We start from the raw sequence: 57,671 nt of genomic DNA, 5'->3' as shown, positions 1-57,671 counted from the left end.
CGACTCGACCGGCGTGGACCTGCGCAACGTCTGGGCGGGTCGGACCGAGTACGGGCGTGACTGGCGGGTGCCCCTGCTGGGTTCCGGTGCGCACTGCCTGACCGCTGGTGCCTCGGGTGCGGGCAAGAACTCGGTGATGTGGTGCCCGCTCGTGGCCGCCGCGACGGCGATCCGGGCTGGGGTGGTGCGGATGTCCGGGATCGACCCGAAGGGCATGGAACTGGCCTACGGGCGCGGAATCTTCTCCCGCTACGCCGTCGGCGGCAAGGACGCGGTCGAGCTGCTCGACGGCCTGGTGGAGGAGATGGAATCACGCAAGCGCGCCTTCGCCGGTCGGCTCCGGACCATTCCGGTTTCGACGGAGTATCCGTTGGAGCTGCTGGAGTTCGACGAGATCGGCGCGCTGACCAAGTACACCGACCGCAAGACCCGTGAGGCCATTGTGGAACGCGTCGCCCTGCTCACCACTCAAGGCCGGGCACTGGGGATCTCGGTCCGCGGTTACGTCCAGGAGCCCACTAAGGACACCGTTCCCGTGCGGGAGCTGTTCACCCGCAGGGTATGCCTGCGGGTCACCTCGAAGACGCACGTGGGCATGGTCCTGGGCGACGGCGCGTACGAGCGCGGGGCGTGGGCGAACCGCATCGGCGACTCGGAGGCCGGCGTGGGCTACGTGTGGGGCGAAGGCATCCGCGAACCGTTGCGCATCCGGGCCGGGTGGGTCTCCGACTCCACGGTCAAGGCGCTGGAGACGTACGTGACCAATGGGGGTGTCGCGGATCTGCGACACGGCGGTGAGGGGGTGGCGGCGTGAACCGGCTGATGATCTTCCTCGACGCCATCCGCGACCACCTCGACTCGCACCAGCTACCGCCGGCCGCGTCGGTTGACGTCAATGCCTGGTTGAGCCCGATCACTGTTCAGCTCGACGTGGACGGGCTGCCCGAAGTGTCGCGGGCGTTGCTGGTGTGGACGCAGACGCTCGAGGACGTCTCGGCTCGGCTGTGGCGGCTGGTCGACGGGACGCAGGTGCACTTGTCGATCACTGGCCGGACGCCGTGCGGCATCCCGGTCTTGGTGTTCGGCCTGGTGCGGTTCGAGCCGAGCACGTTCCCGGATCTCCCGGCCGGAGCGAAGCAGGACATGCCCGTCAACCTGCTGCGCGGCTGGTCGGCGCCCGGGGAGGTGGCGGCCTGATGAGCGAGACACGCGCAGAGCGGATGCGGACACCGCTGGCTGCCGACGTGATCCGGGCGACGGCGGAGAAGCACGGCGTCTGCGTCCGCCCGTTCACGATGGAGGTTGGGGACACCACTACCGGCGAGCTCCGCTACGTGCCAGTGCCGTGCGGGTCCACGGTGGAGTCGGTTTGCCTGCCGTGCGCGCGGAAGGCGAAGGCGCTGCGGCAGGTCCAGTGCCGCGAGGGCTGGCACATGACCGAGGAACCCATCCTCGCCGCCGAGCCACCCTCGGAGGATCACAAGGAACTGCTCACGTACCGCGCCGACCTCGTCGCGGCCTACCGGGAAGTGGTCGAGCATGACCAGGCGGAGGCCGAGGAACTGCGGGAGGAGATCGCCGGAGTTGACGTGGAACTTCGGCAACTCGGGATGCGGGGTCGGCTGCCCGCCCTCGACGTCCCGGCCAAACTGGCGGTGAAGCGGTCGACGAAGCGCAGGCAGGATGCGCCGAACCTGCCCCGGCGAAAGGTTGCGAAGACCACCGTCGGTCGGGAGTACGCCGGGAAGTTCCGGCCGTCCATGTTTGTGACGCTGACCTGCGATACCTACGGGCCGGTCCGCGGTGACGGTGCCCCGGTCGACCCGTCCCGGTACGACTACCGGCGGGCCGCCCGGGACGCGGTGCACTTCGCCGCACTGGTGGATCGGTGGTGGCAGAACCTCCGCCGGGTCGTCGGCTGGGACGCGCAGTACTTCGCCACTGTCGAGCCGCAGCGTCGGGCCGCGCCGCACCTGCATGCGGCGATCCGGGGCTCGGTGCCGCACGACGTGATCCGGCAGGTCACTGAGGCCACCTATCACCAGGTCTGGTGGCCGGCGCATGACGAGATCGTCTACGCCGATCGCCTGCCGGTCTGGGACGGCCCGGACACCGGCTTCGTTGACCCGGAGACGCGTGAGTCGCTGACCAGGTGGGGCGACGCGGTGGAGGCGGTCGAGCGTCCGGCGCACGTGGTCACGTTCGGCCGCCAGGTGCACTCGAAGGGCATCCTCGGCGGCACCGAAGAGGCCGGCCGTCACATTGGCTACCTGACGAAGTACCTCACCAAGTCCACGGGTGAGGTGGTCGAGGCGGATAGCGCGGCCCAGGCTGATCACCACGACCGGCTTCATGCCGAGCTGTCGGTCACGCCGTGTTCGCCGCGCTGCGCGGTCTGGCTGCTCTACGGCGTCCAGCCCAAGGGCGTCACAGGCAAGACCACGCCGGGGCACTGCAAGGGCCGGGCCCACCGCCGGACCACGCTCGGGCTGCCCGGCCGCCGGGTCCTGGTCTCTCGGAAGTGGTCGGGCAAGACGCTCGTGGACCACAAGGCCGACCGGCGGGCATTCGTGCTCCAGGCGCTCGCGGCGGTCGGGATCGAGAAGCCGGAGGTGGACCGGTCTCAGCAGGTCTGGCGGAAGGTCGAGCCTGGAGACCCGCAGGTGCCGCCTCGCCCGCACTTGGTGATGCGCGCGATCGCGGAACGGATCACGTGGAAGGCCGAGTACGACCGGGCGCTACTGGCGGTGGAGAGACCTCCAGAAACTTCGGCAGCCGAGCTCGCGGCCTAAGAGGGGAGTGGACATGGAACTGCGACTGGTGGATGGGCGGTGGCTCACGACCGAGGAGTTGGGTGCTCTGCTCGGCGTTGATCCTTCGACGGTGCGGAGGTGGCGAACGTCCCGGCCGCCGCAGGGACCGCCCTTCGTTCAGCTCTCCGAGCGGGTGACCGTGTATAGCGCGTCGGACATCGAAGCGTGGCTACGGAGCAGGCGCGTTGATCCAGGTCAGGCGGCCGCGTGATGGCCGGCGAAGTGCGGCTGCCGCTCGGCGTCTCGTTGTCGTCTGATGTCGAGTACCGGCCTGGGCGGGCGAGTCCGTACCGCGGTCGGGTGCGGTGGGTCGACCCGGTGACGAAGAGGCGTCCGAGCAAGTCGGAGGCGTTCGCGTCCGAGGACGAGGCTCGCGACTGGATCACCCGAATGGAGCGTGCCGCTGCTCAGGGCGTCGACCCGAACACGGCGACGATGAAGCTGGCTGACTACGGGACGACGAACATGACGTTCGCTCTGCGTGGGCTGGAGGCCAAGACCACCGATCCGTACTTGGCTGGCTGACGGAAGCGGGTTGTCCCGACGCTGGGGCACCTGCCGGTCAGCATGATCACGAACGGGGCAGTCGACCGAGCGGTGCACGCGTGGATCGCTGACGAGTGCAGCCGGTCGACGGTGAAGAACAGCATTGCGGTGCTGGTCAGGGTCATGGAGCAGGCTCTCCGGGACGGCATAATCGACCGGAACCCGGCCCGGGTGACCGGCTGGCAGCAGGAGTACAAGCGCGCCGAGGACGAGTTGGACGATCCGCGGTCGCTGGCGCTGCCGGACTGGACCTCGCTCACGACGCTGGCGGACGCCCTGGTGGCGCGGTCGTCGGGGGAGTACCGGGGCTGGGGTGACGTGGTGCTGTTCGCTGCCTGCACGGCGGCCCGGATCGGGGAAGTCTCGGGCTGCCGGGTGGGCGACATCGACACCTCGTCGTGGACCTGGACAGTTCGCCGGCAGACGACGCCGTCACCTGGCGGGCTGGTGGACAAGGGGACGAAGGGGAAGCGGGCTCGGACAGTGCCGTTGATCGAGGACATCCGCGAGCTGGTTCAGCGGCGCATCGCTCTTGCCGACAACGACCCCGACGGCCGGCTGTTCAAGGGCCCCCGTGGAGGTCGGATCACGACCGCGGTGCTCCGGGATGCGACGGTATGGGACGAGGTGGTGGCAGCGCTCGGGTATGACCACCTGAGGCGTCACGACTTGCGGCACACCGGTCTGACCTGGATGGCGGATGCTGGGGTACCGGTACATCACCTTCGCAAGATCGCGGGCCACGGGTCCTTGTCCACCACCCAGCGGTATCTACACCCCGACAACCTAGCTGTTACAAACGCCAGCGCTCTCTTGACAAAGCACCTGAGGTCGTCAGCGCGGCCGACTCTGAAAGTAGCGAGATAGGATTCCTTTGTCGATAGAGCCCACCAACACCCTGGATAGCAGCGAGATCCCGCGTTGGAGTGACGAGATCGATGCGCTGAGGTGACCAGATAGTTACGTTAGAGCTGACGGGTTGCTGATCGAACCCGAATGGATCATGCATGGCTGCGTTTAGCTCTGTAGTGTGCTTGACCTAATATGGTCAGGGAGTCCTTCATGCGAGTATCTGAGATATTCCATCTGCCGCAACGGCAATCAGAGCTGGACTTCGTTGATGTCGATGTGTCAACGGATGTTCCAGTATTTGTTGACCCCAGGGCGATTCGGATCCAGTCGGGTAGGCTTCATGATCGTTGCGTCGCCCTCTTGCAAAGCTTTTTTGCTGAAGTTCTAATAGGTCTAAAGGATGGCAAGCGGGCGGAAGTTGTTAAGTTGTTGGGGCGTCTGGATGAGCCCAATGAAGTTCACCTCGGTTTGTCGCGGGGAAGGTCTCGTGGGCGAGGTCTGGGTGGGGTCGGTGCAGTAAGTGTAGTTGACGCATTGGCCGCAAGTCGAGCAGCGCAGACGGGACTTCTGTCTGACCTTGAGGATTCCGCATTGCTGGTCGAGGGGATCGGTCGAGATATTGTATCGGACATCACGACCAACGTCGTCCGAAGCGTGCTGATTGACTACACGCAAGAGCAATGTGAATATCATAGAATACCCACGGAAGAAGTCTATGCTGGCTGGATCTGGGATGCCGATGAGCTAAGATGGAAGCAGGTTGAATCATTTCTTCCTTGCATCGGTGACGAGTTGCTGCTTCTGGTGCCAAAGTCAATCGTCCGGCTCGACCTCATATTCAATCCTCAGAAGTATTATTCGAAGGCGATTGCTCCATTCCATGAAGAGAAGGAGATTAAGGCTGGCAGCAATCTAGTGTATGCACTCAAGTCAACAGGTGAGAAGCGGGTCCATAAGATGGATCTGATTGAAAAGTACGGCAACACAAAGGCTGCGGTCGTCAAACATACCAACGAGTTTCCTGCGGCGTTGAAGATCTACAAGGAGACGCCTGGCATGGCTACGTCCCCTCCGCTTGACCACAACACGCTCGCAAGTAAAACGCATTCGATGCGTCCGGACTTCGGGTCCCTGTTGGGGAGAGTTCGTGCGATTTCTCCCGGAGGGCACGGCGCTTCCATGTACCATCGCGCTGTTGGGGAGCTTCTGGCAGCAGTGACTTACCCGTTCCTTGGCAATATGGTGGTGGAGGATGAAATCAATGAGGGGCGCAAGCGTATAGATCTCACCTATGACAACCTCGCCGACGAGGGTTTCTTTAGGTTTATCAGCCGTCATTACATGGCTTCGCAGATGGTTGTAGAGTGTAAGAACTACAGCAAGGATCCGAGTAATCCGGAATTAGATCAACTTTTGGGTCGGTTTTCTATTCATCGAACAAAGTTTGGAATTATCGCTTGTAGGAAGATTGCTGATAAGCAGCTGTTCGCGCAACGTTGTAAAGATGCGGCGCTTGCGGGTGTCGGATTCGTCTTCTACATGGACGACGATGATCTTGAGCGGCTGATCAACGATTACGACTCATCGGACGGGAAATTTCCGTTTTTTCGCGAGCAATTTGACTATCTGGTCAAGTAGGCCGGCATTTGGAGGATTGTTGTCGTTCGTGTCGCGAGGTGATCCTTCGATGGTGGTCGCGAGCAGGTGACGCAGTAGGCCCTTGAGAGGCCGAGGTTGACGAGTGGTCCCCAGATGGTCCCCGGTCCAAGAAGTTCTGCTGTAGGGGATGCCGAGAGCGGTCAACTGCAAAAGCCGCCTGACCTGGGCTTTCACCCAAGCCAAGCGGCTTCTGTGTCCGTCGGGCTGACAGGATTTGAACCTGCGACCCCTTGACCCCCAGTCAAGTGCGCTACCAAACTGCGCCACAGCCCGGACCCGCACTCGCTGAGTGCGTGAGAAGTACTCTAGCGCGCCCTCCGAACGGCCGTGCAACCAGGGTCCCCGGTCCTCCTGACCTGCGGAAACCTGTCAGGAAGACCAGGGCTCGCGATCAAGCCGGGTTGGCTGCGTGGGTCAGGGGCTGCCAGGCCACGAACAGGTTGTTCGAGCCCGCCGGGTGCTGGCGGTCCGTCAGTGTCTGCGTGTTCGCCATCGCGATGTCCATGCGCGTGTTGAGCGCGTCGAAGCCCACCTCCGTCACCGGGCCGAGACCCAGGTTGAGGTGCCCGCACACAGCCAGGAGGGCACCGCCGCTCCGAGCTGGTACTTCGACTGGAACCCCAGCGCCTGGCGCAGGCGGGTGCCGACGTCCGTCGAGTACACGTCCTGGCCCTGGATTCGTACTGTCTCCGCCACGTCCGCTATGCCGTAGCCCGTGTGGGTGAAGTCGCGGCAGGTTTCCTGGGTGAGGCCGTCCATGAAGGTCGACTGGCCCTGCCAATAGCCCACGATCTGGTCGCGGGAGGAGAGGCCGCTGCCCGGGACCGTCTTGGGCAAGGCGCCGTCCGAAGCGAGGTAGACGTACGCCGCCACGCGGTTGCGGTAGCGGGTCACCGCCTTGTCGAAGCTCGGCTTGTCCTCCAGGAACACCGAGATGCCGACCGCGGCCTCCATCATGGACAGTTCCCAGTTTCCGTTGCTGTTGCTGCCGTTGATGACCTTGCTCAGGTAGACATTGCGGAGCATTGTCGCGAAGCGTCCCGAGTTCGGCCAGCTCGAATACGTGTGATCACCGCCGACCACGCGTCCATCAGGGCGATCGCCTTTTGCGCGTAACGCGCGTCGCCCGTGATGTACCAGATCAGTGCGTCCGTGTACGCCGCTGTCGCGTCTTCGCGCTCGTCCGTGCAGCCGTTGTCGGGGTTCGAATACTAGCCGCATTCGACCACCGCGCGGGGTTTCGGCGTCCGCGAAAGGGACGCGTATGCGCTGCTCCGTGCCTGGTCGTACGCCGCCTTCCACGGCTGGGCGCCGGCGCTCACCTCGGCCTTGACGAAGTCCAGCTGGGGACTGCTCACCAGCACGCCCTGGTGGGTGAACGTCGCTGGGGCCGGGGTGGCCAGGCTCTCCTCGAGACGACGGTGTCCGAGGCGCGCGCGGCTCAGCGTCATGGTCCAGACCATCGCGGGTCAAGCTCCAAAGAAAGTGTTCAGCCCGCTGAACAGGGGTGTTCAGCGGGCTGAACGAAACCTCAGCCGAGCCCGGCGGTCACCGCGTTCATCAACGCGCCGGTGTCGCCCGAAATCTCCCACGCCATCACGCCGAGCAGGCCGCGAGACTTGAGCCACGTGGTCTTCAGCCCGATCGACCAGGCGTCGTCGAACGTCCACCACTGGCCGCCGTTGCCCGTGTAGCAGGAGGTCGCGACCGCCGCCGTGTCGTGGTGGACCGTGCAGCCCGGCACGCCCGCCACCAGGTTCGCGTACCCGCGGGTGCCCGCTTCCTCGGCGAACTGACCCGGCGCCGCGCCGGTCGCCGACTGCCACTCGCCGCTCTTGCCGCCGTCGGCGACGCCCTGCCAGCCACGGCCGTAGAACGCCAGGCCGAGCGTCAGCCGCCGTGGATCGACGCCCGCGTTCGTGTACGCGTTGATCGCGCTTTCCGCACTGAAGTGGAAGTTGTACGGGTCGTCCGCGTCGGCGTACAGGTTGCCCTGGTGACCGGTTCGGTTCGGCTCCCACGAGTTGTCGCTGCCCGAACCGTGGAAGTCGTAACCCTGCACGTTGGCGACGTCCAAATAAGTGAAGATCTTGGAAAGGTCCCAGCCCGAAGCGACCTTCGCGGGGTCCGCCGGGGTGAACGCGTGCAGCTGGTACCGCTTGCCGGTCGTCGCGCCGTAGGCGTCCAGCTGCGTGCGGAACTCCGCCATCAGCGCCGTCAGGTTGACCTTGTCGTTCGGGCTCCAGTGGTTGCCCGGGTGGCCGTCGGCGCTGCCGGGCCACTCCCAGTCGAGGTCGATCCCGTCGAAGATGCCGGCCGCGGTGCCCGGCCCGCCCGCGCCGCCGTAGGCCGCGATGTTGCCCTTGAGCCACGTGTCCACACAGGACGAGACGAACTTCTTGCGCGAGGCGTCGGTGGCCGCGACGTCGGAGAAGTACTTCGAATACGTCCAGCCGCCGAGCGAAACCAGGACCTTCAGGTTCGGGTGCTTCGCCTTGAGCTTCTTGAGCTGGTTGAAGTTGCCGCGCAGCGACTCCCAGCCGGTGTCGGCGACGCCGTCGACCGACTGCGCCGCCGCGAACGGCCGCGAGTAGTCCGCCTCGGCGTCACCGGCGCCGTCGCCCTGGCTGGGGTCCTGCGGGTTGGCCGTGGTGCCCTTGGTGACCCCGGACAGGCAGGTCAGGTTCACTGGATCGATGTTCTCGAACGCGTACAGCAGGTGCGTCAGCTTCGCCGCCGCCCCCGAAGTCTCCAGGTTCTTCACGAAGTACTGGCGCCCGTAGATGCCCCACTGCACGAAATAGCCGACTTTCGCGTAGCCGGAAACGATGTCGCCGGTCTTCGCGGTGACGGCCGCACTGGGCGCCGAAACGTTGTCGTAGCCGTCACGGGCACGCACCGTGAACGTGTACGAAGTGGACGGTGCCAGCCCGGTCACCACCGCCGCCGTCGTGGTCACCGTCGTGGCCAAAACGGACCCGCGGTAGACGTCGTAGCTGACCACGCCGGTGTTGTCGGTCGACGCCGTCCAGGCGAGGGAGACGCTGCCCGCATCGGCGGCCGTCGAGCGTAGCCCTCCCGGCGCGGACGGTGGCTGCGTGTCATCGGACGGATTGTTGGTGGTCACCGCGAGCGCCGCGCTCGCCGGGGAGGTGGTCCCCTTGGCGTCCTTCGCTTTAACCGTGAACGAGTAGGCCGTGCCCGGAGCGAGCCCGGAAACCGTCGCGCTCGTCCCGGTCACCGACGCGGCCAGAGAAGTCCCCTGGTAGACGTCGTACCCGGTCACCGGAAGCGAACCGGCGGCCGAAGCGTTCCAGGCCAGCGCGACCGTCTTGGTCGTCTTCGCGACCAGGCGCAGGTTCGCCGGCGCGCCCGGCGGGGTGTCCGGTGAACCGTCGCAGTTGGCGTTGTCGACGCGGCACTGCGTCGGCGTCGCCGCGGCGCTGAGCCGGAAAGCCGGACTGTACGGGTAGGTGGTCCGGCCCGGCGCCAGCGTCGCGATGTAGTAGGCGGGAGTCAGCGTGACCTGGGTACCGTTCTGGGTCACCGTGCCGTTTTCGCCCGTCGAAGCGGTGACGCCGGCGGGGAGCGTGAAGGTGATCGTCCAGTTGCTCACGGACGCGGTTCCGGTGTTGGCGACGGTGTAGGTGCCGGTGGTGCCGTTCATCGCCAGGGTGGCGGTCAGCGAACCGGCCGCGGCGGCGGGCGGGGCGAGCGCCGCGGTGCCACCGAGCGCGATGAGCAAGGCGGCGAGTGCGGAGCGTAGTCGAGCGGGGGTGCGTCTCATGGCGGTTCTCCAAGCGGCACGAGGCGGGGACGATGTGGTCTAGACCACATCGAATGTAACCCGGCGCGAGGAGAACCGCGCACGCCCGAACGGCGGCAACCGGTGTCCGAACGGACTGTTAACGCCCCGAGAAGGTCGCTTTCCCCGGTCCGTCGGCGAGGAACGACTTCACCGCGTTGCGGAGGTCCTCGGTCTCGAAGAGCTCGGCCGCGATCGTCGTGATGTGCGCGTTCGCCTCGGCGACGCCGCCGGCCGAGAAGTGGTCGAGGACGCGTTTGGTCGCCGCGTGGGCCCGGGTCGGTCCCTCGGCCAGCCGGCGCGCGAAGGCCCTCGCGGCCTCGTCGAAGCCCTCACCCGGCAGGACGCGGTTGACGACGTTCCAGCGCTCCAGCGTCGCGGCGTCGTAGGTGTCGCCGGTCATCACGAACTCCTTGGCGCGCCCGACGCCGGCCCGCGCGGCGAGCCGCTGGGTGCCGCCCATGGTCGGCGTCAGGCCCACGACCTTCTCGACCAGGCCGAACTTCGCGCGATCGGCGGCGAGGATGACGTCGCAGGCCACGGCCACCTCGAACGCCCAGGTCAGGCAGAGGCCGTGCGCGGCGAACACCGTCGGGAACGGCAGCGCCGCGATCCGGTCCGGCACCGCGAGCATTTCGTCGAAGAGCACCTTCGCCTCGGCGGGCGAGCCCTGGGCGTCGAACAGCGAGACGTCGACGCCGCCGCTGACGATCTTGCCTTCGGCGCGGATCAGCAGCGCCCGCGCGGGTTCGGCCTCCAGCTCGCCGATCGCCGAGGCGAGCGAGGACTGCAGCGAAGCGGTGTAGAGGTTCAACGGCGGAGCGTCGACGGTCAGGACGGCGAGCCCGCCGTCACGATCGAGGCGGACCTGCTCAGTCATTGCTCACCCTGCTTCTTCGGCTTCGACGATGTCGTCCCAATACTGCTGGGCCTCCGGGCGCCAGTCGACGTGTTTGTGATGGAACAGCTCCGCCGCCTTCGTCCCGCTCCACTTCGCCGGGAGGAGCTCGGCGGGCAGCTGCGGGTCGAGGAACGGGAACCGCCGCCACTCGTGGACCAGCTCGGTCTGCGCGCGCAGCACCGCGCGGCCGCCGGTCGGGTGCAGGCCGGTGAAGCGGTCGATGAAATCCTCGTAGCGGTCCTTCAGCTCGGTCAGGTCCCACGACCGGGCGACCATGGACTCCTGCTCGCCGACCTCGCCGTACGCGGCGGTGAACGACATCGCCTGCGCCTGCAGGCCCAGGTCGTTGACGATCTGCTGGGCCTCGCGCTGGCGGGACAGGTCCGGGCTGACCCACACGCCGGCGACCGGCGAACCGAAGCCCGCCCAGGTCAGCCGGGTGCGCAGCCGGTGCCGGAGGTCGCGCTTGGCCTCCGGCACGGAGACGATCAGCATCAGCCACTGCCCGTTCCAGCTGCGTTCCTCGCGGCCGAACGCGTAGATCCGGTCGGCGCCCTCGGTCAGCAGGCGGCGCCCCGGCGGGGTCAGCGACCAGCGCACGCGGCGCCCGACGCGCTCGGAGACCACCCAGCCCTCGGCGGCGGAGCGGGCCAGCGCCTGCCGCGCGGACTTCTCCTCGATGTCGAGGATGCCCAGCACCTCGACGAGCATCGACGTCCAGACCGGTTTGTCGCGCGGCAGCGTGTACTCGCCGAGGACGGTCATCAGCAGCGACCGCGCGCTGGCGTGACTGACCTCGCGGCGCCGGCTCACCGTGGGCCGTGGCGCGGACGATCGGCCTTCCCTCGGCTTCGGCCTGCGGCCGAGGGTGACCGGGGGAGCGGGCTCGCCCATGCTGTTCACCGACCTCACTGTGTTATGGCACTAACAGGCTGCGGGACTGACAACCGAACAGGGTACCCACACTGAGTGATCAAAGCGCCACGGGACACACACAGCCGGTGGTTTGACCTTGATCTGACAGTTCGCGACGAGGTCGTAGACTCGGCTACCTCATGAGCGCAACTCTCGTCGCGAAGGACCTGGCCGCCGGCCACGGTGACCGCACCCTCTTCTCCGGCCTCGATCTCGTCGTCGCACCCGGGGACGTCGTCGGCCTGGTCGGGGTCAACGGTGCAGGCAAGTCGACCCTCCTGCGGACCCTCGCCGGGCTCGCGAAGCCGGACAGCGGCGAGGTCCGGCTGAACCCGCCCGCCGCGACCGTCGGGCACCTGCCGCAGGAGCCGGAACGGCGCGAAGGCGAGTCGGTGCGCGCCTTCCTGGCGCGGCGCACCGGCGTCTCGGCGGCGCAGGCGGACCTCGATTCGGCGACCGACGCGCTGACGGCGGGCTCCGCGGGCGCGGACGACCAGTACGCGACGGCGCTCGACCGGTGGCTCGCCCTCGGTGGCGCCGACCTCGACGACCGGGCCGCCGAAGTGGCCGCGGACCTCGGCCTGGCCGTGGACCTCGATCAGCCGATGACGTCGCTCTCGGGCGGCCAGGCGGCGCGCGCGGGGCTCGCTTCGCTGTTGCTGAGCCGCTACGACGTCTTCCTGCTCGACGAGCCGACGAACGACCTCGACCTGGACGGCCTGGCCCGGCTGGAGCGGTTCGTCTCGGGCCTGCGCGCGGCGACGGTGCTGGTCAGCCACGACCGCGAGTTCCTGGCCAGGACCGTCGACCGCGTCGTCGAGCTGGACCTGGCCCAGCAGCAGGTGAACGTCTACGGCGGCGGGTACGAGGCGTACCTCGAGGAGCGCGAAGTCGCCCGGCGGCACGCGCGCGAGGAGTACGAGGAGTTCGCCGACACGAAGGCGTCGCTCGAGGCGCGCGGGCGGATGCAGCGGGCGTGGATGGAGAAGGGCGTCAAGAACGCCCGCCGGAAGCAGCCCGACAACGACAAGGCGGCGCGCAAGTTCCGGTCGGAAGCCACCGAGAAGCAGGCGTCGAAGGCGCGGCAGACCGACCGGATGATCGAGCGGCTGGACGTCGTCGAGGAGCCGCGTAAGGAGTGGGAGCTGCGGATGGAGATCGCCGCGGCCCCACGGGCGGGCGCGGTGGTCTCGACTTCGCGTGGGGCGGTGGTCCGGCGGGGTGGCTTCACGCTCGGGCCGGTCGACCTGCAGATCGACTGGGCGGACAAGGTCGCCATCACCGGGGCGAACGGGTCGGGCAAGTCGACGCTCCTGGCGGCGCTGCTGGGCCGGGTGCCCCTGGACTCGGGCGCCACCGCGCTGGGGCCGGGTGTCGTGGTCGGCGAGGTCGACCAGGCTCGGCGGTTGTTCCTGGGTGACGTCCCGCTGTTTTCGGCGTTCGCTCGTGAGGTGCCGGAGTTGGCGGACGCGGAGGTGCGGACGCTGCTGGCGAAGTACGGCTTGAAGGCGGCCCACGTACTGCGCTCGGCGGCGACGCTCTCGCCGGGCGAGCGGACGCGGGCGGCGCTGGCTTTGCTGCAGGCGCGGGGGGTGAACCTGCTGGTGTTGGACGAGCCGACCAACCACCTGGACTTGCCCGCGATCGAGCAGCTGGAGGCGGCGCTGGACAAGTACCCGGGGACGCTGCTGCTGGTGACGCATGATCGGCGGATGCTCGATGCTGTGCAGGTGACGCGTCGGTTGGTGGTCGATGGCGGGAAGGTCAGCGAGGTGTGACCTGTGGTGGGGTTGCGGCTCTCGGTCTTCGGTGGTGTGAGCGGTGCTCTCGGTTTGGAGCACTGTGTCGAGGGTGGTTGTGAGCAGTGCTCTCGACGGTGAGCGGTGGCGGCTGTCGGGGGTGAGCGGCGCTCTCGACAGTGAGCGCTGCTCGCTGCGGCGGTGAGAGCGGTGCTCTCAAGTCTGTGCGCTGCCTTCCGTTGGGGTCGGAGCGGTGCTCTCGTGGCGCGAGCATCGTCGGTTGTGGCGGGGGAGCGGCGCTCTCGAAACTGACAGTTGCCTGTCGTCGGGGCGGGCGGTGTTCTTGAAGTCGGGGGCGGCTTGTCGCCGCAGTGGGAGCCGCGCTCTCAGGCGCGAGCGTGGAGTGGAGTGGAGTGTGAGCAGTGCTCTCGGATGAGAGCGCTGCGTACGGAGAATTGCGAGCAGTGCTCTTGGATGAGAGCGCTGCGTACCGTGGAATGTGAGCAGTGCTCTCAAGTGTGAGCGCGGCGCGCTGTGAGGTGAGAGCAGTGCTCTCGGACTTGGGCGCTGGGCGCCGCTGTGGGTGAGCAGTGCTCTCGGGTGGGAGCGCTGCGTGCCGCCGTGGGCGAGTGGTGCTCTCGGGTGGGAGTGCTGCGTGCTGCCGGGGTGTGAGCGGTGCTCTCGCCTCTGAGCGCCTCCCGCAGTCGCGCGTGAGCGGTGCTCTCGGATGTGAGCGCTGGTCGCGCGAGCCGGGTGAGCGGTGCTCTCGCGGGAGAGCGCCGCTCACCCCTTTGTCGCACCGCCGGTCAGGCCCTTCACAAACTGCTTCTGCAACGCCAGGTAAAAGATCAACACCGGCAGCGTCGCCAGGAACATCAATGCGAACACGCTCCCCAGATCCGCCTGGTACTGGCCGATCGACCGGTAAATGCCCGTCGTGATCGTCGTTCCCTGGCTGGGACCCAAGATGATCAGCGGGTCGATGAAGTCGTTCCAGATCCACACGCCCAAGAAGATCAGCACCGAGGCCGTTGCCGGGCGCAGCAGCGGGAACACCACCCGCCAGAACACCTGCATGCGGCTCGCGCCGTCGAGTAGGGCGGCCTCCTCCAGTTCCACCGGCACGCCGCGGATGAACCCGGTGAACACGAACACCCCGAACGGCACGTAGTACCCGACGTTGAACAGGATCAGCCCCTGCAGGGTGGCCATCAAATGAGTCACCCGCAGGACGTCGGTGATCGGGATCAGGATCACCTGGGGCGGGATCATCAAGCCGGCCAGCAGGATCAGCGTGAGGACCTTCGTCCACCGCTTGCCCGAGCGCGCCAAGTAGTGGCCGAGCATCGCGGACAGCACCGTCAGGACCAGGATCGACAACACCGTCACGACGATGCTGTTCGTCAAGCTGACCCAGAACAGCCCGTCCGGCCGGGTCAGCACCGCGTGGATGTTCGCCAAGGTCGGCGGCAGCGGCAGCGACGCCGGCTCCTTCGCGATCAGCTCGCCCCGCTTGAACACGTTGGCCAGCACCAGGTACAGCGGCACGAAGAAGACCGCACTGACGAGAAGAGCAACCGCGGGCCGGGCAACGGAACCGGGACGAGGGCGGGACAGCGTCACAGGTCCACCTCCCGGCGGCGGAGGAAGTTCAGCACCACCGTGGTCACCAGCGCCACGATCACCAGCATCAGCACGGCCATCGCGGACGCGTAACCGACGTGGTTCGAGTCGAATCCCGTCTGCAGGACGTCGAACGCGATCGTCGCCGTGGCGCCGGAACCCGGGCCTCCGTTGGTGATCACCTTGACGTAGTCGTAGGTCTTGAACGCCGAGATCAGCAGCACCACCGTGTTGATCGTCAGCGACGGCGCCAGCAGCGGCCACGTCACCGCGCGGAACCGGCGCAACGGCCCGGCGCCGTCGATCTCCGCCGCCTCCAGCAGCTCCGGCGGAATCCCCTGCAGCCCGGCCAGGTAGACCACCACGCAGAACCCGAGCATCTGCCAGCACACGATCGACGCGACCGAATACAGCGCCATGTCCGGATCGGACAGCCAGCCCGGAGGGTGCGAGACACCCAGGCCGCGCAACAGGCTGTTGAGCGGCCCGCGGTCGTCGAGCAACCGGGACCAGACGATCGACACCACGACCGAGCTGAGGATCACCGGGGTGAAGAACACGCTCCGCAAAGCGTTGTACAGCCAGCCTTTCCGATCCAGCAGCAGCGCCACGCCGAGGCCCAGGACATTGGGGACGATCACCACGATCACCGTCAGGATCGTGGTCACCCGCAGCGCGGTGAGAAACTGCGAGTCGGTGAACAGCAGGCGGTAGTTGTCGAAGCCGACGAACTTCACCGGGGGGTGGAACGGGTTGTAGTTCGTCAGGCTGTACCCGAAGCTGATCAGGATCGGCGCCATCACGAAACACAGGTACACGAGCACGCCCGGCGCGCCGAACGACGCGAAGTGCGCCAGCCGCGGCAGGACCGGCCGGCGTCGGCGGCGGCGCGGGGCCACGGGGCGGGGCGGGGCCGGGGGATCGGCGACGGCGGTCAAGGACGTCAGCCCGCCTTCGCCCACTCGGTGTCCAGGAAGGCGCACGCGTCGGCCACGGACTTGCGGCCCGTGATCACGTCCTGGGCGGCCTGGTCGACCTTGTCCTTCATCCCCGGCAGCAGCCCGTCGTCGGCGGTTTCCCAGCGGAACGCGTGCACCACGGCGTTCTGCTGCACAGCTTGGGTGTAGAGGTCGTAACCGGCCTTGAATGTCGCCCCGACGCCGGACGGCGGCGTGTAGCCCTTGATCGCCGGGAACAGGCCGTCGGCCTTCACGGAGGCGTCCAGCTGGTCCTTGTCGAGCTGGAAACCGAGGGCGAACTTCCTTGCGGCGTCGAGGTTCGCGGCCTTGGCGTTGACGATCATCCCGCCGCCGGTGTAGGCGGGGACGACGAGTTTTCCGTCCTCGGTGGGGAAGTTGAAGACGCCGACCTCGAAGTCGTGCTTCTTCGAGTCGGCGTTGGCGGCGAACCAGTTGCCCATCGGGTACATCGCGCTCTGGCCGTCGAGGAACGCCTGCTCGGTCGCCGCGTAGTCGCGGGACACGCTGGTCTTGTCGACGTACTCCTTCGCCGCGAGGTCGGCGAGCTTCGAAAAAGCGTGCTGGAACGCGGGATCGGCGAACTTCACCTTGTCCTGACGACGCTGGGTGAGCCAGTCCGGCATCGTGTTGTAGACCTCGGTGCTGACCAGTCCGGAAAGGATCATCGACGACGGGAAGCCGTCCTTGCCGCCGCCGATGGTGAACGGCGCGTAGCCCTTGTCCTTGAGCTTGCCGGCGTCGGCGACGAGCTCGTCCCACGTCTTCGGCGGCGCCGCGATGCCCGCGTCGGCGAACATCTTCTTGTTGTAGTAGATCGGCGGGATGGTCTGGGTGTTCGCGGGCAGCTGGTAGTACTTGCCGTTCACCGGGTTGGCCTGCGGGAACTGGAAGTCCTTCAGCTCCTCGGGCGTCCACGCGTAGAGGTTGCCCGCCTCGGCGAAACCGGCCGAGTCGACGGCGATCATCACGTCGGGGAACTGGCCGGACTGCAGGAGCTGCTTCGCGTACGACGTCCGCCCGTCGGCGGTCGGGGCGACGAGCTTCTTGACCTTGACGCCCGGGTTCTTGTCCGTGACGCGCTTGATGGCGGCGTCCCAGTAAGCGGGGGTGAGGTTCGGGGTTTCGAACGTCAGGAAGGTGATCTCCGCGTCGCCGCCACCGCCGGTGTTCGACCCGACCGAGCACGCGCTCACCGCCAGGAGCGCCACTGCTCCCAGCGCCAGGAACCTTCTCATGACCGCCGCCTTCCGTCACCCACCATATGTGATGTATGAGGCATTCGATCGGACGTTTACCGGAGTGTCAAGCGTCGAATGCCGTCGAAAGTGCGGCTGATGGCCCGATAGATCAGATCTTTAACCGGTTGAGGCGGACGACTCTGCTGGCGAAGTCGCCGGTCGGGAGGCCGGGCGGCAGTCCGCGGGCGAGCAGCACGGCGCCGCTGTGCGTCGTCCCGGAAGCCGGATCCAGGTACCGGTGAGCGGGATCGAGGCCGGCCAGCCGCAGCGGCCGCTCCGGCTCGCCGAAGTGCGCGGCCTGCCGGTACTGGAACACGACCACGCGATCGCCGAGCACGTACTGGAGCGCGGTGACGCCGTCGTCGGCCGGCGGCCGGAGCCGGTACAGCGCGCCGTGCTGCACGACCGGCCGGATGTCCTTGTAGAGCGCCACGAGATCCCGGGCCGCCGCGAGCTCGTCGGCGGGCCAGTGCACGACGTCGCCGCCGAGGCCGAGCACGCCGGCCATGGCGACGTGGAACCGGAACGCGAGCGGCACCGAGCGGGCCGTCACGAAATTGGGGTTGTCGGTGACCCAGGCCGACATCGCGCGGGCCGGGTAGAGCTGGCCGTACCCGTGCTGGATCCGCAGCCGGTCGAGCGCGTCGGTGTTGTCGGAGGTCCAGACCTGGTCGCTGCGGGCCAGGACGCCGAGGTCGATCCGCCCGCCACCACCCGCGCAGGACTCGATCCGCAGGCCGGGATGGTCCGCGCGCAGCCGGTCGAGCAGCGCGTACACCGCGCGGGTGTGCTCGACCCACAGCCGGTCCTGGTCGCTTTCGCCGGGCCAGCCGGCTTCGCTGAACGGCCGGTTCATGTCCCACTTGAGGAAGTCGACGCCGTGCTCGCCGACGAGCCGGTCGAGCCATTCGTGCGCCCACTCGGCGACGTCCGGGCGCGCGAAGTTGAGCACCAGCTGCCGCCGCAGCTCCGAGCGGCGCCGGTGCGGGTGGTGCAGCACCCAGTCCGGGTGGGCGCGGTAGAGGTCGCTGTCGGGGTTGACCATTTCGGGCTCGACCCAGATGCCGAACCGCATCCCGAGCCCGTGCACGGCGTCGACCAGCGGTCTCAGCCCGTCGGGGAACCGTGCGCGGTTGACCTGCCAGTCGCCGAGCCCGGCGTGGTCGCCGGTGCGGGCGCCGAACCAGCCGTCGTCCATCACGAACAGCTCGACGCCGAGCGCCGCCGCCCGCTCGGCGAGCGCGCGCTGCCCCGCCTCGGTGACGTCGAATCCGGTGGCCTCCCAAGAGTTGTAGAGCACCGGACGCAGTTCCTCCGCGTGCGGCAGGACGTGCGCGAGGACGTAGGCGTGCCACGCGCGGCTCGCCGCGCCGAACCCGCCGTCGGTGTACAGCCCGGCGCAAACCGGCGTGGTCAGCGGCCGCCCCGGCCCGACGCGGTGGACGACGCCGTCCTGGCCGAAACCCCCGCTGACCGTCAGCCGTCCGGTCGACGACCGGGTGGTGGTCAGGCGCCACGACCCGCTCCAGGCCAGCGCGACGCCGTAGACCTCGCCGTGGCGCTCGGTCGCCGTGCCGTCGTCGACCATCACCCACGGGTTGGCGTGGTGGCCGGTGATCCCGCGACGGCTCCCGAAGCCGGTTTCGCCGTGCGGCGCACTCACACGGCGCAGCTGCGTCTCCGCCGCCCAGCGACCGGTGACGTGGCTGAGCCGGTAGTCCTCGAAGAGCGGCACCGCCCAGGTGGCCGAGTCGGCCCGGACGACCTCGACGTCGGTGCCGGCGGTCAGCTCGGTCCAGCGTTCGAGGACGGCGCCGCGCAGCCGGTAGTGCAGGGTGATCCGCAGCGGGTAGTGCCGGTCCGCGAAGAACAGGCGCAGGTGCTCGCCGGTGATGTCGTGGTTCTCGTACCGCCATTCGAGGGCCCGCGTCCCGTCGGCGAAGCGGACCTGCAGCGCGGGCGTCCAGTACCGGGTGCCCCCGTCGGCGGCGAGTTCGGCGAGTCCCTCGTTCGGGTCGTTGAAGCCGTCCCACCAGGGAAGGGTTTTCCCGGGCAGCTCGAGGACTTCGGCATCGGACAGCGCGGCGCCCCAATGGAGATGGGTCGGGACGTCGTCTTCGTCCAGCCGCAGCGCGTACGTGCCCGACTCGCCGGTGAGCACCCAGGTGCGGTGGTCATCGAGGAAGCTGATCCCGGCCATGCGGGACATCCTGCTCACCGGCGTGGCCGCCGCCAAGGGATGTCCCGCTCACCGGTCACGGGCGGTCGGTGAGGTAGCCGCCCATCGTCTTGAAGTACTCGTGCGCGGGCAGTTCGGTCCCGTCGGCGGTGCGGACGCGCTCGACGAGCAGGCCGGGGGACCGGCCGCGCCGGGCGTCCGGCCCGGCGACGATCACCACGCCGTCGCCCTCGCGGATGAAGATCCGGCCCGGCGTGCCGCCGTAGTGGCCTTGCGAGACCGACGCCTTCAGGATTCGCAGCTCCTCGCCGCGGTGGTAGGCGAACGCGTTCGGGTACGGGTCCGAAAGCGCGCGCACGAACCGCTCGAGGTCGGCGGGCGGTAGGGTCCAGTCGATCAGGCTGTCCCGCTTGGCCCGCTTGTGGAAGAAGCTGGCCTTCGACCGGTCCTGCGGCACCGGCGTGTAGCCGGTCTCGATCAGGGAGATGGCTTCGGCGGTGATCGGCGCGATCAGGTCGACCGTGCGGTGGAAGAGGTCGGTCGTGGTGTCGGACGGCCCGACCGGGATCGCGCGCTGCAGCACGATGTCGCCGGCGTCGAGCTCGCCGTCCATCATGTGGGCGGTGACGCCGACCTCGGGCTCGCCGTTGATCATGGCCCAGATGAGCGGCGAGAAGCCCGCGTACGCCGGCAGCAGCGAGTCGTGGATGTTCAGGGTGCCGTGGCGCGGCAGCTCGAAGATCTCCGGCGGCAGCCAGGTGCGCCAGTTGTTCGCCACGATCAGGTCGAGGTCGGCTGCCTTGAGCTCGGCGAGCAGTTCGGCGTCGTCCGGGCGGTTGCGCAGGAGGACCGGGATGTCGTGCGCGGAAGCGAGGTCGGCGACCGAGTCCGCCCAGATCCGCTCGTAGGCGTGGTCGCTCTTCGGGTGCGTGACCACGAGGGCGACCTCGTGACCGGCGTCGATGAGCGCCCGCAGGGTCCGGTGCCCCCAGGTCTGGTAGCCGAACATCGCCACGCGCATTCGAGAGTGCCTTTCATGATCGGGGGACGAACATCACCACGAACGTACTAGGCGAGGCTCGCCTAAGTTAGGTTAGGGTTCCCTGAACCGTACCGGAGCGCGCGAGGGAGCAACATGACTGCAGAGGTCCCGATCTACGACATCGTCGGCGTGGGCTTCGGACCGTCGAACCTGGCCCTCGCGATCGCCCTCGCCGAGCACAACGCCGGTCCCGGTGAGCCGGTGACGGCGCACTTCCTCGAGCGGCAGCCGCGCTTCGGCTGGCACCGCGGGATGCTGATCGAGACCGCGACCATGCAGGTGTCGTTCCTCAAGGACCTGGTCACCATGCGGAATCCGACCAGCGAGTTCAGCTTCCTCAACTACCTGCACGCCGCCGGGCGGCTGGTCGACTTCATCAACCACAAGAACCTCTTCCCGCTGCGGGTCGAGTTTCACGACTACTTCGAGTGGGCGGCCGCCAAGGTCGACGACGTCGTCTCCTACGGCACCGAGGTCGGCTCGGTGACACCGGTGTACGACGGGTCCGAAGTCGCGTACTTCGACGTCCGGGCCTCGGACGGCTCCTGCCTGCGCGCCCGGAACCTGGTGATGGGCACGGGTCTGCGGCCGCAGCTGCCCGAGGGCGTCACCGCCGGGGCCCGGATCTGGCACAACAGCGAACTGCTGTTCCGCGTGGACGCGCTGCGCGGTGCCGACCCGAAGCGGTTCGTCGTGGTCGGGGCCGGCCAGAGCGCGGCCGAGGTCGCCGCGTTGCTGCACGACGAGTTCCCCCGCGCCGAGGTGTGCGCGGTGTTCGCCCGCTACGGCTACAGCCCGGCCGACGACAGCTCGTTCGCCAACCGCATCTTCGACCCGGACGCCGTCGACCAGTTCTACCGCGCGGGCGAGCCGGTGAAGGACCGCCTGATGCGCTACCACGGCGCGACGAACTACTCCGCCGTCGACATCGACCTGATCGACGAGCTCTACCGGCGGGTCTACCGCGAGAAGGTGCTGGGCGTGGAACGGTTGCGGCTGTTCAACGTTTCGCGCCCGGTCGAAGTGACCGACAGCGGAACGGTGACGGTCGAATCCCTGACGACGGGCGAGCGCACGGTCCTGGACGCCGACGCGGTCGTCTACGCCACGGGCTACCGGCCCGCGGACCCGACGCCACTGCTCGGCGAGCTGGGCCCGCGGTGCCTGCGCGACGGCGAAGGCCGGCTCCGCGTCGAGCGCGACTACCGGCTGACGACCGAATTCCCGCTGCGCGGCGGGATCTACCTGCAGGGCGGCACCGAGCACACGCACGGCATCACGTCGTCGCTGCTGTCGAACACCGCGGTGCGGGTGGGGGAGATCCTGCAGTCCGTGGTGGACCGCCGGGTGGTCGCCGAGCCGGCCGGGGAGTTGGCCGTCAGCGCGCGGTGAGCTGTTCCCGGAGGATGTCGCCGTGGCCGGTGTGGCGGGCGAGCTCCTCGATCAGGAACAGGTAGACGAACCGGAGGGTGACCTCGCCGACGACCGGGTGCGTCCAGCGGTCGTCGAGCGAGAAACCCGCCGCGATCTCGCGGGAGCGCGCGCTGGTGCGTTCGTACTCGGCGATGACGCCGTCGACCGTTTCCTCTTCGGTGACCACGAAACTGGGGTCTCCGGGGGTCGAGGGCCCGTCGATCTCCGTCTCGTCGAGCCCGGCGATGAGCCACTGGAACCAGCGGCGCTCGGCGACGGCGGCGTGCTTCACCAGGGCGATCGGTGTGGTCAGGGACGGGACCAGCCGGCGCCGGGCGTCCGCTTCCGACAGCCCGCGCGCGTTCTCGACGAGCGCGAGGCGGCCGCGGTCGAGCATGGCCTCCAGCAGTTCGCGTTCGGGGCCGGTGGTCTTTTCGGGCAGCGCGTACACGGCAGTCAGCTTCCTGGGTGGGGGAGTTCGGCCGGATCGGTCCTCGGAGACGGTGGAGACGGTGAGGAAGGCCGGGCCCCAGGATAGCGCTAGTGCACCGGCGCCGGGTGGTGACGGCTGATCGGGATCACCATCGGCGTCCCGCTCACCGGGTCCGGGGCGACCTGGCAGCGGACGTCGAAGACCTCCTCGACCAGGTTCTCCGTGATCACCGACGCCGGCTCGCCGGAGGCCACCACGCGGCCCGCCTTCATCGCGATCACGTGGTCGGCGTACCGGCACGCCTGGGGGAGGTCGTGCAGCACCATCACGATCGTGCGGCCCTCGGCGCGGTTGAGGTCGACGACCAGGTCGAGCACGTCGATCTGGTGGGCGAGATCGAGGTACGTCGTCGGCTCGTCGAGCAGCAGCACCGGCGTGCCCTGCGCGACCGCCATCGCGATCCACGCGCGCTGGCGCTGGCCGCCGGACAGCTCGTCCACCGGGCGGCCGGCGAGGTCGAGCAGCGAGGTGGCCTCCAGCGCCGCGCGGACCGCGTCTTCGTCCGATGTGGACCACTGGCGCCACCAGCTCTGGTGCGGGGCGCGGCCGCGGCCGACGAGGTCGGCCACCGTCATGCCCTCGGGCGCCACCGGGGACTGCGGCAGGATGCCGAGCTGCTGGGCGACCTGGCGGGTCGGCAGGTCGTGGATCGAACGGCCGTCCAGGTACACCCCGCCCGCCTTCGGCGTGAGCAGCCGGGCGAGCGTGCGCAGCAGCGTCGACTTGCCGCACGCGTTCGGCCCGACGATCGCGGTGATCTTCCCGGCCGGGATGTCGAGGTCGAGGCCGTCGATGACGACCCGGTCGTCGTAGGCGACGCGCAGGTCCTGCACGCGCAGGGACGGTGTCATCTGTTCAGCCTCCGGAGCCGGATCGGTTGGCCCTGGCCAGCAGCCAGAGCAGCAGCGGGGCGCCGAGCGCGCCGGTCACGATGCCGACCGGGAGCGGGGACGCCGTGAGGGTGCGGGCCAGGAGGTCGCTGCCCAGCACCACCACCGCGCCGGTGAGCGCGGACGCGATGAGCGGCGGGGACGGCTGGCGCGCCAGGCGTTGCGCGATCTGCGGCGCGGTCAGCGCGACGAACGAGATCGGGCCCGCGGACGCCGTCGCGAAGGCGACCAGCCCCGCGCCGGCCAGCAGCAGCCCCAGCCGGACCGGCTGCACCGGCGTGCCGAGTCCGGCGGCCACGTCGTCGCCGAGCTGCAGCGTGCGCATCCACCGCGACAGGGCCAGTACGAGCGGCAGCAGCACCGCCAGCGCGCCGGCCAGCGGGACGACGTGCTCCCAGCCGCGGTTGGCGAGGTTGCCCACCAGCCAGCCGATCGACGCCTGGGCCTCGGTGATCTGCGCGCGGCTGAGCAGGTAGTCGGTCAGGCTGGTGCACATCGCGAAGATGCCGATGCCCACCAGGATGATCCGGTAGCCGGTGGTGCCGCGCCGCCACGCGAGGACGTAGACGAGCAGGCCGGTCAGCAGCCCGCCCAGCAGGCCGAGCGTGGTGGTGCCGAGGCCGCCGCCGAAGCCGAACGAGATCCCGGCGACGACGGCGGTGGCCGCGCCCGCGTTGATGCCGATCAGGTCCGGGCTGGCCAGCGGGTTGCGCGTGATGGTCTGGAACACCGCACCGGACGCGCCGAACGCCAGCCCGGCCAGCAGCCCGGTCAGCGCCCGCGGCAGCCGCAGCTCCCGCACGATGTAGCCGGTGCCGCTGTCGCCCCCGCCGAACACGGCGGACAGGACGTCGGACACGCCGAGCGGGACGTCGCCGATCGTCATGCCCACGCAGAACAACGCGAACGCCAGCACGGCGAGCACGAGCGAGACGGCGACCGGCCGGAGCCGGACCTGGCCGGACACCGCGGGTTTCTCGAGGCGGAAGGTGACGCGGCCGCGCCGCACCTGCAGCAGGCTCATCAGGCTTCCACCAGCTTGCGGCGGCGGACCAGCCAGATGAAGAACGGCGCGCCGAGGAAGGCGACGATCACCCCGGCGCGGACCTCGCCGGGCCGGGCCATGATCCGGCCGAGGATGTCCGCGGCCAGCAGCAGGCAGGGCGCGAGGACCGCGGTGTAGGGCAGCAGCCACCGGTGGTCCGGCCCGATGAGGAACCGCACGGCGTGCGGGACGATCAGGCCGAGGAACACGATCGGCCCCGCGACCGCGACGGACGCGCCGGTCAGGAGCGTGATGGCCAGGGCGCCGCGCAGCCTCAGCGGGCCCAGCCGCCGCCCGAGCGCCACCGCGACGTCGTCGCCGAGCGCGAGGCTGTTCAGTGCGGGGCCGCTCGCGATCGCCAGCACCACGCCGACGAGCAGGAACGGCAGCACCCGCAGCAGCGATCCGCTGTCGACGCCGGCGAGCGAACCGGCCGACCAGAACCGGAAGCGGTTGAGCGCCACCGGGTCCGACAGCACCATCGCGCTCGTGAACGAGCCGAGCAGCGCCGTGACGGCGGCCCCGGCGAGGGCCAGCTTGACCGGGCTCGAGCCGCTGCGGCCCCGGGTGCCGAGGAAGTAGACGACCGTGGTCGCGGCGAGCGCACCGGCGAAGGCGAACCAGATGTAGCCGTAGAGGGAGCTCACGCCGAGCACCGTGATGGAGAAGACGATGGCGAACGCGGCCCCGGCGCTGACGCCGAGCAGTCCCGGGTCGGCCAGGGGGTTGCGGGTCAACGCCTGCATGAGCGTGCCGGCCAGCCCGAGCGCGGCGCCGACCAGCACGGCCAGCAGGGTGCGCGGCATCCGGACACTGTGGATGATCACGGCGTCGGCGGACCCGTCGTCGTGCCACAGGACCTGCCAGACGGCGCCGAACGAGATCTCCTTGGAACCCAGCCAGACACTCAGCAGGCAGAGGAAAACCAGCACACCGAGAGCGGCCAGCAGACCGAGCGCGCGGCCCGTGTGTGGCGGGCGTCGCTCGAGAGCGATCCCTCCGGGGTCTGTTCGCACCGCACCTCCGACTGGTACTGATTTAGGTAAGGCTAACCGATGGTACAGGAGTGCATCCTCACCATCTGTTTGTTAGGGTCACCTAACTTCGCGTCCCGGCCGGGACGCCGTGAGCAGCGGGAGGCTGGTCTACCGGTGAGCAACGGTGACGCTGTGCAGCAGCAGGTGTCGAGGCTGGGTTTCTGGCGTGACTGCCTCGCTTCGGCGCCGAAGGAGCTGCCGCTGCCGGTCGACCGGCCGTACCCGGCGGAGCCCGCCGCCCCGGTGACGCTCGCCCGGCCCGTGCCCGAGGCCGACGAACTCACGCTCCTCGCGGCGTTCACCGTGCTGTTGTCCCGCTATGCGGGAACGGCCGACGTCCTGCTCGGGATCGGCTCGCTGGTGCCGCTGCGGGTGGATCTGGGCGGCTCGCCCGGATTCGCCGACGTCGTCGCGCGCGTCCGTGAGGCGCGAGAAGCGGCGCTGGAGCACGAGGTGCCCTTCGCCGACCTGGTCGCCGAGCTGGAACCGGAGCCCGGTCGCGGCGGGTCGCTGCTCGTCAATGTCGGCTTCGGCGCCGAGACCGGCCTGCCCCTGGACCTGAACCTGACCGGCGAGGGGGTGCGCTACCGCCCCGACGTCCTCGACGCGTCCACTGTGGACCGCATGCTCGACCACCTGGACCACCTCATCGCCGAGGCGGCGGAACGTCCACAGTGGCCGGTCGACCGGCTCGCGCTGATGGCCGCGCCGGAACTGCACCGGATCCTCGACGACTGGAACGACACGGACCTCGCGACGCCGCCGGCCACCTTGCCGGAGCTGTTCGCGGCCCGGGTCCGGGAAAACCCGGACGGGATCGCGCTGGTCTTCGAAGACGAGGAACTCACCTACGCCGAGCTCGACGCCCGCGCGAACCGGCTCGCCCACGTCCTCGCCGGCCGCGGCGCCGGTCCGGAACGCGTCGTCGCGCTCGCCGTGCCGCGGTCGGTGGACATGATCGTCGCCGAACTCGCGGTGCTCAAGGCCGGCGCCGCGTACCTGCCGCTGGACCAGGACTACCCGGCCGAGCGCATCGCGTTCATGGTCGCCGACGCGCGCCCGGTCTGCGTGGTCACCACCCGCGAACTCGCCGGCCGGTTCGACGGCGATGTCCTGCTCCTGGACGAGGTGAGCCTGGACGACGTCCCGGCGACGGACCCGGCCGCCGCGATCGTCCCGGCCAACGCCGCCTACGTCATCTACACCTCCGGCTCCACCGGGCGGCCCAAGGGCGTCGTGGTCTCCCACTTGGGTGTCGCGAAGCTCGTCGCGACGCAGTCCGAGCGGTTCGGCGTGGGCCCGCACAGCCGCGTGCTGCAGTTCGCGTCCCCGAGTTTCGACGTCGCGTTCTGGGACCTGTGCCTCGGTCTGCTCTCCGGCGGCCGCTTGGTGATCGTCCCGGCCGAACGCCGGGTGCCCGGGCCCGAGCTGGCCGAATACGCGCACGCCCACGGCGTCGACTTCATGATCCTGCCACCCGCGCTGCTCGCAGAGTTCCCCGAGGACTGCGACCTGCCGCGCAACAGCGTGCTGCTCGCGGGGACCGAACGCGTGTCGCCGGAGCTGGTGCGCCGCTGGGCGCCCGGGCGGCGGATGTTCAACGCCTACGGCCCGACCGAGGCCACGACCAACTCGACGCTCGGGCTCTGCGACCCGGAGATCGTCCCCGGCTCGGCCGTCCCGATCGGCGTGCCGGACCCCGGCACCCGGGCGTACGTCCTCGACGCGCACCTCGCCCCGGTGCCGATCGGCGTGGTGGGGGAGCTGTACCTCGCGGGAAGTGGTTTGGCGCGGGGGTACCTCGGACGCCCGGGGCTGACGGCGGAGCGGTTCATCGCCGACCCCTTCGGTTCCGGCGGACGCCTCTACCGGACCGGTGACCTGGTCAAGTGGCTGCCGGACGGCCGGCTCGTGTTCCTCGGCCGGGCCGACGACCAGGTCAAGATCCGCGGCTACCGCATCGAACTCGGCGAAATCGAGTCGGTGCTCGCCGAACACCCACGCGTCGGCCAGCCGGTCGTCGTCGCGCAGGACGGGCAGCTGATCGCCTACGCCGTGCCGGTACCCGACCGGGACCGGACGGCCGAGCAGGGCCACGTCGACGAATGGCACGACGTCCACGAGGAGATGCTCGCCGGCTCCCACGGCATCGAAGAGAACTTCGCCGGCTGGAACTCCAGCTACGACGGCTCGGAGCTCCCCCTCGCCGAGATGCGGGAGTGGCACGCGGCGACGATCGAGCGGATCCGGGCGCTGCGGCCGAAGCGGGTGCTGGAGATCGGCGTCGGCAGCGGGCTGATCCTCTCGCGGATCGCCCCGGACGCCGAAACCTACTGGGGTGTCGACCTTTCCGAGAGCGCCGTCGAGAACGTCCGGCGCGAGGTCGCCGCCAGGCCCGAGCTGGCGGGCAAGGTCCACCTCGCCGCGCGGCCCGCCCACGACCTCGGCGCACTGCCGGACTTCGACACGGTGATCATCAACTCCGTCGCCCAGTACTTCCCGAGTGCGGACTACCTCGCCGAAGTCGTCAAGACCGCCGCCGCGCGGCTGGCCCCGGGCGGGACGATCTTCCTCGGTGACATCCGCAACCTGCGTTCGCTGCGGGCCTTCCGGACCGCCGTCGAGCTGCACCGCGGCCGGACCGACGTCGCCGCGGTGGACCAGGCGATCGCACGGGACGGCGAGCTGGTCCTCGACCCGGACTTCTTCGCCGCCCTGGCCCGGGAACTCGACGGCTTCGGCGACGTCGACCTGTGGGTCAAGCGCGGCCAGGCGCACAACGAGCTGACCCGGCACCGCTACGACGTCGTGCTGCGGAAGGCCCCGCGGCCGGAAGCGGCCGAAGAGCAGGTAGTCGCCTTCGGCGACCTCGGTGCGGTGGAACGGTTCCTGTCCGCCGAGACGCCGGAGAGGCTGCGGGTCACCGCGATCCCGGACGCGCGGCTGGCCGGCGAACGGGCCGCGGTCCGCGCCCTGGACACCGGTGACGCCGAGGCCGCCCTGGCCGCGCTCGGCCGCCGGGACGGCGTCGACCCGGAAGACCTGCACCGGCTCGGCGAGCGCGCCGGCTACCGCGTGGCCGTCACCTTGGCGGCCGCGGGCGGCGAGCTGGAAGCCGTCTTCACGAGGGGCGAAGACGGTTCCGCTTACCGTCCGGTGCGCCAGACGGGCGCGCCGGGGTCGTACGCCAACAACCCCGCGGCCCGGCGAGAGACCGGGGCGCTGGTGGCGTCGCTGCGCGCGCACGTCCGGGACCGGCTGCCGCGGTACATGGTGCCTTCGGCGTTCGTGATCCTCGACAAGCTGCCGGTGCTCGCCTCCGGCAAGCTGGACCGCAAGGCCCTGCCGAGCCCCGAGCGGTTCACCGCCGGGCCCGGCCGCGCGCCGCGCAACCCCGTCGAGCAGCTGCTGTGCGAGATGTTCGCCGACGTCCTCGGGGTGCCGCAGGCCGGACCGGACGACGACTTCTTCGCGCTCGGCGGGCACTCGCTGCTCGCCACCCGGCTGATCCAGCGCATTCGCGCGGCCGTCGGCGCCGAAGTGCCGGTGCGGGCCGTGTTCGACGCGCCGACGCCGGCCGCCCTCGCGGACCTCCTCGCCGGCGCCGTCACCGAGACCGGGCGGCGCCCGCTCGTGCGCGTCACCGAGCGGCCGGAGCGGCTGCCGCTGTCGTTCGCGCAGCAGCGCCTGTGGTTCCTGCACGGGCTGGAAGGCGGCTCGGCGACCTACAACGTCCCGCTCGTCATGGAGCTGGCCGGCGAGCTCGACGTCGACGCGCTGCGTTCGGCGCTCGCCGACGTCCTGGGCCGGCACGAGGCACTGCGGACGGTCTTCCCGGTCGACGGCGGCGTGCCGTACCAGCGGGTGCTCCCCGAAGGAACGGTGGCACTGACCGTCCGGGAAGTGTCCGATGTGGACGCCGAAGTGGCCGCGCTCGTGCGCGGCGTGTTCGACCTCGGTGCCGGGGTGCCGGTGCGCGCGGAACTGCTGACCGCCGACCCGCGGCGGCACGTGCTGGTCCTGGTCGTGCACCACATCGCCGCCGACGGCTGGTCGCTGTCACCCCTGTGGCGGGACATCGCGGCGGCCTACCGCGCCCGTCTGCGCGGCGAGGTTCCACAGTGGACGCCCTTGCCCGTACAGTATGCGGACTACACGCTCTGGCAAAGCGATCTCCTCGCCGCCGAAGAGACCGCCCAGCTCGGCTACTGGCGGGAAGCCCTCGCCGGCCTGCCCGACCGGATCCCGCTGCCGCTCGACCGGCCGCACCCGCCGGCCTCCGCCTACCGCGGCGGGTTCTTCACCTTCACCTGGGACGCCGGGCTCCAGGCCGGGCTCGCCGACCTGGCCCGCGCGTGCGGGGCCAGCCCGTTCATGGTCGTGCACGCGGGCCTGGCGGCGCTGCTCACGCGGCTCGGCGCGGGCACCGACATCCCGATCGGCACCCCGATCGCCGGCCGCACCGACGCCGCGCTCGACGACCTCGTCGGGTTCTTCGTCAACACCCTGGTGCTGCGCGTCGACACCGGCGGCGACCCGACGTTCCGCGACCTCGTGGCCCGGGTGCGCGAGCGCAGCCTCGACGCCTACGCCCACCAGGACGTCCCGTTCGAGCGGCTGGTCGAGGCGCTCAACCCGGCCCGGTCGCTGGCCCACCACCCGCTGTTCCAGACCATGCTCGCCTGGCAGAACACCCCCGGCACCGGCGTCGCACTGCCCGGCCTCACCGTGACCGAGCGGCCCGTCGGCACCGGCACGGCCAAGTTCGACCTCTGGTTCTCCTTCACCGAGCGCGCCGACGGCCTGCACGGCCAAGCCGAGTTCAACGCCGAGGTGTTCGACCGCGCCACCGTGACCGGCGTCCTCGACCGCCTGGAAACCCTGCTCCGCCAGGTCGCCGCCGCCCCGGACCGCCGCCTCGGGTCCCTCGACGTGCTCACCGCGGCCGAGCGCGACGGCCTCGAACGGACCTGGTCAGGGGCCGTCGAGGACGTCCCGGCGGTCACCGTCCCCGAGCTGTTCGCCGCTCAGGTCGCGCGGACCCCGGACCACCCCGCGCTGGTGTTCGAGGACGAAGAACTCACCTACGCCGAGCTCGACGCCGTCTCCGACCGCCTGGCCCGCGTGCTGGCCGCGCGGGGCGCCGGGCCGGAGCGGGTGGTCGCGTTGGCGCTGCCCCGCTCGACGCACCTGGTCACGGCGATCCTCGCCGTGCTCAAGGCGGGCGCGGCCTACCTGCCGCTCGACCCCGGCTACCCGGCCGGCCGCATCGCGTTCATGCTCGAAGACGCCGACCCGGCACTGGTGCTGGCCGTCGCGGACACCGCCGTCCCGGGCGCCCTGCTCCTGGACGACCCGGAGACCCTGGCCGGAGTTCCGGACGCGCCCCTGGAGGTCGTGCCGCGGCCGGAGAACCCGGTGTACGTCATCTATACCTCCGGCTCGACGGGCCGGCCGAAGGGCGTGGTCGTCCCGCACGCCGGGATCGTGAACCGGCTGCTGTGGATGCAGGCCGAGTACGGCCTGACCACCGGCGACCGGGTGCTGCAGAAGACGCCGTCCAGCTTCGACGTCTCGGTGTGGGAGTTCCTCTGGCCGCTGATCACCGGCGCCACCGAGGTGCTCGCCCGGCCGGACGGGCACAAGGACCCCGCCTACCTCGCCCGGCTGATCCGCGACCGGGCCATCACGACCGTCCACTTCGTCCCGTCGATGCTCCAGGTCTTCCTCCAGGAGCCGGCGGCGGGGGAGTGCACGAGCCTGCGCCGGGTGCTGTGCAGTGGCGAGGCCCTACCCCCGGACGCCGTCGCGCAGTTCGGCCGAGTCCTGGCCGCCGAGCTGCACAACCTGTACGGCCCGACCGAAGCCTCGGTGGACGTCACCGCCCATCGGACGTCCACCGAGGACACTTCCGTCCCCATCGGACGTCCGGTGTGGAACACCCGCACCTACGTCCTCGACGCCGGCCTGCGTCCGGTCCCGCCGGGTACCCCCGGTGAGCTGTACCTGGCCGGCGTCCAGCTCGCCCGCGGCTACCTCGGCCGGGCCGGGCTCACCGCCGAGCGGTTCGTCGCCGACCCCTTCGGCGCGCCTGGCGCCCGGATGTACCGCACCGGCGACCTCGCCCGCTTCCGCCCCGACGGCGTCCTCGAGTTCCTGGGCCGCGGCGACGAGCAGATCAAGATCCGCGGCTTCCGCGTCGAACCCGGGGAGATCGCCGCGACCCTGGCCACCCACGACGACGTCGCCCACGCCGTCGTCGTCGCCCGCGAGGACCGCCCCGGCGACGTCCGCCTGGTCGGGTACGTCGTCCCCGCAGATACCGCCGGTTCGGCCGGGGAGGAGGCCGCGCAGGTCGGCGAGTGGCGCGAGCTGTACGACTCGATGTACTCGGGCGACCGCGACGAGTTCGCGGGCTGGAACTCCAGCTACGCCGGTGAGCCGATCCCCCGCGCGGAGATGCGCGAGTGGCGCGACGCGATCGTCACCCGGATCCGCGACCTGAACCCGCGGCGGGTCCTGGAAATCGGCGTCGGCAGCGGCCTGCTGCTGACCGAGCTGGCCCCGCACTGCGAGGCCTACTGGGGCACGGACTTCTCCGCCGAGGTCATCGCTTCGCTGGGCGAGCGGGTCGCGGCCGATCCGGTGCTCGCCGAGCGCGTCGAACTGCGCACCGGCGACGCCGCCGACGTCTCCGGCCTGCCGCCGGAGTTCTTCGACACGATCGTGCTCAACTCCGTCGTCCAGTACTTCCCGAGCGGGACGTACCTCCTGGATGTGGTGCGCAAGGCCCTGGACCTCCTGGCACCGGGGGGCTCGCTCTTCGTCGGGGACGTCCGCGACCTGCGTCAGGTCCGGGCGTTCCACAAGGCGGTGGCCGAGGCGCGCGGCGGTGACGTCGAACAACGGCTGCTGCGCGAGAAGGAACTCCTGGTGGCGCCGGAGTTCTTCGCGGGCCTGGACGGGGTCGCCGCGGACATCCGGGTCAAGCGCGGCCGCGCGATCAACGAACTGACCCAGTACCGCTACGACGTCGTCCTGCGTCCGGGAACCGTCGAGCCGCTTCGGGCCGAGACGCTGAACTGGGGCACCGATGTGTCCACTGTGGAGGAGGTGGTCGCGCGGATTCGCGACGGCCTGCGCGTCGAAGGCGTCCCCAACGGGCGGATCACCGACGGGGTGAACCCCGAAGACTGGTACGAGCTGGGTGCGGTCGTCACCTGGTCCGCGGCCGGCGACGGCTCGGTCGACGTCCTGTTCACCAGCGGTGACCCGGCCGGCGCGTTCCGTCCCGGCCCGGACCCGATCCTGTCCTACACCGGCAATCCCCGGCGCTCGCGCCGCAGCACCGCCCTGCCCGCGGACCTGCGCGCCCTGGCCGCCGGCCGGCTGCCCGAGCACATGGTGCCGTCGGCGATCGTCGTGCTCGACGCGCTGCCCGTGACGGCGAACGGCAAGCTCGACCGCCGCGCGCTCCCGGCCCCGGACCGGAGCGCAGCCGTGTCGGCCCGCGAACCGCGCACCCCGGTCGAACGGGAGCTGTGCGCGCTGTTCGCCGATGTCCTCGGCCTGCCGCGGGTCGGCCCGGACGACAGCTTCTTCGCCCTCGGCGGCCATTCACTGCTGGCCACGCGGCTGATCGCCCGCGTCCGCACCGCCTTGAACGCCGAGCTCGAAGTGCGGGCGGTCTTCGAGACGCCCACCCCGGCGGGCCTGGCCGAGGTACTCGCCACCGCCCGCGGCACCGCGCGGCCGCCCCTGGTCCCCGCGCGCCGGCCGGACCTCGTCCCGCTGTCCGGCGCCCAGCAGCGGCTGTGGTTCCTGCACCACCTCGAAGGGCCGTCGGCCACCTACAACGTCCCGCTGATCATGCGTCTCGAAGGCGCCCTCGACGTCGACGCGTTGCGCCGCGCGCTGTCCGATGTGGTCGCCCGGCACGAAGCACTGCGGACCCGGTTCCCGCAGCGGGACGGCGTGCCCTATCAGGACATCCTCCCGGCCGGGGAGGTCGACCTGCCGGTGCGCGAAGTCGAGGACCTCGACGAGGCCCTGACCGGGCTGGTCCGCGGGTCGTTCGATCTGGAGCGGCAGGTGCCGGTGCGCGCGGAGCTGCTGCGGCTCAGCGCCCGCGAGCACGTCTTCGCCCTGGTGTTCCACCACATCGCCTCCGACGGCTGGTCCATGGCCCCGCTGTGGCGCGACATCGCCACGGCCTACGCCGCCCGCCGGGCCGGGGAAGCTCCACAGTGGACGCCGCTGCCGGTGCAGTACGCGGACTACACGCTGTGGCAACGGGATCTGCTCGGCCGTGAAGACGACCCGGACAGCGTGCTGAGCGGCCAGCTGGACTACTGGCGGACGGCCCTCGACGGCTTGCCGGACCGGATCGAGCTGCCCCTGGACCGGCCGCACCCGGCGACCGCGACCTTCCGCGGCGAGCTGCACACCTTCACCTGGGACGCCGGCCTCCACGCGGGGCTGGCCGAACTGGCCCGCGAGAGCGGCGCGAGCGTGTTCATGGTCGTGCACGCGGCCCTCGCCGCCCTGCTCACGCGCCTCGGTGCGGGCACCGACGTGCCGATCGGCTCGCCCATCGCCGGCCGCACCGACCCGGCCTTGGACGACCTCGTCGGCTTCTTCGTCAACACCCTGGTCCTGCGCGTCGACACCGGCGGCGAGCCGACCTTCCGCGAACTGCTCGCCCGGGTCCGCGAACGCAACCTCGACGCCTACGCCCACCAGGACGTGCCGTTCGAGCGCCTGGTCGAAGTGCTCAACCCGGCGCGGTCGCTGTCCTACCACCCGCTGTTCCAGGTCATGATCGCCGGGCAGAACAACGCCCGCGCCGACGTGACGCTGCCCGGCCTGGCCGTCACGGAGATCCCGGTGACCACCGGGACGTCGAAGTTCGACCTCTCGATCTCGCTGACCGAGCGCGACGCCGGGATCGCCGGCGTCCTGGAGTTCAACGCCGACGTCTTCGACCACGCGAGCGCGGAGGGGATCCTGCGCCGTCTCGAGGTCCTGCTGCGCGCGGCCTTGGCCGAGCCCGACCGCCCGGTCGGCGCCCTCGACCTCCTCGACGGGGACGAGCGCGACCGGGTACTCACCGCCTGGGCCGGATCGCTCGAACCGGCGGGCACCGAGACGTTCCCCGGGTTGTTCGCCCGCCGCGTCGCCGAGACCCCCGATGCGGTGGCGCTCGTGTTCGAGGACGTCGAGCTGACCTACGCCGAGGTGAACGCCCGCGCCAACCGCCTCGCGCACCTGCTGAACTCCCGCGGCGCCGGACCGGAGCGGGTCGTCGCGCTGGCCGTGCCGCGCTCGGTGGAGATGATCATCGCTGAGCTGGCGGTGCTCAAGGCCGGTGCCGCCTACCTGCCGATCGACGTCGACTACCCCGGCGACCGCGTCGCCTACATGGTCGAGGACGCGGCCCCGGTCTGCGTGGTGACGACCCGGGACGTCGAGGCGAAGCTGCCCGCGGCCCTGCCCCGGGTCCTCCTGGACGACGTGACGCTCGCCGGAATGTCCACAGCGGACCCGCAGGTCACGATCACGCCGGAGAACGCGGCGTACGTGATCTACACGTCCGGCTCATCGGGGCGGCCGAAGGGCGTCGTCCTCCAGCACTCCGGCGTCGCGAAACTGGTCGCCACCCAGGTCGAACGCTTCGGCGTCGGCCCGCACAGCCGGGTGCTGCAGTTCGCCTCGCCGAGTTTCGACGTCGCGTTCTGGGACCTCTGCCTCGGCCTGCTCTCGGGCGGGCGCCTGGTCGTGGTCCCGGCCGAGCGGCGGGTCGCGGGCGCGGCGCTGACCGAGTACGCGCACGCCCACGGCGTCGACTTCATGATCCTGCCGCCCGCCCTGCTCGACGCCCTGCCGGCGGACCTCGACCTGCCGCGGGACAGCGTGCTGCTCGCGGGGACCGAGCGCGTGTCGCCGGAGCTGGTGCGCCGCTGGGCGCCCGGGCGGCGGATGTTCAACGCCTACGGCCCGACCGAGGCGACCACCAACTCGACGCTGGGGGAGAGCGACCCGGCCGAGCTGGCGGACGCGACGGTCGTCCCGATCGGCATCCCCGATCCCGGGACCGGGGCGTATGTGCTCGACGCCGGGTTGCGGCCGGTCCCGCCCGGCGTGGTGGGGGAGCTGTACCTCGCGGGAAGCGGTCTGGCGCGGGGGTATCTCGGGCGGCCGGGGCTGACGGCGGAGCGGTTCGTCGCGGACCCGTCCGGTTCGGGCGGGCGCCTCTACCGCACGGGTGACCTGGTCAAATGGCTGCCGGACGGGCGGCTGGTGTTCCTGGGCCGGGCCGACGACCAGGTCAAGATCCGCGGCTACCGGATCGAACTCGGCGAAATCGAGTCCGTGCTGGCCGAGCACCCGGGCGTCGGGCAGTCCGTCGTCGTCGCCCGGGACGGGCGGCTCATCGCCTACGCCGTGCCGTCGGCCGGGCGGGACGAAGAAGCGGAACTGGACCACGTCGGCGAGTGGCGCGAGCTGCACGAGAACGTCTTCACCGAAGCGGCGTCCGGTGGGCTGGAGGAGAACTTCACCGGCTGGAACTCCAGCTACGACGGCTCGGAGATCCCCCGGGACGAGATGCGCGAGTGGCACGCGGCGACGATCGACCGGATCCGGTCCCTGCGGCCGAAGCGCGTCCTGGAGATCGGCGTCGGCAGCGGCCTGATCCTGTCGCGGATCGCCCCGGACGCCGAGGAGTACTGGGGCGTCGACCTGTCCGAGCAGGCCATCGCCAACCTGCGGCGGGAACTCGCGGCGACGCCGTTCGCGGCCAAGGTCCACCTCGCCGCGCGGCCCGCCCACGACCTGGGCGAACTGCCGGACTTCGACACGGTGATCATCAACTCCGTCGCCCAGTACTTCCCGAGCGTCGGCTACCTCGCCCAAGTCCTCCGCACGGCCGCGGCCCACGTCCGGCCGGGGGGCGTGATCTTCCTCGGCGACATCCGGAACCTCCACTCGCTGCGGGCCTTCCGGACCGCGACCGAGCTGCGCCACGGCCGTCGGGACGTCGCCGCGGTGGACCAGGCGATCGCTCGCGAGGGCGAGCTGGTCCTGGACCCGGGCTTCTTCACGGCGCTGGCTCTCGACGGCTTCGACGACGTCGACCTGTGGGTCAAGCGCGGCCACGCGCACAACGAGCTGACCCGGCACCGCTACGACGTCGTCCTGCGGAAGGCCCCGAAACCGGCCGCGGCCGCCGAGCAGGTCGTGCCCTTCGAGTCCGTCGGCGAATTGGACCGGCTGCTGGCCGCGCACCCGGCCCGGCTGCGCGTGACCGGCGTGCCCGACGCCAGGCTGTCCGGTGAACTCGCCGCCGTCACCGCGCTGGCCGCGGGCGACGCCGGGACGGCACTGTCCTCTCTGGAGGATCGGTCCGGAGTGGACCCCGAGGCCCTGCACGACCTCGGCGGCCGTCACGGTTATCGCGTGTACGCCACCCTCACCGCGGACGCGGGCGAGCTGGAAGCCGTGTTCACCACGGGCGAGCCCACCCGGATCCACCGGGGCCACCCGGTCCGGGCCGCCCTCGACGCGCTGGGCAACCACCCGGCCGGGCAGCGGGACGCGAACGCGCTGGTGGCGGCGCTGCGGGCGCACGTCCGCGACCGGCTGCCGCAGTACATGGTGCCGTCGGCGATCGTGCTGCTGGACCGGCTCCCGCTGCTGGCTTCCGGAAAGCTGGACCGGCGCGCCCTGCCGAGCCCCGACAAGCAGGCGGCCACGGCCGGCCGGGCTCCGCGGACGCCGGTCGAAGAAGTCCTCTGCGGGCTCTTCGCCGAGGTCCTCGACACGGCGTCGATCGGCGTCGACGACGACTTCTTCGCCCTCGGCGGGCATTCGCTGATGGCGACCCGGCTGGTCGCCCGGCTGCGCGCGGTGTTCGGCGTCGAACTGCAGGTGCGATCGGTGTTCGAGACGCCGACGGTGGCGGGGCTGGCCGCTCTGCTGGCCACGTCGGGCGCTTCGCCCGCCCGGCCCGCGCTGGTGCGCGCCGACCCGCGTCCGGACGTGCTGCCGCTGTCGTTCGCCCAGCAGCGGCTGTGGTTCCTGCACCGCCTGGAAGGCCCGTCGGCGACGTACAACATGCCGACGGCGGTCCGGCTGAGCGGCGCCCTCGACGTCGACGCGCTGCGCACGGCCTTGTCCGATGTGGTCGAACGCCACGAGGCACTGCGCACGGTCTTCCCCGAGATCGACGGGGAGGCCCGGCAGTTCGTCCTCGGCGACGTCACGATCCCGCTGCCGGTCCGCGCGGTCACCGAGGCCACGCTCGCCGACGCGGTGTCCGAAGCGGCCGCGACGGTGTTCGAGCTCGAGTCGGAGATCCCGCTGCGGGCGCAGCTGCTCCGCCTCGGCGTCCGCGAACACGTCCTGGTGCTGGTGTTCCACCACATCGCCTCGGACGGCTGGTCGACCGCGCCGCTGTGGCGCGACCTCGCGACGGCCTACACCGCCCGCCAGGCCGGGGAAGCTCCACAGTGGACGCCGTTGCCGGTGCAGTACGCGGACTACACGCTGTGGCAGCGGGACGTCCTCGGCGAGCCGGTGATCGAACCGCAGCTGGCCTACTGGCGCGAAACTCTCGCGGGCCTGCCGGAGCGGATCGAGCTGCCCACCGACCGGCCGCACCCGGCGGAAGCGTCCTACCGCGGCGAGCAGTTCGCCTTCGGCTGGGACGCCGGACTCCACAGTGGACTCGTCGAGCTGGCCCGCGCCTGCGGCGCGAGCGTGTTCATGGTCGTGCACGCCGGGCTCACCGCGGTGCTCACCAGGCTCGGCGCGGGCACCGACATCCCGCTCGGCACGTCCATCGCCGGCCGCACCGACGCCGCGCTCGACGAGCTCGTCGGGTTCTTCGTCAACACCCTGGTGCTGCGCGTCGACACCGGCGGCGACCCGTCGTTCCGCGACCTCGTCGCCCGGGTGCGGGACCGCAGCCTCGACGCCTACGCCCATCAGGACGTCCCGTTCGAGCGGCTGGTCGAGGCGCTCAACCCGGCCCGGTCGCTGGCGCACCACCCGCTGTTCCAGACCATGCTCGCCTGGCAGAACAACGCCGTCGCCGACCTCGCGCTGCCGGGCCTCACCGTCGCGGAGGAGCCCGTCCGCACCGGCACCGCCCGCGCCGACCTGACGTTCTTCGTCGGCGAGCGGCCCGGGCACCAGGCCGGGATCCGCGGCACGGCCGAGTACAACAGCGATGTCTTCGACCGCGCGAGTGTCGAGGCGATCCTGGAGCGGCTGCGGACGCTCTTGGCCGCCGTCGTCGCCGACCCGGACACGCGGATCGGCGCCGTCGACCTGCTCACCGGCGCCGAGCGCGACCAGCTCGCCGCCGACCCCGCGACACCGCTGCCCGCGGAGACGCCCGCCGGGCTGTTCGCCGCCCAGGTCACGCGGACACCGGACGCTCTCGCCTTGGTGTTCGGCGCCGAGCGGCTCACCTACGCCGAACTGGACACGCGGGCCACGGCCCTCGCCCGGGCGCTGCTGGCGCGGGGAGCGGGACCGGAACGGGTGGTCGCGGTCGCGCTGCCGCGGTCGGTGGAGCTGGTCGTCGCGCTGCTGGGGGTGCTCAAGACCGGAGCCGCGTATCTGCCCCTGGACCTCAACCACCCCGCGGAACGCCTCGATCTCATGCTCGCGGACGCGGCTCCGCACCTGGTCGTCGCGGAGGACGGCTTCGGGGAGCGGCTCGTCCGGCCGGGGGACACCGGGCCGGACCCCGCCTGGCCGCCGATCGGCCCGGACCACCCGGCGTACGTGATCTTCACGTCGGGCTCCACCGGCCGCCCGAAGGCCGTCGCCGGGACCCAGCGAGCCCTGGCCAACCGGCTGCACTGGGGCCGTTCGGCGCTCGGGCCCGGCGTGCGCGTGGCGAAGAGCGCGTTGACGTTCATCGATGGCTCGACCGAGCTGCTCGGCGGCCTGGTGGCGGGCGACCCGGTGGTCCTCGCCGACGACGTGACGGCCACCGACCCGATGGCGCTCGCCGCGTTGGTGCGCGAGTCCGGCACCCAGGTGCTCACCGTCGTCCCGAGCCTTCTCGACACCTTCGCCGAGGACGCCCCGGCCGGCGCGTTCGACTCGGTGACCACGTGGATCACCAGCGGCGAACCGCTTTCGAACGTCCTTGCCGAGAAGGTCGCGGCCCGCTGGCCGTCGGCGAAGCTGGTCAACCTCTACGGCTGTTCGGAAGTCGCGGGCGACAGCCTGGCCCAGGTCTGCGGCCCGGTGGCCATCGGGCGGCCGGTCGCGAACACCCGGGCGTACGTCCTCGATGCGGCGTTGCGGCCGGTGCCGCCGGGCGTCCGCGGCGAGCTGTACCTCGCGGGCGCCGGACTCGCGCGGGGTTACCTGGGACGGCCGGCGCTCACCGCCGAACGGTTCGTCGCCTCGCCGTTCGAGCCGGGGGAGCGGATGTACCGGACCGGCGACCTCGTCCGCCGCCGCGCCGACGGGGCACTGGACTTCCTCGGCCGCGCCGACCAGCAGATCAAGATCCGCGGGTTCCGCGTCGAGCCCGGTGAAGTGGAAGCCGCGCTGACGGCCGACGCGTCGGTGGCGCGCGCGGCCGTGCTCGCCCGGGAAGACCGGCTGATCGCGTATGTGGCGCCCTCGGGCGACCCGGTGGCGCTGCGGGCGTCGCTCGCCGCGCGGCTGCCGGAGTACCTGGTGCCGTCGGCGATCGTCGTCCTGCCCGAGCTGCCGGTGAACGCCAACGGCAAGCTCGACCGCGCCGCCCTGCCCGACCCGGAGATCCGGACGTCGGGACGGGCCGCGCGGACGCCCGCCGAACAGGCGTTGTGCGAACTGTTCGCGGACGTCCTCGGCGTGCCCTCGGTCGGCCCGGACGACGGGTTCTTCGCCCTCGGCGGGCACTCGCTGCTGGCGACGCGGCTGGTCAGCCGGATCCGCGCGCTGCTCGGCGTCGAGGTGCCGCTCCGGGCGGTGTTCGACGCGCCCACGCCGGCCCGGCTCGCCGAAGCGCTGGACCCGGGCCGGGGCCGCCGTCCGGCGCTGGTCCGGGCCGAGCGGCCGGACGTCCTGCCGCTGTCGTTCGCGCAGCAGCGGCTGTGGTTCCTCGACCGCCTCGACGGGCCGTCCGCGACCTACAACATCCCCTGGGCCTGGGAGTTGACCGGCCCGGTCGACACCGACGCGCTGCGGGCCGCTTTGGGTGACGTCGTGGCGCGCCACGAAGTGCTCCGGACGCTCCTGGTCGAGGAGCAGGGCACGCCCCGGCAGGTCGTGCTCGATCGGGCCGACCCGGTGCTGGTCACCGAGACGGCTGCCGACCTCGACGAGCGCGTCACCGCCGCGGCGTCGTACTGCTTCACCCTCGACGCCGAGATCCCGATCCGGGCGACGCTCATCTCGGCCAGGCCGGACCGGCACGTGTTCGTGCTGCTGGTGCACCACATCGCGGGTGACGGCTGGTCGCTGCCGCCGTTGAAGAGGGACCTCGACACCGCGTACGCGGCCCGGCGGCGCGGTGAGCGTCCACAGTGGACTCCCTTGCCGGTGCAGTACGCGGACTACACGCTGTGGCAGCGGGAGATGTTCGGCCGTGCCGACGATCCGGACAGCCTCCTCGGCCGGCAGGCGGCGTTCTGGCGGGACACCCTCGCGGGCATCCCCGACGAGCTGGCGCTCCCGGCCGACCGGCCGCGTCCGGCGCGCACGACCGGCCGGGGCGCCGCCGTGCCGTTCACCGTGCCCGCTTCCGTCCACAGCGGACTCCGGGAGCTGGCCCACCGCAGTGACACCAGCACGTTCATGGTCCTGCAGGCGGTGCTGGCCACCCTGCTGACCCGGCTCGGTGCGGGCACCGACATCCCCTTGGGAACCCCGGTGGCCGGCCGCTCGGACCACGCGCTGGAGGACCTCGCGGGATTCTTCGTCAACACCCTCGTCCTGCGGACCGACACCGGCGGAGATCCGACGTTCCGCGAGCTCCTGGACCGCGTCCGCGAAGCCGACCTGGCCGCCTACGCCCACCAGGACCTGCCGTTCGAGCACCTCGTCGAGCTGCTCAACCCGCCCCGGTCGCTGGCCCGGCACCCGCTGTTCCAGGTCATGCTGGCGGTCTACCACTCCGGTTCGGAGCCGGAACGGCTGCTCGGGCTGGCCGCGGCCTACCGGGACACCGGGCTGCGGCAGGCGAAGTTCGACCTGTCGTTCGACCTGGTCGAGACGGCCGAGGGCATCGACGGCGACCTCGAGTTCAGCCTCGACCTGTTCGACGAGCCGACGGCCCGGGCGCTCACCGAGCGCCTCGTCCGGGTGATGGCGGCGGTCGTCGCGGACCCGGACCGGCCGCTGAGCCGGATCGACGTCCTCGATCCCGGTGAGCGAGACCGGATTCTGCGCGACTGGGGTGCCGGGGCGCCGCTGACGCTCCCGGCGCCGACGGTCGTGGACCGGCTGGCCGCCCAGGTGGCGGCGACCCCGAACGCGACCGCGCTGAGCGACGCGTCTTCGAGCGTCACGTTCGCGGAGTTCGCCGCGCGGACCGACCGCCTCGCCCGGTGGCTCGCGTCCGAGGGTGCGGGTCCGGAGAAGGTCGTGGCGCTGGTCCTGCCGCGGTCGGCAGCGGTCGTCGAGGCGATCTTCGGCGTGTTCAAGACCGGCGCGGCCTACCTGCCGATCGACCCGGACCAGCCCCTGGACCGGATTTCGGCGATCCTCGCCGACGCCGATCCCGCGCTGGTGCTCACGAGCCGTTCGCTCGATTTCCTTGTCCCGGGCGCTCTGTTCGTCGAGGACATTGTGGACAGTGACGCGGCGCTGACCCCGCCGTCGCCCGCGAACCCGGCGTACGTGCTCTACACGTCCGGGTCCACCGGCAAGCCCAAGGGTGTCGTCATCCCGCACTCCGGGCTGGTGAACCTGTTCCACAGCCACCGCGAGACGTTGTACCGCCCGGCTGTCGCCGCGGTGGGGGGACGGCGGCTGCGGGTCGGGCACGCGTGGGCGTTCTTCTTCGACGCGTCCTGGCAGCCGCAGCTGTGGCTGCTCGACGGGCACGAGGTGCACGTCGTCGACGACGACACCCGCCGCGACCCGGACCGCCTGGCGGCGGTGGTCCGCGAACGAGGGCTCGACTTCCTCGAACTCACGCCGTCGCACTTCGCGCAGCTGGCCGCGGCCGGGGTGATCGCGGACGGCCGGTGCGCCCTCGGCGTGGTCGGCGTCGGCGGCGAAGCCGTTTCGCAGACGCTGTGGGAGACGTTGTCGTCGATGCCGGGCACGGCGGCGTACAACCTCTACGGCCCCACCGAGACCACGGTGGACGCCCTGGTCGGCCGCTTCGGCGACGCCGACCGGCCGGTGGTCGGGCGGCCGGTGCACAACACCCGCGCGTACGTCCTCGACAGCGGTCTTTCGCCGGTCCCGGCGGGCGTGCCGGGCGAGCTGTACCTGGCCGGCGCCGGGCTGGCCCGCGGCTACCACGGGCGGCCGGGGCTCACCGCGGACCGGTTCGTCGCCGATCCGTTCGGACCGGCGGGGGAGCGGATGTACCGCACCGGCGACCTCGTGCGGTGGCGGCCGGACGGGCAGCTCGAGTACCTCGGCCGCACCGACGACCAGGTCAAGCTCCGCGGCTTCCGGATCGAACCGGGCGAGATCGAGACGGCCCTGACCCGCCACGACGACGTCGCGCAGGCCCTGGTCGTCGTCCGCGAGGACCGGGACAAGCGGCTGGTCGCCTACGTCACCCCGGCGACCGCGGATCCCGCGCGGCTGCGCGAGTTCGCTGCCCGGACGCTGCCGGAGTACATGGTGCCCGCGGCGATCGTCCCACTGGACGCGTTCCCCGTGACGCCCAACGGGAAGCTGGACAAGGCGGCGCTGCCGGTGCCCGAGGTCGCGGCTCGCGGCCGGGCGCCGGAGACGCCGCTCGAGAAGGCCCTCTGCGAGATCTTCGCGGAGGTGCTGGACATCGCCGCGGTCGGCGCCGACGACGAACTGTTCACCCTCGGCGGCCACTCGATGCTGCTGGTGGTCCTGCGCAACCGGATCACCGAACGGCTCGGGACCGAGCTGCCCATCGCCGAGTTCTTCCGTACCCCCACCGCGGCGGGCCTCGCCGCTCTGTTGAACCGGGGCTTCGCCCCGGGCCGGGGGCTCCGCCACCCGGAGCCCCCGAAAAAGACCCTGTGACCCGAGACCCGGAGTAGACGTGCACCGCACCCTGATGAACGCCAAGATCCACCGCGCCACCGTCACCCAGGCCGACCTGCACTACGTCGGCTCGCTGACCATCGACGCGGACCTGATGGCCGCCGCGGACATCGTCGAGGGCGAACGCGTCCAGGTCGTCGACATCACCAACGGCGCCCGGCTGGAGACCTACGCCATCACCGGCGAACCGGGCTCCGGCGTGATCGGCGTCAACGGTGCGGCCGCGCACCTCGTGCACCCCGGTGACCTCGTCATCATCATCACCTACGCCCAGGTCGCGGAAGCCGAGCGCGCCGGGCACCGGCCGCGGGTGGTGCACGTGGACGCGGACAACCGGCAGGTCCACCTGGGACACGACCCGGCCGAGCCGGTGCCCGGTGCTTCCGCGCAGCTGTCCGGCCGTGGGCGTTGACACAGCGCGGTCCGGACAGTTGCTTTTGAGAGGCTGCCCTAAATAAGGTGTGCCTATCCTAAAGCTCTGCGAGAGGGAGTCATGTCCGTGTTCCAAGCTGCCGGGCTCAGCCGGCGTGGTTTCCTGATCGGGGCGGGCGGCGTTGCGGCCGCCGCGGCCCTCACCGCGTGCGGCAGCGGCGGCAAGCCGGCGGCCGGCTCTTCCGGCCCGTGGGAGTTCACCGACGACCGCGGTCAGAAGGCTTCGCGTGACCAGCGTCCGGCGCGGGTGGTGGCCTACGCCAGCTCGGCCGCGGCGCTCTGGGACTACGGCGTCCGCCCGGCCGGCGTGTTCGGCCCGCAGAAGACGGCCGCCGGCGGCAAGGAGATCCAGGCCGGCAACATCGACCTGAACGCCGTCACCTCGATCGGCAACGCCTGGGACGACTTCAGCATGGAGAAGTTCGCCGCGCTCAAGCCGGACCTGGTCGTCACCGGCCTGACCGGCACCAAGCCGACGGACATGTGGGTGCTCACCGACGACCTCGGCCCCAAGGTGCAGCAGATCGCCCCGATCGTCGCGCTCTCGGAATACAAGGTCACGCTGCCCAAGGTGATCGAGCGCTACGCGCAGCTGGCCGTCGCGCTGGGTGGCGACGCGAACTCGGACACCATGCAGAAGGCCAAGGCCGACTTCGAGAAGGCGTCGGAGGACCTGCGTGCGGCGGCGAAGGAGAAGGCCGGGCTCAAGGTCCTGGTGCTGTACGGCGACAAGGACGGCCTGTACATCGCGAAGCCGGACTTCTTCGCCGACCTCGCGTACTACCGCGAACTCGGCCTGGACATCGTCTCCGGCGGCGGCAGCGAGGACTACTGGGAGCAGCTGTCCTGGGAGCAGGCGGGCAAGTACCCGGCGGACCTGATCCTGACCGACTCGCGCTCGTACGCCCTGCCGCGTGCCCAGATGACGCAGTTCCCGACCTGGAACCAGCTGCCCGCGGTCAAGGCGAACCAGCTCGGCGACTGGTCGGCCGAGCCGCGCTTCAACCACCTGCTCGCCACGCCGGTCATCCAGAAGCTGACCGCGCTGGTCAAGGGCGCCCGCACGGACATCACCGCCTGAGGAGGCCCGCGATGACCAACCCGTTCGAAGACCCCGACGGCACGTACTTGGTCCTGGTGAACGCCGAGAACCAGCACAGCCTGTGGCCGGAGTCCACCGACGTCCCGGCCGGCTGGACGGTCACCTTCGGCCCGTCGTCCCGCCAGGCGTGCCTGGACCACGTGGAAGCGAACTGGACGGACATGCGTCCCAAGTCCCTGGCCGACGCCATGGACGCCTGACCACCTCCCGCACGGCACGCCGGAAGCCGGTCGGCTTCCGGCGTGTCCTCCATTCAGCCCCGGCACCATTAATTCGGTGTCCCCCTGTCTTGCAGGATCGGTATCGTCCGCCGGGTGAAAATCGCATCTCGCATCTTCGCCGTCATCGCGGCAGCAGTGACAATGGGAATGGGAGTCACGGCTCCCGCGATGGCGGAAACCAATCAGACGATCGAAATCAAGAATGTCGCCTTGGGCAAATGTCTTGCCGTCGGGGCGCCGACCTATGCCTGGGTGACCGTAGCGGACTGCACCGGCGCGGAAACCCAGCAGTGGGAGCGGATCCGCGTGGACGGCGACAAGGTGATGCTCCGCAACCTCGGCGACCGAACCTGTGTGGAGGGCCTCAACAACCTCGTCCGCTTCGAATGCGACGACGAGAACGAGGATCAGTACTGGGTGCTCGGCGGCGAGAAGCTGACGAAAGCCAAGACGGGCCAGGTGGCCGATACGTACCTGTACGACAACTTCGGCGTGTTCCTGCAGGACGCGAACGGCCGGGACCACCAGCGGTGGCAGGTCAGCGTCACCGGTGACGCGCCGGCTCCGCCGGCCGATACCAGCGGCCAGGTCGTCCAGCTCAAGAGCGTGTCGGAGCACAAGTGCGCCGCCGCCAGTGGCACCGCCGTGCAGTTGCCGGCCTGCACCGCTGCGGTGGAACAGAAGTTCCAGCGGGTCGAGCTGGGCGACGGCGTGGTTCAGCTGCGCAACCTCGCGTCCGGCACTTGCCTGCGCACCGGAGCGTCCGGACTGCCACGCGTCGATCTGGTGAGTGCCTGCGCTTCGAACGACCCGGCGCAGCAGTGGCGGATCGAGCCGGACCTGATCGGCACGGTCCGGGTGCGCAACGTCGCCGGCGGCAACTACCTCACGCCGCGCACCAACGACATCACGACTTACGAGCGCACTTCCCTGGCGAATTGGCAGAAGTGGAGCCTCGCCGTCGCCTGACCTGTTCGACCACGGTGCCGGCCGGGATCGGCCGGCACCGGCGTCAAGCGCGCTGGCCGGACCAGGCTTCCCACAGCTTCGCGTACTGACCACCGGCGGCGACCAGGTCTTCGTGGGTTCCGGACTCCACGACCGCACCCGCGTCGAGGACCACGATCCGGTCGGACGCCGCCGCCTGGGTCAGGCGGTGGGCGACCACCAGGGCCGTGCGACCCTCCAAGGCCGCCGCGGCCGCCGTTTCCAGGACCTTCGATCCCGCGCTGCCCGCCTCGGCCGTGGCTTCGTCGAGGATCGCGATCGGCGGGTCGGCCAGCACCAGCCGGACCAGGGCCAGCTGCTGCGCCTGCGTCACCGTCAGCTGGTGCCCGCCTTCGCCGACCACGGTGGCCAGCCCGGAGGGAAGCGACGAAACCCAGGTCAGCGCGCCCACCTTGGCCAGCGCGGCCCGCAACTCGGCGTCGGTCGCCGACGGGCGGGCGAGCCGCAGGTCCTCGGCCAGCGGGCCCGCGAAGACGTGGACCTCCTGGCTGATCAGCCCCACCGCCCGGCGCGTGGCCTCCGGCCCCAGCTCGGCCAGCGACACCCCGCCGAGGGTCACCGAGCCGGTGTCCGGGCGGTGGATACCGGCGATCAGCTTGGCCAGCGTCGTCTTCCCGGCCCCGCTCGCGCCGACCAGCGCCACCCGTTCGCCGGGTGCGACACCGAGGTCGACGTCCCGCAGCACCGGATGACCGTCCACATAGGAGTATCCGATGCCCGCCGTCTTCACCGACGCGTCCACCGGCCGTGCCGGCTGCGCGGGCGACGGCTCGGCCGGCAGGTCGGCGACGCCGATCAGCCGCGCGAGGCTGGCCGCGGCCGCCTGGGCGTCGTCGACCAGCGCGAGCGCCGTCGTGATCGGCCCGAACAGGCTGTGGAAGTACAACGCCGCCGCCGTCGCGACACCGACCGTCACCGCGTTCGCGCCCACCAGCAGGAACCCGAGTGCCAGCACCGCCGACAGCCCGACGAACTCGGCCAGGTTGAGCCGCGCGTAGAACCGCGTCACCAAGCGGATTCCCCGCAACGCCAGCGAGACGGCCGCGTCGGACCGGTCCCGCACGCGCTCGAGATGCGTGTCCGCCAGCCGGAACGCGCGGACCGTCTTCGCGCCGCCGATGGTGTCCAGCAGCTGCTGCTGTTGCGCGCCGACCGCCTCGCGCTGGGCCGCGTACAACGGCTTCGCGCGCGGCACGTACCAGCGCACGGTCCACAGCTGGATCGGCACGGCCAGCAGTGCCGCCAGCAGGAACCGCCAGTCCAGGACGGCCAGCGCGCCGAGCGTCAGTACGACCGTCAGCACCGACCGCCCCAGCTCGGGCAGCGCCTGCCGGACGCCCTCGGCGACCACCGAGACGTCGTTCGTCACGCGGGCGGTGAGGTCGCCGGACCCGGCGCGCTCGAGCTGCTCGAGCGGCAGGCCCAGCGCGCGTTCGACGAAGCGTTCGCGCAGCTCGGCCAGGATCGTCTCGCCCAGCCGCGCCACCAGCGACACGCCGATCGCGGTCGCCACCGCCTGCGCCACCGCGACGAGCACCAGGCCCGCGATCGGCGTGACCAGCTCGGTGGCCGGGCGGCGCGTGGCGACCAGGTCGACGACCCGGCCGAGCAGTGGCGCGGTCAGCAGGCCGATCGCGGTGGCCGCGACGAGCATCGTGAACGCGGCCGCCGCCCGGCCTTTCGCCCGGCCGGCGAGCTCCCCGAGGACGGCGCGGATCCGGCGGCCGTCGGCCACGGGGAGGAGTTCGCGGGTCAAGACAGCACCGCCGCTCGGTAGTCGGGACGGCCGGCCAGCTCGGCGTGCCGGCCTTCGCCCGCGACCCGCCCGTCGTCGAGCAGCACGACGCGGTCGGTGGCGGCCAGCAGCGCCGGGCTGGTGGTCACGAGGATCGTGGTGCGGCCGCGCCGCAGTTCGGCGAGCCCGGCGGCGATCCGCGCCTCGGTGACCGTGTCGACGGCGGTCGTCGGGTCGTGCAGCACCAGCACCGGCGCGTCGGCGGCGAGCGCCCGGGCGAGCGCGACCCGCTGCCGCTGCCCACCCGAGAGCGACCGGCCGCGTTCGGTGACGGCGGTCGCGACGCCGTCGGGCAGCGCGCTCGCCACCTCGTCGACGGCGGCCGCGGTCATCGCTTCGGCGGTCTTCGGCCCGGTGGCCACGTTCTCGGCGACCGTCCCGGCGAACAGGTCCGCGTCGTGCGCCGCGACCAGCACCACCTCGCGGACCCGGCTGGGATCCACTGTGGACAGATCGACCGAGTCGACCGACACCGAGCCGCCCGCCGGATCGGCGGCGCGGCCCAGGCAGTCCAGGAGGTCGGTCGCCGCGGCCGGGTCGGTGGCCACCACGCCCAGCAGCTCGCCCGGGCGTGCTTCGAAACCGACGTCGCGCAAGGCGCCGCGGTTCAGCGCGGACAGCTTGACGTGCCCGGCCACCGGAACCGGCAGTGCCGCGTCCCCAGCGCCGACGGCGTGGGCGGCGTTCAGCACTTCGGCGATCCGCGCGGCCGACGCCCGGCCCTGCGCCAGCTCGCCGTTGACCCACGAGAAGATGCTGAACGGCGTGATCAGGTACTGCGCGAGCCCGACCGCGGCGACCAGGTCGCCGACGCTGATGTCGCCGGCCGCGGCGAGGTTGCCGCCGACGAGGGCGACGACGGCGATGAAGATCCCGGTGAGCGCCAGCAGGGCGCCGTTGTGCCAGGCCTGGGCGCGGGCCGCGCGCAGCGTCGCCCGCAGGGAGTCCTGGCTGGTCCGCCGGTAGCGGGCGACGGCGGCGCGTTCGGCGCCGACCCCCTTGAGCACGCGCAGCCCGGCGACGAGGTCGGTGGCGACGCCGGAGGCGAACGCCGACCGCTCCTGCTCGGCCTCGCTCCGGCGTTCCAGGGGCTTTCCGATCAGGTGCGCCAGGTACAGCATCGGCGGCGTGCCGAGCAGCACGAGCAGGCCGAGCGGCAGCGACATGGTGAGCAGCACGACGGCGCTGACCAGCAGCCCGGCCAGCCCGGCGACGCCGAAGGGCAGGACGCCGTTGACCGTGCCGACGCGTTTGGCGTCCGACGTCCCGATGCTCACCAGTTCGCCGGCGAGGGTGCCGGAACCGGCCACGCCGCCGGGGTGCAGCACCCGGCGTCCGACATCGAGGCGGAGGTCGTGGGCCGCGCGTTCGGCGGCGCGCTCGCCGAAGCGGGCCCCGAGGCGGTAGCTGGTCGACAGCGCGGCGAAGAGCACGCCCAACACCGCCAGCCAGAACAGGAGTGTGCCCACCGAGCCGCCCGCGACGGCCTGGTCGATCACCACGCCGATCACCACCGGGACCAGCGCTTCGCCGCCTTGGTGGCCCGCGGTCAGCAGCGCCGCGAGCGCCACCGATCGTCGTTGCCCGGCGATCGACCGGCGGAGGACCTGCCGTCCCGTCGTGCTCACCCGCGCCTCCCTCTCCAGAGCTGGGATAGGTAAGGCTAGTCTAAGTAAAGAAGTTACGGGAGCACGGTCGGCTTCGTCTCAGTCCGCGGTTCGGTCGCCGGTTCGCCGAACCGGGCCAGCGCGAGCGCGGCCACCACGGCGAGGGCGAACCCGGCGACGGCGACCAGCGCGAAGCCGGGCCGGGTGCGGTCGCCGAGCGCCAGCACGCCGACCAATGACGGGAACACCGTCTCGCCGAGCACCATCATCGCGGTCGAGGTGGTCACGCTCCCGCGCTGCAACGCCGTCGCGTAGAAGAGCATCGCCAGCCCGCCGGCGACCGCGACGGTGTAGGTCGCGGGGTCGGTGAGCAGGTCGAGCGGCGCGAGGCTGGGGATGATCCGGCCGGCGATCGCGACGACGCCGAAGCACAGCCCGGCGACGAGCCCGAGCGCCGGCGTCCGGATCCGGCGGTTCGCCTTGCCCGCGACGATCCCGGCCGCGGCGAGGACGGCGACCGCACCGATCAGCGTCAACCGGAAGCCGAGCCCGACCGGGTCCGAGCCTTCGCTTTCGGCGGCGGCGCCGAGCAGGGCGAGGCCGGCGCACACGACGCCGACGGCCACCCATTCGCGGCGGCCGAGCCGCACGCCGAGGAACCGCGCGCAGACGGCGGTCACGGCGAGGCTCGCGGCGAGCGCGGCCTGCACGACGAACAGCGGCAGGACGTGGAGGGCCACGATCTGCGCGACGAACCCGAGGACGTCGAGGGAGAGACCGAGCACGAACTTCCCCTGGCCGAGCACGCGGACCAGCAGTTTCGGGTCGACCCCGTCGGCACCGGTGTCCGTGGCCCGGGCGGCGACCGACTGCATCACCGAAGCCACGCCGTACGCGCATGCCGCGCCCAAGGCGCAGAGCAGTCCCCACCACATGCGGGTCACTCTATTTTGTCGGTCCACTGAGGTACGGTGCGGCCATGTCGAACACGAGTTCGAAGACGCACCGCCACTGGCCCGCCCCGGTGGCGGCCGACGAGCTGCGCCTGTCGCTGGACTTCCTGCAGTTCCTGCGCGCGACGGCGGTGAACAAGCTGGCGGGGCTGACGGTGCCGCAGGCCACGGCGGCGCCACTGCCCGCATCGCCGCGGATGAGCGCACTGGGCGTGGTGAAGCACCTGACGGCGGTGGAGCGCTGGTGGCTGGCGATCGAGGCGGGCGGAGCGGATCTGCCGTCCCTGTGGGCGGGGAGCCCGGACCCGAGCTGGGACATCGGTCCGGAGGACACCCCGGCATCGGTGGTGGCGGCGTACAAGGCGGAGTGGGCCCGGGTGGAGAAGGCCCTGCGCGGACTGGCCCCGGACGACCGGACGCGCCGGCGATCGGAGTTCACGGTGCGATGGGTGCTGGCCCACGTGGTGCAGGAGACGGCACGGCATGTGGGGCATCTGGATGTGCTGCGCGAGCTGGCGGACGGGGAGGTGGGTGAGTGACGGAGAGGTGAGCAGGCGGTGGTGGGGGAGGAAGGAGACGGCGGGCCGGGTTTCGGTGCGGGTTGCCGGTTGCCGGCTTGCCTGACCTGACCAGCCTTCGCTCGGGTCGCTCGGCCTGCTCGGCTCGCCCTGGCGTGGCCTGGCTGAGCTCGGCCTGGCTTGGCCGAGGGTGTCTCGGCTCGGGCGGGTTCTGCTCGGCCCGGCTGGGCTGCTGGCCCGGTTGGCCCGGTTGGCTCGACCTGGGGTGCCCCGGCTCGGCCCGGCTCGGCCCGGCTCGGCCTGGCCCGGCTCGGCCTGGCCTGGCTCGGCCTGGCTCGGCTCGGCCTGGCTTGGCCTGGCTTGGCCTGGCTCGGCTCGGTCCGGCTCGGCCTGGCCCGGCTCGGCTCGGCCTGGCTCGGCTCGGCTCGACTCGGCCCGGCCCGGTCGGGCTGGCTGGCCCGGATGGCTTGGCTTGGGGTGCCTGGGGGTCGGGCCGGTTCGACCCGGCTCGCCTGGCTTGGCCCGGGGTGTCTCGGCCCGGCCCGGCCCGGCTTGCCTTGCCCGGTTGGCTTGGCCTGGGGTGCCTTGGGCCGATTCGGCCCGGCCTGGCTCACCTGGCCCGGCTGACCAGCCTGGTGCGGCTGGGTTGGTTCGGCTGGGCGCGGCCCGGGGTCTCGTCTCGGACTGGCTCGGCTCGGGCAGCCGGTGGCCGACTTCCCAGCCGGCTCCAGGAGAACCGATGCGGTCCAGCCAAGAGCGGCGCAGCGCAGTCCGGAGTGGGAGGCGGGCTTCCGCCGGGAAAACCGGGTGACAAGCGCCGCTACCCTGGATTCGTGGCCGTCGTCGCGGAGTACCGCCGATTTACCGGCCCCCTGGCCCCTTCCGGGTGCCTGCGGGGTTCCGGGGCCATGGCCGCAGCCGACACTGCCTGAGCCGGCACCGCCTGAACCGACCTCGCCGGGTGTCCGGGGCCAGGGGGGAACCGCCCCCAGCCGTCCCGTTCACCCCGGAGGTTCCGTCATGCCCGAAACACTCACCCCCGCCCAGCTCGCCCGCGACCTCGCCGTCCGTGATCTCACCGATCCGGCCGCCGGGCCGCACGCCATCCAGCTCGTCGTCGAGCAAGCCGTCGAGGCCGTCGCCGCGCTCTGGTCCTGTGCTGTCCGGCGGCACCCGGGCGAGCGCATCGTCACCGTCGCCGACAACTACGACCACCTCGGCTACCACCCCGCCGACGTCACGCGCGACGCCCGCTACACCCGGTACGTAGACGACCGGCACGTCCTGCGCAGCCATTCCTCCGCGATGATCCCCGCCGCGCTGCGGTCCCTGGCCGCGAACCCCGCCGACGACGTGCTGCTCGTCTGCGCGGGCGTCGTCTACCGCCGGGACAGCATCGACCGGCTGCACAGCGGCACGCCCCACCAGCTCGACCTGTGGCGGATCACCCGCGGCCCCACCACCCGCGCCGACCTCGAGGAGATGGCCGGCGCCCTCGTCCCGGACCGCGACGTGAGACTCGAACCCCGCCGGCATCCGTACACAGTGGACGGTGCGCAGCTGGACGTCGGACACGAGGGTGCATGGGTGGAAGTCGCCGAGTGCGGGCGGGTGCACCCCGCCGTCCTGGCAGGCGCCGGGCTCGGGGACGGCTGGTCCGGGCTCGCTCTCGGCCTGGGCCTCGACCGGATGCTGATGCTGCGGAAGGGCATCCCGGACATCCGGCTGCTGCGCGAAACCGACCCGGCGGTCGCCGCCCAGATGACCGACCTCGCGCCCTACCGCCCGGTCTCCGCCCTGCCGCCGGTGCGCCGCGACCTCTCGATCGCCGTCGACGCCCACGATCGCGCCGAGGACCTCGGCGACCGCGTCCGCGACGCCCTCGGCGAAGACGCCGGCGTCGTCGAGGCGGTCGAGATCCGGCAGGAGACGCCGTACGCCCTGCTCCCACCCGCCTGGGCGCCCGCGCGGACCAGAAGAACCTTCTGGTCCGCCTGGTGCTCAGACCCCTGGCCACGACACTGTCCGACGCCGAGGCGAACGTCCTGAGAGACCGGGCCTACGCGGCGCTCCACCAGGGAAGCGCCCACGAGTGGACCACCCCGTAGGGTGGGCCCATGGCAGATCGGCTCTACTTCCGGCAGCTGCTCGCCGGGCGGGACTTCGCCGTCGGTGATCCCGTCGCGACGCAGATGGCGAACTTCGCCTACCTGATCGGGGACCGCGAAACCGGGGACGCCGTCATCGTCGATCCCGCCTACGCGGTGCGGGACCTGCTCGACGTCCTGGCGCAGGACGGGATGCGGCTCACCGGCGTGCTGGCGACCCACCACCACCCCGACCATGTCGGCGGCGAAATGCTCGGCTTCTCCCTGCCCGGGATCGCCGAGCTCCTCGCGATCGAACAGGTGCCGATCCACGTCAACGCGGCCGAGACCGAGTGGGTGCGGCGGGTCACCGGCGTGTCCGGCACCGACCTGCGCGCGCACGACCACGACGACGTCCTCGAGGTCGGGGCCATTCCCATCCGGCTGCTGCACACGCCCGGGCACACGCCGGGAAGCCAGTGCTTCCTGGTCGAGGACAAGCTCGTTTCCGGGGACACGCTCTTCCTGGAAGGCTGTGGCCGCACCGACTTCCCGGGCGGTGACGCCGAAGAGATCTACCGCAGCCTGCAGGCGCTCGCCGGGCTGCCCGGCGACCCGGTGGTGCACCCCGGCCACCAGTACTCGGCGGAGCCGTCGGCCGCGCTGTCCGAAGTCAAGCGCACCAACTTCGTCTACCGGCCGCGGTCGCTCGACGAATGGAAGGTCATGTTCGGCGGCTGAAACAAGGGCGTTCCACGGGGTGAAACACCAGGTGTTCACGGAGTGGGCGCCGATTGACTTCGCTTCCCGGGGACCGGAAGGTCGGGACCACGCAATCCCGATCATCCCCGTCCCCGGGAGAAATCCGTGTCGATTTCCACCACGGGCGTGCTCACCCGCGCCCGGAAACGCGCCGCCGAGCCGCCGCGCGCCGCCGTGCGGCGGCCCGATCTCCGGCGCTGGATCAGCCCGGTGGTGCTGCTCGCCGCCTGGCAGATCGCCAGCGCCACCGGCGTCCTGCCGCCCGACAAGCTCAGTGCACCGTGGACGGTCGTGCAGGCGGGCGTCGAGGCCGCGCGCAGCGGCGAACTCGGTGCCGCCTTCGCCGTTTCGCTCGGCCGGGTCGGCGCCGGGTTCGCGCTCGGCGCGGTCGCCGGTGTCCTGCTCGGCATCGTCTCCGGGCTGTCGCGCTGGGGCGAAGCCCTGGTCGACCCGCCGGTGCAGATGCTGCGCACCCTGCCGTTCCTCGGCCTGATCCCGCTGTTCATCCTGTGGTTCGGCATCGGCGAAGAGACGAAGATCGTGCTCGTCGCTCTCGGCGTGGCCTTCCCGCTCTACCTCAACGTCCACTCGGGAATCCGCGGCGCCGACCCGGACCTCGTCGAAGCCTCCCGGGCGCTCGGGTTCAGCCGCGCGGAACGGCTCTGGCACGTCGTCCTGCCCGGCGCGCTGCCGCAAGCGCTCGTCGGGCTGCGGCAGTCGCTCGGCCTCGCCTGGCTCGCGCTGATCGTCGGCGAGACGGTCAACGCCGACGCCGGGGTCGGCTACCTCATCAACAACGCGCGGGAATTCCTGCGCACCGACGTCGTGGTCGTCGGGCTGGTCCTCTACGCCCTGCTCGGCCTGGTCACCGACGCGCTGGTCCGGCTGCTCGAACGGAAGGTGCTGCGGTGGCGAACCCGGTAGCCGAGGTCCACGGCCTCACCAAGCGGTTCGGCGACCGGACCGTCCTCAAGGGACTCGACCTGACCGTCGAGCGCGGCGAATTCGTCGCCCTGCTCGGCCGCAGCGGGTCCGGCAAGTCGACGCTCCTGCGGGTGCTCGCCGGGCTCGACGATGCCGTCGAAGGCGGCGTGGAAGTCACCGGGACCGTCTCGGTCGCGTTCCAGCAGCCGAGACTGCTGCCGTGGCGGAAGGTCTGGCGCAACGTCGTCCTCGGCCTGCGCCAGGACGGTGTCGCGAAGTCCCGCAACCGGACCCTGGCCGAGAAAGCCCTGGCCGAAGTGCACCTGGCCGAGCACGCCGACGACTGGCCGCTCACGCTGTCCGGCGGCGAGGCCCAGCGCGTGTCCCTCGCCCGCGCGCTGGTGCGCGAACCCGATCTGCTGCTGCTCGACGAGCCGTTCGGTGCCCTGGACGCGCTCACCCGGATCTCCATGCACGGCCTGGTCCAGGACCTCTGGCGGCGGCACCGGCCGGGCGTGCTGCTGGTGACCCACGACGTCGACGAGGCGCTGCGGCTCGCCGACCGCGTCCTGGTGCTCGACGGCGGCCGGATCGTGGCCGCGCACCGGCCGCGCGAAACCGCCGATCACGACGACCTCCGCCGCCGCGTGCTGGCCGACCTGGGAGTGACCGAAGATGCTGTGGCGTAAGGGAATACTGGCCGTTGCGGCGGCTCTCGCCGTGTCCGCGTGCGGGACGGCGACCGGCGGCGAAGCTCCGGTGCCGGCCGCGGTGAGCGCGGCCGATCTGGCGAAGGTGACGCTCAAGGTGGGCGACCAGAAGGGTGGCGTGAAATCCCTGCTCACCGCGGCGAACCTGCTGCAGGGGACGCCGTACAAGATCGAATGGGCGACCTTCACCTCGGGCCCGCCGCTGCTCGAGGCCGCCTCGGCCGGCGCCATCGACACCGGGCGCGTCGGCAACACGCCGCCGATCTTCGCGGCCGCCGCGAAGGCGAAGATCAAGGTGGTCAGCGTGTCGCGCAGCAACGTCGAGCGGGAAGCCGTGCTCGTGCCGCCGGACTCGCCGCTGCGGGACGTCGCTTCGCTGAAGGGCAGGACGATCGGCGTCGCCAAGGGCTCGTCGGCGCACGGGCAGCTGCTGAACACGCTGCACCGCAACGGTTTGTCCACCCAGGACGTGAAGCTGACCTTCCTGCAGCCGGCCGAGGCGTACGCCGCGTTCACCCAGCACACGATCGACGCCTGGGCGATCTGGGACCCCTACACCGCGCAGGCGCAGATCGAGGCCCACGCGCGGGTGCTGGCGGACGGCCGCGGCGCGTCGAACGGCCTGGGCTTCCTGGCCGCGAGCACGGCCGCGCTCGGCGACCCCGGCAAGAACTCGGCGCTGCGCGACTTCGCGGTGCGCGTGGTCAAGGCACAGAAGTGGGCCGACACGCACCGCGAAGAGTGGGCGCAGGCGTGGGCCGAGGAGACCGGGCTGAAGCTCGAAGTCGCGCGGAAGGCCGTCGAAGCGGGCCGTGACCTGCCGATCGCGCTGGACGACTCCGTGGTGGCGTCCGAACAGCAGCTCGCGGACGCCTTCACCGACGAGAAGACTTTGCCGGGCAAGGTGGACTTCGCCGCCTTCGCCGACCGGCGGTTCGGTCCCGACCTGGACCAGGCGAGGAGCAACGGATGAGCATCAGGCTGCACTGGTTCCTGCCCACCAGCGGGGACGGCCGCACGATCGTGGAACGCTTCCACGCCAACCGGGCCGCGGGCCCGGCCGCCCAGCGCGACCCGGACCTGGACTACCTGGCCCAGGTCGCCCGCGCCGCCGAGCGGCAGGGTTTCGAGGGCGTGCTGACGCCGACCGGCACGTGGTGCGAGGACGCCTGGCTCACCACGGCCGCGCTGATCCGGGAGACCACCCGGCTGAAGTTCCTGGTCGCGTTCCGCCCGGGCGTCATCTCACCGACGCTCGCCGCACAGATGGCCGGGACGTTCCAGCGCCTGTCGGGCGGCCGGGTGCTGCTCAACATCGTCACCGGCGGCGACGCGGTCGAGCAGCGCCGCTTCGGCGACTGGCACGACCACGACGCCCGGTACGCGCGGACGGACGAATTCCTGACCATCGTGCGCGGGGTCTGGTCCGGCGAGCCGTTCAGCTTCGAAGGCGAGCACCTGCGCGTCGAAGGCGCGACCACGCTGGCCGCGCCGGACCCGGTGCCGCCGATCTACTTCGGCGGCTCGTCCCCGGCCGCGCTGCCGGTCGCGGCGCGGCACGCCGACGTCTACCTGACCTGGGGCGAACCGCCCGCGCAGGTCGCCGAGAAGATCGGCAAGGTCCGCGAGCTGGCCGGCGACCGGCCGATCCGGTTCGGCGTCCGGCTGCACACGATCTCGCGCGACACCTCGGCCGAGGCCTGGGCGGAGGCGCAGAAGCTGCTCGACGCGCTGAGCCCGGAGCAGGTCGCGAAGGCGCAGGCGCAGCTGGCCGCGAGCGAGTCGGTGGGCCAGCAGCGGATGGTGGCGCTGCACGGCGGCCGGACCGACGGCGGCGTCCGCGGGCTGGAGATCCACCCGAACCTGTGGGCGGGCGTCGGCCTCGTGCGCGGCGGTGCGGGGACCGCGCTGGTCGGCAGCCACGAGGAGGTCGCGGACCTGATCGAGGAGTACCACAGCGTCGGGGTGAGCGAGTTCGTGCTGTCGGGCTACCCGCACCTGGAGGAGGCGTACTGGTTCGGCGACGGCGTCCGGCCGGAGCTGGCCCGGCGCGGCCTGCTCAAGGAGTACTAGTGACCCGCACCTGAAATTCGTCGGCAATATCGTGCGAGTGAGTCGATGATCTCTTCGGCGGTCTTGGTCCACACGAACGGCTTGGGGTTC

Annotated in this window: 40 protein-coding genes and 1 tRNA gene (1 of these 41 running past the window's edge); 21 read left to right on the top strand and 20 right to left on the bottom strand. The window is 71.1% G+C overall.

Annotated elements, in window-relative coordinates; all coding sequences use genetic code 11:
* From AB0M30_RS36465 to AB0M30_RS36435, 7 genes are all read left to right on the top strand, one after another.
* A protein-coding gene (locus AB0M30_RS36465) for an FtsK/SpoIIIE domain-containing protein (RefSeq protein WP_364593867.1) crosses the window boundary here: on the top strand, positions 1-814 show its 3' portion. It extends 740 nt beyond the left edge of the window; 814 of the gene's 1,554 nt are visible here — the last part of the coding sequence; the start codon falls outside the window, past its left edge; the stop codon is at positions 812-814.
* A complete protein-coding gene (locus AB0M30_RS36460; protein ID WP_364593681.1) occupies positions 811-1,197 on the top strand; it encodes a hypothetical protein in 387 nt (128 codons plus the stop codon). The genes AB0M30_RS36465 and AB0M30_RS36460 overlap by 4 nt, the downstream gene beginning before the upstream one ends.
* On the top strand, positions 1,197-2,792 hold the full coding sequence (locus AB0M30_RS36455; RefSeq protein WP_364593678.1) for a replication initiator: 1,596 nt from the start codon (positions 1,197-1,199) through the stop codon (positions 2,790-2,792). Before AB0M30_RS36460 ends, AB0M30_RS36455 begins: the two co-directional genes overlap by 1 nt.
* A gap of 13 nt (positions 2,793-2,805) precedes the next feature.
* Positions 2,806-3,024, top strand: coding sequence for a helix-turn-helix domain-containing protein (locus AB0M30_RS36450; RefSeq protein WP_326949832.1), 219 nt, complete (start codon positions 2,806-2,808; stop codon positions 3,022-3,024).
* A 107-nt stretch (positions 3,025-3,131) separates the two neighbouring features.
* A complete protein-coding gene (locus tag AB0M30_RS36445) occupies positions 3,132-3,338 on the top strand; it encodes a hypothetical protein (protein ID WP_364593675.1) in 207 nt (68 codons plus the stop codon).
* Between the two features lie 42 nt (positions 3,339-3,380).
* A complete protein-coding gene (locus tag AB0M30_RS36440) occupies positions 3,381-4,226 on the top strand; it encodes a site-specific integrase (protein ID WP_364593672.1) in 846 nt (281 codons plus the stop codon).
* 195 nt (positions 4,227-4,421) lie between these two features.
* On the top strand, positions 4,422-5,849 hold the full coding sequence (locus AB0M30_RS36435) for a hypothetical protein (protein ID WP_364593669.1): 1,428 nt from the start codon (positions 4,422-4,424) through the stop codon (positions 5,847-5,849).
* A 220-nt stretch (positions 5,850-6,069) separates the two neighbouring features.
* On the opposite strand, the gene AB0M30_RS36430 is transcribed toward AB0M30_RS36435, so the two are convergent.
* The 8 genes from AB0M30_RS36430 to AB0M30_RS36395 all read right to left on the bottom strand — a co-directional run bounded on the left by AB0M30_RS36430 (position 6,070) and on the right by AB0M30_RS36395 (position 11,470).
* Positions 6,070-6,143: transfer RNA gene (locus AB0M30_RS36430), tRNA-Pro, on the bottom strand.
* Positions 6,144-6,261: 118 nt separating this feature from the next.
* The gene (locus AB0M30_RS36425) at positions 6,262-6,411 is read right to left on the bottom strand and encodes a hypothetical protein (RefSeq protein WP_364593666.1); all 150 of its coding nucleotides are present in this window, start codon (positions 6,409-6,411) and stop codon (positions 6,262-6,264) included.
* Entirely contained in the window at positions 6,408-6,896 is a 489-nt protein-coding gene (locus AB0M30_RS36420) for a hypothetical protein (protein ID WP_364593663.1), read from the bottom strand. The genes AB0M30_RS36425 and AB0M30_RS36420 overlap by 4 nt, the downstream gene beginning before the upstream one ends.
* Complete coding sequence (locus AB0M30_RS36415; protein ID WP_364593864.1) at positions 6,875-7,003, bottom strand: hypothetical protein; 129 nt, start codon at positions 7,001-7,003, stop codon at positions 6,875-6,877. Before AB0M30_RS36415 ends, AB0M30_RS36420 begins: the two co-directional genes overlap by 22 nt.
* A gap of 78 nt (positions 7,004-7,081) precedes the next feature.
* On the bottom strand, positions 7,082-7,321 hold the full coding sequence (locus AB0M30_RS36410) for a hypothetical protein (protein ID WP_364593660.1): 240 nt from the start codon (positions 7,319-7,321) through the stop codon (positions 7,082-7,084).
* Positions 7,322-7,401: 80 nt separating this feature from the next.
* Complete coding sequence (locus AB0M30_RS36405; RefSeq protein ID WP_364593861.1) at positions 7,402-9,615, bottom strand: glycosyl hydrolase family 18 protein; 2,214 nt, start codon at positions 9,613-9,615, stop codon at positions 7,402-7,404.
* Between the two features lie 160 nt (positions 9,616-9,775).
* On the bottom strand, positions 9,776-10,555 hold the full coding sequence (locus tag AB0M30_RS36400) for an enoyl-CoA hydratase/isomerase family protein (RefSeq protein ID WP_364593657.1): 780 nt from the start codon (positions 10,553-10,555) through the stop codon (positions 9,776-9,778).
* A 3-nt stretch (positions 10,556-10,558) separates the two neighbouring features.
* Positions 10,559-11,470, bottom strand: a complete 912-nt coding sequence (locus tag AB0M30_RS36395; RefSeq protein WP_364593858.1) for a PaaX family transcriptional regulator C-terminal domain-containing protein — start codon at positions 11,468-11,470, stop codon at positions 10,559-10,561.
* A gap of 161 nt (positions 11,471-11,631) precedes the next feature.
* Between AB0M30_RS36395 and AB0M30_RS36390 the strand changes: the two genes are divergently transcribed.
* Positions 11,632-13,269: an ABC-F family ATP-binding cassette domain-containing protein gene (locus AB0M30_RS36390; RefSeq protein WP_364593655.1), complete on the top strand. Its 1,638-nt coding sequence runs from the start codon at positions 11,632-11,634 to the stop codon at positions 13,267-13,269.
* A 744-nt stretch (positions 13,270-14,013) separates the two neighbouring features.
* Here the strand turns inward: AB0M30_RS36390 and AB0M30_RS36385 are convergent.
* The 5 genes from AB0M30_RS36385 to AB0M30_RS36365 all read right to left on the bottom strand — a co-directional run bounded on the left by AB0M30_RS36385 (position 14,014) and on the right by AB0M30_RS36365 (position 20,271).
* Positions 14,014-14,853 carry a carbohydrate ABC transporter permease gene (locus tag AB0M30_RS36385; protein ID WP_364593652.1) on the bottom strand — a complete coding sequence of 280 codons (840 nt, stop codon included), beginning with the start codon at positions 14,851-14,853 and terminating at the stop codon, positions 14,014-14,016.
* On the bottom strand, positions 14,850-15,815 hold the full coding sequence (locus AB0M30_RS36380; RefSeq protein WP_364593649.1) for a sugar ABC transporter permease: 966 nt from the start codon (positions 15,813-15,815) through the stop codon (positions 14,850-14,852). Before AB0M30_RS36380 ends, AB0M30_RS36385 begins: the two co-directional genes overlap by 4 nt.
* Entirely contained in the window at positions 15,797-17,068 is a 1,272-nt protein-coding gene (locus AB0M30_RS36375; protein ID WP_364593646.1) for an extracellular solute-binding protein, read from the bottom strand. The genes AB0M30_RS36380 and AB0M30_RS36375 overlap by 19 nt, the downstream gene beginning before the upstream one ends.
* A gap of 112 nt (positions 17,069-17,180) precedes the next feature.
* Positions 17,181-19,271, bottom strand: a complete 2,091-nt coding sequence (locus AB0M30_RS36370; protein ID WP_364593643.1) for an alpha-galactosidase — start codon at positions 19,269-19,271, stop codon at positions 17,181-17,183.
* A 55-nt stretch (positions 19,272-19,326) separates the two neighbouring features.
* Positions 19,327-20,271, bottom strand: coding sequence for a methionyl-tRNA formyltransferase (locus AB0M30_RS36365; protein ID WP_364593640.1), 945 nt, complete (start codon positions 20,269-20,271; stop codon positions 19,327-19,329).
* Positions 20,272-20,385: 114 nt separating this feature from the next.
* On the opposite strand from AB0M30_RS36365, the gene AB0M30_RS36360 reads away from it, so the two are divergent.
* Positions 20,386-21,684: a lysine N(6)-hydroxylase/L-ornithine N(5)-oxygenase family protein gene (locus tag AB0M30_RS36360; RefSeq protein ID WP_364593637.1), complete on the top strand. Its 1,299-nt coding sequence runs from the start codon at positions 20,386-20,388 to the stop codon at positions 21,682-21,684.
* Here the strand turns inward: AB0M30_RS36360 and AB0M30_RS36355 are convergent.
* The 4 genes from AB0M30_RS36355 to AB0M30_RS36340 all read right to left on the bottom strand — a co-directional run bounded on the left by AB0M30_RS36355 (position 21,671) and on the right by AB0M30_RS36340 (position 25,149).
* The gene (locus AB0M30_RS36355) at positions 21,671-22,156 is read right to left on the bottom strand and encodes a DinB family protein (RefSeq protein ID WP_364593634.1); all 486 of its coding nucleotides are present in this window, start codon (positions 22,154-22,156) and stop codon (positions 21,671-21,673) included. The genes AB0M30_RS36360 and AB0M30_RS36355 overlap by 14 nt on opposite strands.
* An 89-nt stretch (positions 22,157-22,245) precedes the next feature.
* Positions 22,246-23,049 (bottom strand): ABC transporter ATP-binding protein, encoded by an 804-nt coding sequence (locus AB0M30_RS36350; RefSeq protein WP_364593631.1) that lies wholly within the window; start codon positions 23,047-23,049, stop codon positions 22,246-22,248.
* 4 nt (positions 23,050-23,053) lie between these two features.
* Positions 23,054-24,112: an iron chelate uptake ABC transporter family permease subunit gene (locus tag AB0M30_RS36345; RefSeq protein ID WP_364593628.1), complete on the bottom strand. Its 1,059-nt coding sequence runs from the start codon at positions 24,110-24,112 to the stop codon at positions 23,054-23,056.
* The gene (locus tag AB0M30_RS36340) at positions 24,112-25,149 is read right to left on the bottom strand and encodes an iron chelate uptake ABC transporter family permease subunit (RefSeq protein ID WP_364593625.1); all 1,038 of its coding nucleotides are present in this window, start codon (positions 25,147-25,149) and stop codon (positions 24,112-24,114) included. Before AB0M30_RS36340 ends, AB0M30_RS36345 begins: the two co-directional genes overlap by 1 nt.
* Before the next feature lie 153 nt (positions 25,150-25,302).
* Between AB0M30_RS36340 and AB0M30_RS36335 the strand changes: the two genes are divergently transcribed.
* The 5 genes from AB0M30_RS36335 (at position 25,303) to AB0M30_RS36315 (ending at position 46,113) form a co-directional block, all read left to right on the top strand.
* Positions 25,303-43,368 (top strand): amino acid adenylation domain-containing protein, encoded by an 18,066-nt coding sequence (locus tag AB0M30_RS36335; protein WP_364593622.1) that lies wholly within the window; start codon positions 25,303-25,305, stop codon positions 43,366-43,368.
* A gap of 19 nt (positions 43,369-43,387) precedes the next feature.
* Entirely contained in the window at positions 43,388-43,801 is a 414-nt protein-coding gene (gene panD, locus AB0M30_RS36330) for an aspartate 1-decarboxylase (RefSeq protein WP_364593619.1), read from the top strand.
* A gap of 81 nt (positions 43,802-43,882) precedes the next feature.
* On the top strand, positions 43,883-44,902 hold the full coding sequence (locus tag AB0M30_RS36325) for an ABC transporter substrate-binding protein (RefSeq protein WP_364593616.1): 1,020 nt from the start codon (positions 43,883-43,885) through the stop codon (positions 44,900-44,902).
* Between the two features lie 11 nt (positions 44,903-44,913).
* Positions 44,914-45,123, top strand: a complete 210-nt coding sequence (locus AB0M30_RS36320; RefSeq protein WP_103342543.1) for an MbtH family protein — start codon at positions 44,914-44,916, stop codon at positions 45,121-45,123.
* A gap of 114 nt (positions 45,124-45,237) precedes the next feature.
* Complete coding sequence (locus AB0M30_RS36315) at positions 45,238-46,113, top strand: RICIN domain-containing protein (protein ID WP_364593612.1); 876 nt, start codon at positions 45,238-45,240, stop codon at positions 46,111-46,113.
* A gap of 43 nt (positions 46,114-46,156) precedes the next feature.
* Here AB0M30_RS36315 and AB0M30_RS36310 read toward each other — a convergent pair whose 3' ends face one another.
* The 3 genes from AB0M30_RS36310 to AB0M30_RS36300 are packed head-to-tail and all read right to left on the bottom strand — an operon-like array spanning position 46,157 to position 50,489.
* Entirely contained in the window at positions 46,157-47,908 is a 1,752-nt protein-coding gene (locus tag AB0M30_RS36310) for an ABC transporter ATP-binding protein (RefSeq protein WP_364593609.1), read from the bottom strand.
* The gene (locus AB0M30_RS36305) at positions 47,905-49,575 is read right to left on the bottom strand and encodes an ABC transporter ATP-binding protein (RefSeq protein ID WP_364593606.1); all 1,671 of its coding nucleotides are present in this window, start codon (positions 49,573-49,575) and stop codon (positions 47,905-47,907) included. The genes AB0M30_RS36310 and AB0M30_RS36305 overlap by 4 nt, the downstream gene beginning before the upstream one ends.
* A gap of 53 nt (positions 49,576-49,628) precedes the next feature.
* The gene (locus AB0M30_RS36300) at positions 49,629-50,489 is read right to left on the bottom strand and encodes a hypothetical protein (RefSeq protein WP_364593603.1); all 861 of its coding nucleotides are present in this window, start codon (positions 50,487-50,489) and stop codon (positions 49,629-49,631) included.
* 44 nt (positions 50,490-50,533) lie between these two features.
* Here AB0M30_RS36300 and AB0M30_RS36295 point away from each other — a divergent pair, with 44 nt between their 5' ends.
* The 7 genes from AB0M30_RS36295 to AB0M30_RS36265 all read left to right on the top strand — a co-directional run bounded on the left by AB0M30_RS36295 (position 50,534) and on the right by AB0M30_RS36265 (position 57,581).
* Complete coding sequence (locus AB0M30_RS36295) at positions 50,534-51,046, top strand: DinB family protein (RefSeq protein ID WP_364593600.1); 513 nt, start codon at positions 50,534-50,536, stop codon at positions 51,044-51,046.
* Positions 51,047-52,045: 999 nt separating this feature from the next.
* Positions 52,046-53,074 carry a hypothetical protein gene (locus AB0M30_RS36290; protein WP_364593597.1) on the top strand — a complete coding sequence of 343 codons (1,029 nt, stop codon included), beginning with the start codon at positions 52,046-52,048 and terminating at the stop codon, positions 53,072-53,074.
* A gap of 68 nt (positions 53,075-53,142) precedes the next feature.
* Complete coding sequence (locus tag AB0M30_RS36285) at positions 53,143-53,853, top strand: MBL fold metallo-hydrolase (RefSeq protein WP_364593595.1); 711 nt, start codon at positions 53,143-53,145, stop codon at positions 53,851-53,853.
* Positions 53,854-53,979: 126 nt separating this feature from the next.
* Entirely contained in the window at positions 53,980-54,798 is an 819-nt protein-coding gene (locus tag AB0M30_RS36280) for an ABC transporter permease (RefSeq protein WP_364593592.1), read from the top strand.
* A complete protein-coding gene (locus AB0M30_RS36275) occupies positions 54,783-55,487 on the top strand; it encodes an ABC transporter ATP-binding protein (protein WP_364593589.1) in 705 nt (234 codons plus the stop codon). Before AB0M30_RS36280 ends, AB0M30_RS36275 begins: the two co-directional genes overlap by 16 nt.
* Positions 55,474-56,481 (top strand): ABC transporter substrate-binding protein, encoded by a 1,008-nt coding sequence (locus tag AB0M30_RS36270; protein WP_364593586.1) that lies wholly within the window; start codon positions 55,474-55,476, stop codon positions 56,479-56,481. The genes AB0M30_RS36275 and AB0M30_RS36270 overlap by 14 nt, the downstream gene beginning before the upstream one ends.
* Complete coding sequence (locus tag AB0M30_RS36265; RefSeq protein WP_364593583.1) at positions 56,478-57,581, top strand: LLM class flavin-dependent oxidoreductase; 1,104 nt, start codon at positions 56,478-56,480, stop codon at positions 57,579-57,581. The genes AB0M30_RS36270 and AB0M30_RS36265 overlap by 4 nt, the downstream gene beginning before the upstream one ends.
* Positions 57,582-57,671: the final 90 nt, after the last annotated feature.

Source organism: Amycolatopsis sp. NPDC051716 (assembly GCF_040681595.1).
In the GTDB taxonomy this organism is placed as follows: Bacteria; Actinomycetota; Actinomycetes; order Mycobacteriales; family Pseudonocardiaceae; genus Amycolatopsis.
The sequence above is the reverse complement of the archived record's forward strand: the minus strand, read 5'-3'. Positions and strand labels throughout refer to the sequence as shown.

What these genes read in the sequence shown, in the direction of transcription:
- AB0M30_RS36455 (WP_364593678.1), top strand. Translation starts at nt 1,197, where the DNA reads ATGAGCGAGACACGCGCAGAGCGGATGCGGACACCGCTGGCTGCCGAC.
- AB0M30_RS36450 (WP_326949832.1), top strand. Translation starts at nt 2,806, where the DNA reads ATGGAACTGCGACTGGTGGATGGGCGGTGGCTCACGACCGAGGAGTTG.
- AB0M30_RS36440 (WP_364593672.1), top strand. Translation starts at nt 3,381, where the DNA reads ATGATCACGAACGGGGCAGTCGACCGAGCGGTGCACGCGTGGATCGCT.
- AB0M30_RS36435 (WP_364593669.1), top strand. Translation starts at nt 4,422, where the DNA reads ATGCGAGTATCTGAGATATTCCATCTGCCGCAACGGCAATCAGAGCTG.
- AB0M30_RS36420 (WP_364593663.1), bottom strand. Translation starts at nt 6,896, where the DNA reads ATGCTCCGCAATGTCTACCTGAGCAAGGTCATCAACGGCAGCAACAGC.
- AB0M30_RS36410 (WP_364593660.1), bottom strand. Translation starts at nt 7,321, where the DNA reads ATGACGCTGAGCCGCGCGCGCCTCGGACACCGTCGTCTCGAGGAGAGC.
- AB0M30_RS36400 (WP_364593657.1), bottom strand. Translation starts at nt 10,555, where the DNA reads ATGACTGAGCAGGTCCGCCTCGATCGTGACGGCGGGCTCGCCGTCCTG.
- AB0M30_RS36395 (WP_364593858.1), bottom strand. Translation starts at nt 11,470, where the DNA reads ATGGGCGAGCCCGCTCCCCCGGTCACCCTCGGCCGCAGGCCGAAGCCG.
- AB0M30_RS36390 (WP_364593655.1), top strand. Translation starts at nt 11,632, where the DNA reads ATGAGCGCAACTCTCGTCGCGAAGGACCTGGCCGCCGGCCACGGTGAC.
- AB0M30_RS36375 (WP_364593646.1), bottom strand. Translation starts at nt 17,068, where the DNA reads ATGAGAAGGTTCCTGGCGCTGGGAGCAGTGGCGCTCCTGGCGGTGAGC.
- AB0M30_RS36370 (WP_364593643.1), bottom strand. Translation starts at nt 19,271, where the DNA reads ATGGCCGGGATCAGCTTCCTCGATGACCACCGCACCTGGGTGCTCACC.
- AB0M30_RS36365 (WP_364593640.1), bottom strand. Translation starts at nt 20,271, where the DNA reads ATGCGCGTGGCGATGTTCGGCTACCAGACCTGGGGGCACCGGACCCTG.
- AB0M30_RS36360 (WP_364593637.1), top strand. Translation starts at nt 20,386, where the DNA reads ATGACTGCAGAGGTCCCGATCTACGACATCGTCGGCGTGGGCTTCGGA.
- AB0M30_RS36350 (WP_364593631.1), bottom strand. Translation starts at nt 23,049, where the DNA reads ATGACACCGTCCCTGCGCGTGCAGGACCTGCGCGTCGCCTACGACGAC.
- AB0M30_RS36345 (WP_364593628.1), bottom strand. Translation starts at nt 24,112, where the DNA reads ATGAGCCTGCTGCAGGTGCGGCGCGGCCGCGTCACCTTCCGCCTCGAG.
- AB0M30_RS36325 (WP_364593616.1), top strand. Translation starts at nt 43,883, where the DNA reads ATGTCCGTGTTCCAAGCTGCCGGGCTCAGCCGGCGTGGTTTCCTGATC.
- AB0M30_RS36320 (WP_103342543.1), top strand. Translation starts at nt 44,914, where the DNA reads ATGACCAACCCGTTCGAAGACCCCGACGGCACGTACTTGGTCCTGGTG.
- AB0M30_RS36300 (WP_364593603.1), bottom strand. Translation starts at nt 50,489, where the DNA reads ATGTGGTGGGGACTGCTCTGCGCCTTGGGCGCGGCATGCGCGTACGGC.
- AB0M30_RS36295 (WP_364593600.1), top strand. Translation starts at nt 50,534, where the DNA reads ATGTCGAACACGAGTTCGAAGACGCACCGCCACTGGCCCGCCCCGGTG.
- AB0M30_RS36290 (WP_364593597.1), top strand. Translation starts at nt 52,046, where the DNA reads ATGCCCGAAACACTCACCCCCGCCCAGCTCGCCCGCGACCTCGCCGTC.
- AB0M30_RS36285 (WP_364593595.1), top strand. Translation starts at nt 53,143, where the DNA reads ATGGCAGATCGGCTCTACTTCCGGCAGCTGCTCGCCGGGCGGGACTTC.
- AB0M30_RS36270 (WP_364593586.1), top strand. Translation starts at nt 55,474, where the DNA reads ATGCTGTGGCGTAAGGGAATACTGGCCGTTGCGGCGGCTCTCGCCGTG.
- AB0M30_RS36265 (WP_364593583.1), top strand. Translation starts at nt 56,478, where the DNA reads ATGAGCATCAGGCTGCACTGGTTCCTGCCCACCAGCGGGGACGGCCGC.